Source organism: Streptomyces sp. NPDC107454 (assembly GCF_055582885.1).
The window spans coordinates 401,021-455,812 of sequence record NZ_JBVJPA010000005.1; the positions used below are offsets into that span (position 1 = coordinate 401,021).

Below are 54,792 nucleotides of genomic sequence, written 5' to 3' on the forward strand. Positions count from 1 at the left end.
GCGACGTAGTAGTTCATCCCGTTGTACTGCTGCGCGGTGCCCGGCGCGAACTGCATCGGCTGGCCCGCCATCAGGTCGACCACCTGCCGCGGGGTGAAGCTCTTGAGGCGGTTGGCGGCGAACCATTCGGGGCTGCCGTCGCCGAAGTCCGGACTCGCGACGCCGCGCGGCAGGCCGCTGGTGTGGTTGAGCAGCTGACCGACCTCGACGGGCGGCAGGTCGGCGGGCAGGACGCCGGGCAGGTACTGCTGGACGGGCTTGTCCAGGTCGATCCGGTGCTCGGCGGCGAGCTGGAGGACGACGGTGGCGGTGAAGACCTTGGAGATGCTGCCGATCCGGATGTGCGCGCCGGGCGGGACGCCCTGACCGGTCTCCAGGTCGCCCACGCCCGAGGTGCCCGACCAGTGGCCCGCGCTGCCGGTGATCCGCAGCAGCGCGCCGGTGACGTCCGCGTTCGGCAGGCCACCGATGGCCGCCTGGAGCTTTACCGGATCGAGCCCGGGCAACGGCACGCCGGTCGCGGCGACGGTGGCGGGCACTGGTGCCGGGGTGACGGCCGAGGCGGGAGCAGCCGTACCCGCGGCCAGGGCGACCAGCACAGCGCCGGACGCGGCCACGGTGGACCAACGGGTGCGGGCGGCAGAGGAGTTCACAGTGAGGCTCTCCAGAGTGACGGTGATCGGGCCGGCGGACGAACGGCCCGGCCACGAGTCTCTTCCGCCCCGGCGCCCCGGCTCATCAGGGAACGCCCCTGAGCGAACCCTGACGACACCCCGAAAACTGACTGCGGGTCAGGAGAGACCGAGGCCGCCGGCCACCTCGGCGACGGTGTCGCCGATCGGCGTGGTGGGACGGCCGGTCAGGCGGGACAACTCTCCACTCGTGAAGGCCAGTTCACCCTGGGCGAAGGACGCGTCGGCGTCCGCCATGATCCTGGCGTACAGCTCGGGCATCCCCGCGCCGACCAGCAGGTCGACGTACGCCTCGACGGTGACGGACTGGTAGACGATCTCCTTGCCTGTCTGCCGGCCCAGCTCGGCGGCGAACTCCGCGAAGCTCCAGGCGTGGTCCCCGCTCAGCTCGTACGTCGTGTTCTCGTGGCCTTCGCCGGTGAGCACCGCCACGGCGCCGGCCGCGTAGTCGGCGCGGGTCGCGGAGGCGATACGGCCCTCGCCCGCGGCCCGGACCAGGACGCCGTGCTCGACCACCGTCTCCAGCCGGTCGACGAAGATCTCGCTGTACCAGTTGTTCCGCAGCAGGACGTACGGCAGGCCGGAGTCCACGAGCACCTTCTCCGTGCCCCGGTGGGCCTCGGTGAGCGGGGCCTCATGGGTGCCGGCGGCGCTGGTGTAGGCGACGAGCGCGACCCCGGCGGCCCGGGCGGCGTCGATGACGACCTTGTGCTGGGCCACGCGGTCCCTGGTCATCTCACTGCTGGAGATCAGCAGCACCTTGTCGCCCGCCGCGAAGAGGCCGTCGAAGGTCTCGGGGGCGTTGTAGTCGGCGATCGCGGTCCGCACGCCGCGGGCCGCGAAGGCGGCGCCCTTCTCCTCGCTCCGTACGAGCGCGGTGACCTGGTCGGCCGGGACCTTCTCCAGCAGTCCCTCGACGACCAGACGGCCGAGATGCCCGGAGGCTCCGGTGACGACAAAGCTCATGATGAGAACAACTCCTTGTGAGGGGCGCGAAGGGCGCGAAGGGTGTGAAAGGCGTGAAGGCCGCGAAAGGAGAGAAAGGCTCTTCTGCCCAAACCCTAGGAGTTTTTGTCACTCTGCGTGAGTACGCACTTTGAAGTACGGTACTGACATGGCCGTGAGTACCGGGCGACTGTGTCCCCAGCGCCTGACCATGGAGCACGTCACCAGCCGATGGGGCGTCCTCGTCCTGATCCGGCTCATGGAGCGTTCGCACCGCTTCGCCGAACTGCGCCGGGCGATCGACTCCACCGACTCCGTCGGCCCGGTGACCGAGAAGATGCTGGCACAGACCCTCCAGAGTCTGGAGCGGGACGGTCTGGTGAACCGCGACGTCAAGCCGGTGATCCCGCCCCATGTCGACTACTCCCTGACGGAGCTGGGCCACGAGGCTGCCGTACAGATCCGCGCACTGGCGCTGTGGACCAACGACCGGATGGACCGGGTGGAGAAGGCGCGGAAGGACTACGACACGGCGAAGGGCCGCGCCTGAACGGACGCGGCGGCAGGATCCACCCGGGCCGGGCGCCGGGCAACTGGCCCCGGGCGGTTCTCAGTTCGGGAGAAGTTGCTGGCCGCCGTCGATGTCGTACGTCGCGCCGGTGAGCGCGTCGTTGCACATGATGTGTACGGCGAGAGCGGCGACGTCGGCCGGGCCGACCACCCGTCGGATGGGAAGCGTGGTCCGCAGTTCCTCGCGCCGGGCATCGAGCCGGTCCCCCAGCAGCGAGGCCGACAGGGGTGTGTCGACGAATCCGGCGGCGATGAGATTCACGCGGACCGGCGCCATCTCGAGCGCCAGGTTGGCCACGAGGGCAGGCAGCGCCGCGGTGGCGGCCGACGCCACGGCCATGCCGACACCGGGGCGTCGGCCGCCGGTGCCTCCGATGAACAACAGGGTGCCACCGGCGCGGATCTTGTCACGGCTGTAGAGGGCGACGCCGAGGGCCAGGGCGATGCGCTCGTCGAAGGCGCGGCGGGCGTCGGCGAGGTCCATCTTCTCCAACGGCATGTAGTAGGGGCCGCCTGCTGTGACCAGTACATGGTCGACCGGTCCGGCCAGATCCTGGAAGAACCGCTGGAGGCGGTCGGTGTCGGTGGCGTCGAAGGCGGCCGTGCCGACGGGTTCCAGCTCCAGCGCGGCCTTCCGCAGCCGTTCGGGGTTGCGGCCGACCAGGACCAGCCGGCCGCCGTCCGCACGGACCTGGCGAGCGGCCTCGAGTCCGATTCCCGCGCTGGCGCCGATGACCACGACCGTCCGGTCGGCGAGGTCGGACCGGCGGTGGATGCCGGGAACACCGGGTGCGGCAGTCATGAGGAGGGTGTCCTTCTTCTCGATGGACTCAGCTGCCTGATGAGGCGTCAAGGGTGATGTGGAAGGTGAGGTTCCGTACGGCCTCCCCGGCGGGGACGGTGTGCACGTAACCCCGCGCCGAACTGAAGGCACCCGAACCGCCGGTGACGGCGATGTCGATGGAGGGGGCCGGCGGCAGACGGAGCAGCGCCTGCGAGGTGATCTGCCCCTTCGGCAGAGCGAAGGTGCCGACGCACTGGAGTTCGCTCGGATCGAGGTGGACGTAGACACAGACCACGCTGTGGTCGCCGATCTTCTGGTCGCCGCGGTACAGGTCCTCGGCGGTGATGAGCTCGTCACCCCGACTGAGCCCGTCCTTGCCCAGGTCGAGGGATTCGGACTGGGTCTGTTTGGCGACCAACTGGAATGTCTGCGTGCGCTGTTGGGTGTCCGGTCGGCTGGGCGGGGTCGATGTCGCGGCCGACGCCGGCGGGGCGACGACGAGGGCGGCGGCCAGGCCCGCGACCGCACTCAGGCAGCGCTGACTGATCCTGCGCATGGTGGGTCTCCCACAGGGGGCGGATATATGCCCTTCCTTCCCAACGTACCGGTTCGTACGTCCCCTCGCGCGACGTCGCCCACGGGTTCACGCGGCTCGCCGGCCGGGTTCGAGGCGGTCGAGGAGGACACGGAAGGCCGCGTCGGCCTCGTCCCGGTCGCCGTCGACCAGGGGCCCGACGACGAGACCGAAGCACGCGTCGACCAGGAGGACGGCCTCCGTGCGCGCTCGCGCCTCGGGCAGGCCCATGTCACAGAAGACGGAGGTGAGCAGGTCGGTCCACTCGGCGAGTGTGACCCACGCCGGATCCCTGGGAGCGTCGACGGCGTCGAGCAGGCTCTTGCTCGCCGAGGCCTGGGGCAGCACCAGCACCGCCACCGGCAAGACCATGTGGTTCCAACCGCCGGCGGAGGGGCATCCTCGCCGCAGGCCTCACCCGCCTGCGACTGAGCCGGCGCGTGGCGCCGGCCGTCGGTCAGGCGGTCGCGACCGCGTGCGTCTCCCTCTTACGGGCGCGGTAGGCCGCGGCCTTGATCTTGTTGCCGCAGGACTCCATGCCGCACCACTGCCGACGCATGCCTCGCGAGCGGTCGACATAGATCCGGGTGCACTCCGGGTTGCCGCACTCCTTGAGCAGCGGCACATCCGGTCCGCCCAGCAACTCGACGGCGAGCCGCGCCACGGTCGACAGCGCTTCCTCCGGGGTCGCCGCCGTCCACCGGCCCGCCGGGGTGAGCTGCGGTGTCGCCGGGGCGTTCCTGGCCGCGGCGTTCAGCACGGCCAGGGCCTCGTCGTCGTACGCGTCACCCAGCCGGCGGGCGGTGACCAGCGCGTAGACGGCCTCCCGTACCGCCGTCGCCCGCCCGACGTCGGAGTCCTGGCTCCCGGAGACGGAGTCGACGACTCCGGACTCCAGGTACCAGGCGTCGAGACGGTCCGGCGAGGCGAACATCTCGAACCGCAGCGAGCGGCGGGCGCGGAGTGTCGCGGCGAAGTCGAGGGCCGGGTTTCCGCAGACGAAGACGTGATCCAGATTCACATCACCATCTTGACAGGTGATGCGCGAGGCCGGAACATCTGGGCATCATCACCAGTTGAGTAGGTGACTGGTCGATGTCGCCGACCGGGGTGCACCTACCGAAGCGAGGTACGCGAGATGACACAGACAGAGCGGACGAAGACGGCCCCCGACGCCGCGGAGGCGGCACGCCGGGCGCGGTTCGGCACGCTGCCTGAGCGCGTTCGGGTCGAGGACACGGTCGAGGAGCGGCCCGCCACGGTGCCCGACCCGGCGCGAGACGCGTACAGCGCGGACGAGTGGCTCGTCCGTTACTGCCTGTGAACGGAAAGGAGTCCGGCATGACGACGAGAACACCACAGGTCCTCAAAGCGCTGACAGCGATCCTGGCGGTGCTGGTGATCGGCTTCGGCTGCTTCACTCAGGTCTTCTGACCACGCGGGATTCCCCCATGCTCCCCCGAGTCCACCGAGCGCCGCGTGTCCGGTGATCCGTTACGCTGACCGCCGCTGACCTCAGGGGGAGACATGTTCGGCAAGCGGCTTCTGGTGGCCGGAGCGACCGCGATTCTCATAGCCGGGCTGGGCGCGTGCGGCGGCGGGGGCGGGGGCGGCGCACGCGGCGTGGACCCGGGGGCCGTGACCGATGCCGGCCAGGGCGGTACGGGCACCGCGCAGGAAGCCTCGCCGAGCCCGGACACCGTCTCCGGGCTCAAGGACTCGGTCCGCCACCTCGCCGCGAAGACCACCAGGGCCACCCGCCCTCACCTGGTCAAGAAGTGCACGTCCGCCACCCGGCAGGTCAAGCACACGCAGCGCACCGGCACGGGCACGCACCGGACGACCCGCACCTGGTACACCACGGAGCGGTACCAGAGCTGCAAGAAGGTCCGCGGGGGCACCGAGACGTACACGCGAACCGTTCGGTCGCAGCGGTGGTGCGTGCGCCTGGACGACGTCGGTGGCGACACCGCCAGGGACGACGTCTGGTACCAGGTCACCACGGCCACCTACGCCGAAGCCCGCGGCGCGGACGAGCACGCCCGCCTGGAGTTCACCCCGGCCGGCACGGGCTGCTGATCACCCGCTGAAGCGGATGACGCCCCGGCCGTGCTCCCGGGCCGTATCCACGCCCGCCCCACCCCGCCGGACAGCCCGGTTCCGGGGCGGCAGCGTCATGTCCTGAACCGTTAACCGTAAAGAACCTTGACAGACAATTGGTCTAGTCCAACCATGGTCCCTGTTCGCCCTTGGTCATGGAGAGCTCTCCGGCGTGTACCGACCGGTGGACATCGCACGAACCTTTCCGGATTCCCGCTGTCCCACCTGCTCTTCCTTCACCATGGGAGCGTCAATGAGACGATCTGGGCCACTTCGCGCGCTGCTGTCCGGCGCCACCGCGACCGCTCTCGCAGCCGGGCTGGTCGCGCTCGGCGGAGGCGGCGCGCTCGCCGCGGAGCGGGCACCCTCGCATACCGCGCGGCACATGCCCGCGCATGTGGTGGCGCCGTACTTCGAGGCGTGGACGGGCGAGAGCCCCGCCGCGCTCGCCGCCGAGTCGGGCAACAAGTACCTCACGATGGCCTTTCTCCAGACGGACGCGGCGGGCTCGTGCACCGCGTACTGGAACGGCGCCTCCACCCAGCCGATCGCCAGGGCGACCTTCGGCAGGGACATCGCCGCGATCCAGGCGCGCGGCGGCAACGTCATCCCCTCCTTCGGCGGCTACAGCGCCGACACCACCGGCACCGAACTGGCCGACAGCTGCACCGATGTCGACGCCATCGCCTCGGTCTACGAAAGCCTCGTCAAGACCTACGGCGTCACCCGGATCGACCTCGACATCGAGGCCGACTCCATCAACAACACCGCCGGGATCGACCGCCGCAACAAGGCCATCGCCAAGGTGGAGCGCTGGGCCGAACGGACCGGCCTCAGCGTGCAGTTCTCCTACACCCTGCCGACCACCGCCACGGGCCTCGCACCCAACGGCGTGGCGCTGCTGCGAAACGCCGTCGACAACGGCGCGCGCGTGGACGTCGTCAACATCATGACGTTCGACTACTGGGACGGCGCCACCCACGACATGGCGGCCGACACCAGGACCGCCGCCTCCGGACTGCACGACCAACTCGCCGCGCTCTACCCGAAGAAGAACCCGGCGAAGCTCTGGCACATGATCGGCGTCACCGAGATGCCCGGCATCGACGACTACGGCCCGGAGGAGACCTTCACCCCGCAGGACGCGGTGAAGGTGGAGAACTGGGCGGTCGCCAAGGGCATCGACACGCTCTCCTTCTGGGCCCTCCAGCGCGACAACGGCGGCTGCGTGGGCACGGCAGGCGCCAACTCCTGCTCCGGCATCGCCCAGGACACCTGGACCTTCAGCCACATCTTCGAGCCGTTCGCGCGGGGCATCCGCGCCGGCACCGGCATCGGCTAGGGCCCGTCCCGTCCTCCATGGCGCCTCGCCCCGCGCGAAACCCCCAGGCCGGGGACCTGGGGGTACGCCGATGCGCGGCCGGTGGGCCGGCGGTGCGCCGGAACCGCGCAGCTCGTGGAGAACCGTCGCCGGAATGGCGGGATGATGGTCGGCATGCACATCCGTATCGACGCCGTCGACCTGCCCGGCCGCACCTGTCCGGCTCCCGTCGGCAGCGGTGCGCCGACGTACGGCAACATCCACGTGGCCGTACAACGCCGGGACCGTCCGGCCGAACTCCTCGAACCGCAGCCCGGCGACGCCGCGTCCGCGACCTGGACCCTGGAGTGCACCGCGCTCGCCTCGCCGACCGGCACGGACATCAAAGGGCCCTACGTGCAGGACCGTCTGGGCCGCCGGTTCATCTACCTGTCGTGGGGCACGGTCGACGAGTCGGGCGTCTTCAGCATGTTCCGGCGCGCCAAGCTCATGCTCGACGTCGTCCCCGCCGAGGTGCTCACCGCCGCCGCGCATGAGGGCCTGCTGGTCGGGCGCCTCGGGCTGACCGACGCGCACGGCAATCCCCTGTGCGCGCGGGTCGAACCCCCGCGCATCACGTGGACCGCCGGAACAGGGACCGAGGAGCCCGCCTGTTGAGGGCGCTCAGCGGGTCGTGGTGTCCTCGTCGACCGGGCGGGCCGACACGGCCTCGGGCGCGTTCTCGGACCGGGGTGCGGCGGAGGGCACGGTGGAGGGTGCGGAGCCGTCGTGCTTCATGGCGCCGGCCTCGCTCTTGAGGATGCGCATCGACTTGCCCAGCGCGCGGGCGGTGTCGGGCAGCTTCTTCGAGCCGAACAGCACGATGATCACGATCGCCACGATCAGCAGGTGCCAGGGTTCCAGTCCGTTGCGGAGCATCCCGCCCACCTCTTCCCTTCACTGTTGCTACGTTGCGCAACTTTACAACCATCGGGCGGTGCCGAGCGTCCCCTACGTATGAGTCGGACGGATGAGAGCACACGTGTGACGACCAGTGACCAGGCGCGGCCGCCGCGCCGCAGACGGGGCCCTCTGCGGATCGCCCTCGTCGTGGCCCTGTCCGTGCTCCTGCTCGGCACGGCCGGACTCGGCTGGATCTATCTGAAGCTGAACGGCAACATCGACACGTTCGGCGCCGACGGTCTCTCCAAGGACCGCCCGGCCGGTTCGACGAAGGGCGAGAACGTCCTCGTCATCGGCTCGGACGCGCGCACGGACGGAAACAGCGCGCTGGGCGGCGGCGACAAGGGCGACATCGGCCGCTCCGACACCGCGTTCCTGCTGCACGTCTACGCCGACCACCGGCACGCCGTGGCCGTCTCGATCCCCCGCGACACACTGGTCACCCTCCCCCCGTGCAAGCTCCCGGACGGGAAGTGGACCAGGGCGCGGCCGAACACGATGTTCAACGAGGCGTACTCCGTGGGGCAGACGGCCAAGGGCAATCCGGCCTGCACCCAGAACACGGTCGAGAAACTGACCGGCCTGCGCGTCGACCACACCGTCGTCATCGACTTCAAGGGCTTCGCGGCACTGACGCGGGTCGTCGGCGGGGTGAAGGTGTGCCTCCCGCAGGACGTGTACGAGAAGGACCTCAACCCCAACCGCGCCACCCGGGGCGGGCTGCTCTTCAAGAAGGGTGAGCAGAACCTCTCCGGGCAGCGGGCGCTGGACTACGTCCGCATCCGGCACGGCATCGGCGACGGCTCCGACATCGGCCGCATCAAACGCCAACAGGCTTTCGTCGCCAGCCTGGTGAAGAAGGTGAAGAGCGACGGGCTCACCCCCACCGGACTGCTGCCGCTCGCCGACGCCGCGACGAAGTCACTGACCGTCGACCCGGGTCTTGGTACCGCGAAGCGGCTGATCTCGTTCGCGATGTCCCTGAAGCACATCGACCTGCACGACACTAAGTTCGCGACCATCCCGTGGCGTTACCAGGGGGAGCGGGTCGCGATCGTCCAGCCGGACGCCGATCAGCTGTGGGCCGCGCTCAAGGCCGACCGCACCCTCGACGGCACCGACGCCGGTGGCAAGAAGGGCGAGCAGGGCGGGCCGACCGCCACCGCGGCCACCTCGCCCAGCACGGCCGCGGAGGTCTCGGGGGACGGTATCGACGTCGCCGTCTACAACGGCACCACCACGCGCGGCCTGGCCTCGCGGGCCGCGACGGCCCTGACCGAGCACGGCTTCACCGTCACCCGTACCGCGAACGCGGTCGACCGGGACCGCGCCGACACGGTGATCGAGTACGGCGCGGGCCTGCGGGCCCGGGCCCAGACGGTCGCCCGGCTCTTTCCCGGCGCCGAGCTGAACTCCGTGCCGGGCGCGGGCGTCGACGTCGTCCTGGGCCGGACCTACGCCGCCAAGGGCAGCGCGTCGGCCCCGGCCTCACCCGCGCCCACCGCCCTCCCGACGTCGGTGGCGCGTGACGCGCGCTCCGCCGACGACGACGTGTGTTCCAACCTGTCCTACGGATAGACCGCGTCCGCCGGAGACGGAGGTGAAGAAGTGGCGGGTGAAGGCGTGGCGGGTGAAGGCGTGGCGCGTGGAGGGGCGACGTGCGAAGGGGTGGCCTGTGGGGTGTTGGCCGCCCGCACGATGACGTAGAGGGCCAGGGCGAGGACCAGCAGAGTGACCCACCGCCACCGCGTCCAGGATGCGGCCATGTCCCGCCTTCTCTCTTCCGCCCGTTCACCGGTGCGCCGAGGCGAATCGCTGGAAGGAAGAGTAAGCCCGCGTCACCCTCCGTCGTGGCTGCGCTCGCCGTGCGCCCCTTGATCACTGTGGGAGATCCCGCCGCAGTCCTCGGAGCGACGGCGTTCGTGGCGTGACCGTGCGGCCACCAGCCCCACCGCGTACAGGCCGAGGACCGCGGCGAGCAGCAGGTAGTAGAGGGCGGGCAGTGCGGTCATGCCCAGCGGCGGGCCGAGCGGGGAGAGCGGCAGCGCGAGGCCGGCGGCGGTGAGGGCGGTCGCGCCCCAGCCGACGGGGCCCGGTTGCCGCCGGCCCTCGGCGCCCCGGCGGCCGAGCCGCAGCAGGAGCATCACCAGCGCCTGGGTGAGCAGGTTCTCGGTGAACCAGCCGGAGTGGAACACGGACTCGTCGTTCGCCGTCCCCGGCCCGTGCACGGCGAGCGCGAGGACGCCGAAGGTCGCGAGGTCGGCGACGGCGTTCAGCAGGCCGAAGCCGGTGATGAAGCCCAGCAGGTCGCGCGAGCGCAGCACGGTGGGGCGCTTCAGGGTGCCCGGCGCGGGGCGGTCGTAGGCGAAGGCGAGCTGGGCCGCGTCGAAGCACATGTTCTGCACGAGGACCTGCGTCGGCAGCATCGGCAGGAAGGGCAGCAGGATGCCCGCCGCGAGCATCGCGATCACGTTGCCGAGGTTGGAGGAGAGGGTGACCCGCAGATAGGTGCTGATGTTGCCGCTGGAGTAGCGGCCCGCGGTGACCGCGTGCGAGATCGCGGTGAGGTCCTTGTCGGCCAGCACCACGTCGGCGCTCTCCCGGGCCAGGTCCGTGGCGTCGCGCGGGCAGATCCCGACGTCCGCGGCGTGCAGCGCGGGCAGGTCGTTGACGCCGTCGCCGAGGTAGCCGGTGGCATGTCCGCGTGCGCGCAGTGCGACGGTGATACGCGCCTTGTGCTCGGGCGTGCAGCGGGCGAAGACGGTGGTGCGGTCGGCGAGTTCGCCGAGTTCGGTGTCCGTGAGACCGTCGAGGTCGGCGGGGGTGCGTACCTCCCCGGGGTCGAGGCCCAGGTCGCGGCAGGCGCGGGCGGCCGTGCCCGGGTGGTCCCCGGTCAGCACCCGTACGGCGACGCCCCGGTCGGCGAGCACCCGCAGCGCGTCGGCCGCGCTCGGCACCAGCGCGTCCCGCAGCGTGACGAACCCCTCGAAGGTCAGGCCGCGTTCGTCGGCCGGGGTGTAGTCGCGGTGGCGGGCGGGGCGTACGGCGGTGGCGACCGCCAGGACGCGCAGCCCGTCGTCCGTCAGCTCGTGGGCGCGGGCGAGCAGCCGGGTGCGCTCCTGCGGATCCAGCGCACAGCGCTCCAGTACGGCTTCGGCGGCGCCCTTGACCAGGAGGGTGTGGGAGCCGAGGGTGCCGGGGGTGCGTACGACGGCGGTGGTGAGGCGGCGTACGGGATCGAAGGGCAGCGCCGCGACCCCGTCGTACGCCGTCAGGTCGTCCTCGTCGGCCGTGTGCAGGAGCGCCTCGTCGAGGGCGTCGGGCGCGGGGAGGTCGGCGAGTTGCAGTGTCCACCAGGCGGCCGCGGCCGCCCGGCGCAGCACCTCGGGCGCGTCCTTGCCGTCCGCGTCCAGCGCGCGGTCGACGACCGGCCGGTCCTGGGTGAGGGTGCCGGTCTTGTCCACGCAGAGCACGTCGATGGCGCCGAGGTCGTGGAGCGCGGGCAGCCGCTTCACGATCACTCCGTGCGTACGGGCCAGCAGCGACGCCCCGCGGGCCAGGCAGGTCGTGATGATGACCGGCAGCATCTCCGGGGTCATCCCGACCGCCACCGCGACGGCGAACGGCAGGGTCTCCAGGCCCCGCCCGCGCAGGGCCGCGCCCGCCATCAGGACCAGCGGCGGGGTGAGCAGCATGAACCGGATGAGGATCCAGGAGATGCCGTGCACGGACCGGTCGAAGGCGCTCGCCTCCCGCCGCCCCGGGTCCCGGTGGCCCTCGGCGAACCGCGTGTGCGCGCCGGTCGCCACGACCACGGCGGTACCGCTGCCGGAGGCGACACTGCTGCCCTGGAAGCACAGCTGCGGTTGCTCGAACAGCTCACCCGCCGTGCGGCCCGGCGCGTCGACCGGGTACTTGGCGACCGGCGCCGACTCTCCGGTGAGCGCCGCCTGGTACACGGTCAGCCCACCGGCCCGCAGCAGCCGTACGTCGGCGGGGACCAGGTCGCCGGGACCGAGCCGGATCACATCACCCGGCACCAGCTGGTCGACCGGGAGGTCGCGGTCGGTGGGCACCGCGTCCGCGTCGGTCCTGCGCAGCACGGTGGCGGTGCTGGCGACCAGGTCGCGCAGCGCCGCCATCGAACGGTCGGCCCGGTGCTCACCGGACGACCGCAGCACACAACTGACCACGACCAGTACGGTGATCACGCTCGCGGTGCCCCAGGAGGCCACGAGCGCCGAGACCAGGCCGAGGCAGAGCAGTACGGCGGTGAACGGATCCCGCAGGCTGCGCAGGAACCGCTCGGCCCAGGGAACGGGCCGCCGGGCGGGCAGGATGTTCTCCCCGAACCGGGCGAGGCGTTCGTCGGCCTGCGTCTGTGTCAGCCCCCGCGGGCCGCTGTCCAGCCGCCGGAGCAGTTGGAGCGCGGTCGGCTCGCCGTGTTCCTCCCCGCCCGAAGTTCCTTGAAGGACCCGGGGTTTCTCCGCCGCCATGCCGTCCGCGGAGGCGGAGCGCTCGGCGCCCCCTCCCGCCGTCGCGGACGTCTCAGCCACCGATCCCGCGCAGCCTGCGTACGGGTGCCGATGCCTCCTCGGCCCGTGCGGCCAGCTGTCCGACCATCACGCGCACCACGGTCACGACATCGGGATCGTCGACGTAGTAGACCTGTCGGCGGCCTTCGCGCCGGGAGCGGACGAGGCCCGCGAGCTTCAGCTTCGACAGGTGCTGGCTGACAGCGGGCAGAGCGCCGCCGACACGCTCCGCGAGATGGGTCACGTCGCTCTCGCCCTGCGCGAGGGCCCACATGATGTGCAGCCGGGGCGAGGAGGCCAGCAGTCCGAACGCGGCGGCCGCGTCCGCCAGCACCTCGGCGGGCGGATCATCGAAGCCACCGGCGTATGCCGTCACAGTCTCTTCTCCCGTCCCGCCCCGGGCATCCGTGCCCGCGTCCGCGCCGACCCAGTTTAGGCGCCCGTCCCCAGGGCGCCGCCGCCGAACCGGCAGCCGCTCACGGTGCCGAGTCCTTGGTTCCGGTGGCTGCGCGGTAGGCCTGGGTGGGGGTCATGGCGACGCCGTCGATATTGACGGTCTTGTAGGTGCTGACCTTGGCGCAGGTCTTGGACTGGTCGGCGGTCTCGGCGTGGGCGTTGGCGGTGGCGGTCTTGGTGTCGGCGGGGGCGGCGGGTGCGGGGTAGGCGGTGCCGCTGGTCCAGTCGGTGCCGATGACCAGGGTCAGGCCGGTGCCGGTGGCGTCGCTCTGCTTGAGGTGGGAGAACGGCAGGCCCAGGGCCTTGGCGGCGGTCTGGGCCTCGGCCTTGTGCCCGCTGCCGTAGGTGAGGGTGGTCGTGGACGTGGTGCCGGCGGCGTTGCTGGTGGTGGTGCCGGAACCGAAGCCCTTGTCGAGCAGGGCGGTGGCGACGGCCGAGGCCCGGCCGGTGACGGTGGTGCCGTTCTCCACGGTGACCGCGATCTGCGCGGCGGGGACCGCGGGGGCGGAGGCCGTGGCTTTGGCTGTCGCGGAGGCCGCGGCGGTCTTGTCGCCCGCCGAGTTGGTCAGGGACTGGTCGTTCGCGATGGTGGCGAACAGGCTCTGGGCCGTGGCGGCGGGCACGAGCCGGTTGCTGTCGCCCGGGTCCGGCGCCGTCTGCATGGTGGTGAAGGTGATGCGCTTCGCCGGGACCTTGTCCACGTCGGCGGCGAGCCCGATCAGCTTTCTGATGCTGCCCAGGCCGGTGTCGACGGTGAGGGCCTTGGTCGCGGCGTCGGCCAGCCGGTAGACGGCGGTGGGGTCGGTGAGGGTGCCGGCGCTCTTGAACTTGCGGATCATCGAGCTGAGGAAGAGGTGCTGGGAGTAGGTGCGCCCCAGGTCGCTGCCGTCGCCGAAGCCGTGCCGGGAGCGGACGAACTCCAGGGCCGCCACGCCCTTGAGGGTGTGCGTGCCCTCAGCGAGTTTCAGGTGCGAGTAGGTGTCGTAGACGTCCTTGTCGACGCAGGCCGACACCCCGCCCACCGCGTCGGACATCTTCACCACGCCGGAGAAGTCGAGCTTGACGAAGTGGTCGATGGGGATGCCGGTGAGCCGGTGGACGGTGGCCACCTGGCAGGCCGGCCCGTACTGCAGGGCGCTGTTGACCATGCCGGTGTAGCCGTTCGTGGAGACGCCGGTCTCGGTGTCCTTGCAGGCGGGGACGGTGGTCACGGTGTCGCGGGGGATGCTCATCACGGTGGCGTTGGAGCGGTCGGCGGATATGTGCATCACCATCTCCACGTCCGCGTTGGACCCGGACTGCACACCGGTCTGTGAACAGCCGCCGCCGAGCTTGCAGTCGCTCGCGCTGGTACGGCCGTCGCTGCCCATCACCAGGAGGTTGATCGGGGTCCTGCCGAAGGAGTCGGCCTTCTCCTTGCCCGCGCTGTCGCCCGTGCCGTCGGTCAACGGGACGCTGTGGAGATTGCCGTTCAGATGCTCGTAGAACCACCACCCCACGCCCGCGGTGGCCAGGACCAGCACCGACAGCGATATCGCGGCCGTCCGCAGGATCCGCCTGCCCCGACCCACGGGCCGGGCCCGGCGCCCCGCACCGGTCTTGGGACGCGCACGGGATCCCGTCCGGGAGGGCGCGGAACGGGTGGGCGCGGAACGGGAGGGCGCATGACCGGAGGCCGCGGAACCGGAGGTCACGGAACCCGAGGTGTGGCGCTGCCGGGGCAGCCCGCGTGCGTGGCTGCGTGTGGCGTTGCCGGCGGGGACGTCCCCAGGGTCAGTCATGTTCGCACTCCCACGACGGTCGGGCCGTTCAGGCATACGTCAGGCGTTGCGGGGACGCCTCACTTGCACAGTTGCGCAATATAACAACCCGGCCCGAGACCCGGCGCGGCTCCCACCCACCACCCCTAGAGAGGGCTCCGGACGCGCGGGCGTTCCGACGTCCGGAGTCATCGGTCGTCACAGCGGTCCCGACTCATGACCGAGATGTGGTGAAGTCGTGGTGAGCGCTGGGGTCCGGGCCCGCTATGTTCGGTGCGATCATCCGAGATGCGGAGCCGGTGTGCAGAAGACAGACGAACGGGCCGTGGGGGCGGAGGAACCGTCCACGGCGGCGGAGGCCGACGTGGCCGTCGCGGTCCCCGCGGCGAGGGCGGGTGCCAGAGGTCCCCGGCGCGACTGGCCCCGCCACTGGCCCCTTCTGCTCGGAGCGTGCGCGCTGTCCGGGCCCGCGCTCTACGTCCTCGGCCGGTGGATGGAACAACCGGCCATGCAGGCCTGGCGGACCGTCTGTCTCGCCGTCACCGTGCAGGCGCTGCCGTTCCTGCTGCTCGGCACGGCGCTGTCCGGCGCGATCAACGCGTTCGTGCCGGCCCGGGTGTTCACCCGCGTGCTGCCCCGGCGGCCCGTGCTCGCCGTCCCGGTCGCCGGAATCGCCGGAGTCGTCCTGCCCGGCTGTGAATGCGCGTCGGTGCCGGTCGCGGGCAGCTTGATCGGCCGGGGTGTCACCCCGGCCGCCGCGTTCGCGTTCCTGCTCTCGGCGCCCGCCATCAACCCGGTCGTGCTGACCGCCACCGCCATCGCCTTCCCCGGCCACCCCGAGATGGTCCTGGCCCGGCTGCTCGCCTCGCTCGCCACCGCCGCCGTGATGGGCTGGCTGTGGCTCTTCCTGGGCCGCGACAAATGGCTCAAGCCTGTCGTACGGCACACCGGGCACCAGCCCGAGCAGAGCCGCCTGCGGGAGTTCCGGCGCGGCTTCCAGCACGACTTCCTGCACGCGGGCGGCTTCCTGGTCCTCGGGGCCATGGCGGCGGCGACGTTCAACGTGGCGGTCCCGCGCACCGTGCTCGACGCGTTCTCCGGCTCTCCCTGGCTGTCGGTGCTGTTCCTGGCCGCGCTCGCCATCCTGCTCGCGGTGTGCTCCGAGGCCGACGCGTTCGTCGCGGCCTCGCTCACCGGCTTCTCGCCCGTCGCCCGGCTGGCGTTCATGGTCGTCGGGCCGATGGTCGACCTGAAACTGATCGCCCTTCAGGCGGGCACCTTCGGCCGGGCCTTCGCGGTCCGTTTCTCCACGGCCACGACGGTCGTCGCGATCGTGTGCAGCGCGCTCATCGGAGGAGTCCTGCTGTGAAACGCCCCCTCCAGGTGACCCTGCTCGTCCTCAGCGGCCTCGGCCTGCTGCACGCCTCGCTCTTCACCGACCTGAGCCTCAGGTTCGTCAAGGAGGGGATGCGTCCGATGCTGGTCGCGTCGGGGGTGCTGCTGCTCGTGCTGGGCGTGGCGGAGGCGTGGTCGAGCCAGAAGCCGGGCAGCGGCGACGCCGCCGACAGCCACGGTCACGACCAAGTCCGAGACCAAGACCACAGTCACAGCCACGACCACTCCACCGTGCCCCGTATCGCCTGGCTGCTGTTCCTCCCCGCGCTGAGTCTGCTCTTCTACGCCCCGCCGGCCCTCGGCGCGTACACCGCCGCGCGCGAGGCGCCCAAGGCCGTCACGGAGCAGAGGTACTTCGATCCGCTGCCCGCGACCTCGCCGGTCCCGCTGACGCTCACCCAGTTCACCAGCCGGGTTCAGCAGGACCACAAGCGGGACATCGGCGGCCGTAGCGTCCGGATGACCGGTTTCGTCACGCCCGACAAGGGGGCCGACGGCTGGTACCTGACCAGGATCATCTTCACCTGCTGCGCGGCGGACGCCCAGTCCGTGAAGGTGCGGATCCACGGGGCGGCGGCGCTGCCCGCCGACACCTGGGTGACCGTCACCGGGACGTGGCACCCCGGCGGAACTCTGGGCACGAGTTCCGCCCCGGCCGCGCTGGACGCCCGTACCGTCAAGAAGGTCGCCAAGCCGGTGAACGCGTACACGGACGCCCTCCCACTGTTCTAGGCCGTCCCGCTACGCCGGCCGTACCAGGCCCACGTCATACGCGAAGATCACCGCCTGGACCCGGTCCCGTACGCCGATCTTGGCGAGGACGCGGCTGACGTGGGACTTGACGGTGGACTCCGCGAGGCAGAGGCGGTCGGCGATCTCGGCGTTGCTCCAGCCGGAGGCGATGGCGGTGAGGACCTCGCGTTCGCGGTCGGTGAGGGCGTCGAGCCTGCGCTCCTGCTCGGGGGTGTGACCCGGGCGTCGCTCGGTGTAGGCGTCGATGAGTTTGCGGGTCAGGCCGGGGGCGATCACGGCGTCCCCGGCGGCCACCGCACGGATTCCGGCGACGAGTTCGTCGGGCAGCGCGTCCTTGAGGAGAAAGCCGCTGGCCCCGGCGCGCAGCGCGGCGTAGGCGTACTCGTCGAGGTCGAAGGTGGTCAGGACGAGGACACGGGAGCGGCCGCCGGACTCCACGATGTGGCGGGTGGCCTCGATGCCGTCCATGCCGGGCATCCGGACGTCCATCAAAACGACGTCGGGGCGCAGTTCGGCGGTCGCGCGGACCGCCTCGGCGCCGTGGGTGGCCTCGCCGACCACGGTCAGGTCGGGGTGCTGTTCCAGGAGCATGCTGAAGCCGAGGCGTTGCAGGGCCTGGTCGTCGACGATGAGCACGGTGGTCATGCCGGATGGTTCTCCGTGGGAGCGGTGGTGGGGATCAGGAGGGCGCGGACGGTCCAGCCGCCGCGGGTGTTCGGGCCCGCGGTGACGGTCCCCTGGTAGAGGGCGGCCCGCTCGCGCATGCCGACCAGGCCGCGTGCGTCGTCCCGGGCGGCGTCGGCGCGCGGGGTGCGGGGCGGACCGGTGTCGTCGACGGTGAGGCGGACCCGGTCGCGGTCCACGGTGACGCCGACGTGCGCGGTGGTGTCGGGCGCGGCGTGCTTGAGGGTGTTGGTCAGCGCCTCCTGGACGATGCGGTAGACGGCGAGTTGGATACCGGGGGCGAGGCCCGCCAGGTCGCCCCCGGTGTCCAGGGTGACGGTGGGGCCCGCGGCCCGGATCCGTTCCAGGAGGGCGGCGAGGTCGGCGAGGCCCGGTTGGGGTGCGAGCGGGGTGCCGCCCGGTTCGTCGCTCCCGTCCTCTTCCTCACCGATGACGGCGAGCAGGCGGCGGAGTTCGCCGAGGGCGCCGCGTCCGCTGTCGGCGATGATCCGCAGGGTGTCGGCGCCGCGCTTGGGGGACTTCTCGGCGAGCCCGGCGGCGCCGTCGGACAGGCCGACGATGACCGCGAGGGTGTGGCCGAGGATGTCGTGCATCTCCCGGGCGACGCGGGCGCGTTCGGCGGCGGCGGCGAGCCGGGACCGCTGGTCGCGCTCCACCTCCAGGCGGACGGCGCGTTCGCGCAGGGCCCCGACGTACGCGTTCACGACCCGGCCGACCAGGCCCGCCGCGGCGACGGCCGCCACCAGGGCCGCCTGCACGATCGCCAGCACCGCGGTCTCCAGGAACGAGCCGGCCGACTGGCCGGCGGAACGGACGACGACCCCTACGGACGTCTGCGCGACGGCGATCGCCATACAGACCACCAACTGGGCGGGCCCGACCGCTCGGCCCACGTTGAGCAGCGCGACGATCCGCCCGGCCTCGGAGCCCGTGCTGACGTCCATGACGATGGCCACCGCGCCGACGGCGGAGGTGAGGGCGAAGACCAGGACGGGCCGCCGCTGCCGCCACAGCAGGGGAACGCAGTATCCGGCGATCACCGCCAGCACCACGGGGACGCCGCGTCCGATGCCGTCCGCCGCGTCCCGCAGGGCCGGGGCGCCCAGCGTCGCGCACAGCAGCGGCGCCGTCACCCGCTTGACCCACGGATGGGCCAGATCGGCCCGTCTCACCCGGGTGAGCCACTGCAGGACCGCGACGTCCGAGCGGTGCTGCGCCCCGCCCAGCAGTGCCTCGGGCGTGACGGGGCGGGAAGCCGGCCCGGGCGCGGTCGGTGCGGTCACGTCGTACGCCCTCTCGGTACGGAAGCCGTCCGCCGCCCCCCCGGGGGAGTGGGGATCGGCGGACGGGGCGCGTTGGTCACGGCCGGTGCGGCCGTACGTCCTGTCGCGGATCGTACGGCCGACAGGTCACCGCCTCGCGGTGGGAAGGGGCTCGGCATCCCGCGTGCCCTCGGTGTCCTGCGCCTTCGTCTTCGCCTCCGCCAGCAGATGGCGCAGCTTCTCGCCCTCGACGTCCACGTTGGGCAGGACGCGGTCCAGCCATCCCGGCAGCGACCAGGCGCGGCGGCCGAGCAGCGCCATGACGGCGGGCACGATCGTCATCCGGACCACGAAGGCGTCGAGGAGCACGGCGACGGCGAGACCGAGGCCGATCGACTTGATCAGCGCGGTGTCGCTGAGCAGGAACCCGGCGAACACGGAGATCATGATGACCGCCGCGGCCGTGACCACGCGGGCGCCGTGCCGGAAGCCCGCGACCACCGCCTCGATGGGCTCGGCGCCGTGGACGTACTCCTCCCGCATCCGGGTGACGAGGAAGACCTGGTAGTCCATGGCGAGCCCGAACACCACACCGACCAGGAAGATCGGCAGCAGGCTCACGATCGGCGCGGTCTCGTCGACGCCGAGGGCGCCCGCGAACCAGCCCCACTGGAAGACGGCGACCACGACGCCGAGGGTCGCCAGGACGCTGAGCAGGAACCCGACGGCGGCCTTGAGCGGGACCAGGACCGAGCGGAACACCAGGAGCAGCAGCACCAGGGCCAGGCCGACGACCACGGCGAGGTAGGGCACGAGGGCGTCGCCGAGCTTGGCGGAGATGTCGATGTTGAGCGCGGTGGTGCCGGTGACCATCAGTTCGGCGCCGGTGTCCGCGTGCAGGGCGGTGCCGCGGTCGCGGATGGCGGAGACCAGGTCGACGGTGTCCTGGCTGCTGGGTGAGCTCTTCGGGACGGCGCGGATCAGGGCGACGTCACCTGCCTGGTTGAAGGTGGCGGGGCTGACCGAGGCGATGTCGGGCATCGCGTCGAGCAGGGTGATCGCGTCCTGGGCGGCGCCCTTGGCGTCGTCGCTCGTACGGGCGTCGACGACCACGGTCAGCGGGCCGTTGTAGCCGGGCCCGAAGCCCTTGGTGATGGTGTCGTAGGCGATGCGCTGGGTGGAGCCGGGGGTGGCCGAACTGTCGCTGGGCATGGCCAGTTGCAGCGACAGGGCGGGAATGGCCAGGGCGAACAGCGCGGCCACCGCGACGGCGAGAACCCTGACCGGGTTGCGGGTGACGAACCGCGCCCACCGCACGCCCGCGGGTTCGCCCTCGCCGCGCTCCTCGATCGCCCGCATCCGGCGGGTCTTGAGCTTCCCCTTCATGATGCGGGGACCGGCGAAGCCCAGCAGGGCGGGCAGCAGGGTGAGCGCGATGAGCACGGCGATCGCGACCGCGCCCGCGGCACCGAGTCCGATGTCGGTGAGCAGGCCGACGCCGATGATGCTGAGCCCCGCGAGCGCGATGACCACGGTCAGACCGGCGAACACCACCGCGGAGCCGGCCGTGCCGAGCGCGCGTCCTGCGGCCTCCTCCGGTTCGTGCCCCTCCCTGATCTCGCCGCGGTAGCGGGAGACGATGAACAGCGCGTAGTCGATGGCCACCGCGAGGCCGAGCATCAGCGCCAGCGTCGAGGTGGAGGAACTCAGGTCCACGAACGCGCTGGTGAGGGTGATCGCGGACACCGCCACCGCGATGCCGAAGACCGCGGTCAGCAGGGGCAGTCCGGCCGCGAGCAGCGAGCCGAAGGTGATGACCAGCGCGACGGCGGCGACCGCGAGGCCGATCAGCTCACCGGCGCTCTGCGCGGACTTCACCTGGACGGCGTTGCCCCCCATGCTCACCGCGAGCCCCGCCTTGTCGCCCCGGTCGGCCACGGACTTCAGGTCCTCGCGGGCCCGGTCGGTGACGTCGGCCTGGGCGACCTTGTACGTGACCTGGGCGTAGGCGACGGAGCCGTCCTTGCTGACGGTGCCGCTGGTGAACGGGTCGGCGACGTTCGCGACCTGGGAGGCCTTCGCGAGGTCGGCGACGAGAGCCTCGACCTCGGCCTTGTCACCGCCGGACGTCAGCTTCCGCCCGTCCGGGGCCTCGAACACGACGCGGGCGGTGGCTCCGGCGGCCGAGGCCTGCGGGAACTCCTTCCCCAGCAGGTCCAGCGCCTTCTGGGACTGGGTTCCGGGAATGGTGAAGGAATCCGACGTACCGGCCGACACACTGGCCGCACCGATACCGACGGCCGCCAGGACGGCTATCCACAGCATGAGGACAAGTCGTCGCCGCCGGAACGCGAACCGGCCGAGACGATAGAGGAACGTGGCCACGAATGACTCCCGGAGCGGGGAAAAGAGGCCTTCGTGGCCTCCCGAAGCCAGGCTAGGAACGCCCGGTCGCCACTCGGCGGCACTCCGGAGGTGAATACGGCCCGGCGGTTAGTACTTCCGTCCCATACGCATGTCATCCGGCCGGTGTACGACGCCGCCGAGCCCGCCCCTCGCCGGCGCCGGGGTCTTACGGACCCGTGACGTGACGGGCGCGGTACTGCCGTGCGCGGCCGTCGCGGTCCTAGCGTTCGGCGTATGCGAGTACTGGTCACCGGCGGTGCCGGGTTCATCGGGTCCCATGTCGTCGAGGCGCTGACCGCGCGGGGGCACGAGGCGGTCGTGTTCGACCTGCGCGACGGCCTGGACGTACGGGACGCCGAGGCGGTCGGCGCGGCGCTGACGGGCGTGGACGCCGTGTGCCATCAGGCGGCGATGGTGGGGCTGGGGAAGGGGTTCGACGACGCGGTCGAGTACGTGTCGCGCAACGACCTCGGCACGGCGGTGCTGCTCACCGCGATGGCCGACGCGGGGGTCCGCCGCCTCGTGCTCGCCGGGTCGATGGTCGTGTACGGCGAGGGCGCGTACGGATGTGAGTGGCACGGGCCGGTACGTCCCGGGCCCCGGACCGTCACCGATCTCGACGCGGGACGGTTCGAGCCCCGCTGTCCGCGGTGCGACGAGGAACTGACACCCGGCCTGGTGCGCGAGGACGCTCCGGTCGACCCCCGGAACGTGTACGCGACGACCAAGCTGGCCCAGGAACATCTGGCGGCGGCCTGGGCCCGGTCGACGGACGGTTCGGCGGTGTCACTGCGCTACCACAACGTGTACGGGCCGAGGATGCCGCGCGACACCCCGTACGCGGGGGTCGCCTCGTTCTTCCGGTCCGCGCTGGCCCGGGGCGAGGCGCCGCGGGTCTTCGAGGACGGCGGGCAGCGACGGGACTTCGTGCACGTAAGGGATGTGGCCGCGGCCAATGCGGCGGCCCTGGAGGCGGGTTCGCGCCCCGGGGCCCTCACCGTCTACAACACCGGGAGCGGCGAGCCGCACACGGTCGGCGAGATGGCCCGGGCCCTGGCCACCGCCCACGGCGGGCCCGAGCCCGTGGTGACCGGGGAGTACCGCCTCGGCGACGTACGCCACATCACGGCCGACTCCGCACGGCTGCGCGCCGAGCTGGGCTGGAAGCCCGAGACCGGCTTCGCGGAGGGAATGCGGGAGTTCGCGACGGCGAGGCTGCGCGGGGAGTAGGGAAGTAAGGGGGGTAGGGGAGCGGCGGCCGAACCGCTCCTCACGCCCTCGCCATGGGCAGTGTGACCTCGAAGCGGCAGCCTCCGGGGACGTTGTGGACGGCGGCCTGGCCCTGGTGTGCCTCGACGATGCCCCGGACGATGGCCAGGCCCAGGCCCGCTCCGGCGGGGGGCGTACGGGCGTGGGTGCCGCGCCAGCCGGTGTCGAAGACGCGCGGGAGGTCCTCCTCCGGGATGCCGCCGCAGCCGTCGGTGACGGACAGGACGACCCCCGCGTCCGAACGCTCGGCGGCGACCGCGACCGTGCCGTCGGCCGGGGTCCGCCGGATCGCGTTGACGAGGAGATTGCCCAGCACCCGGCTCATCTCCTTGCCGTCCACCTCGACCGGCACCGGCTCGATACGGTCCCCGACCAGGCGTACGCCGTACTCGCGGGCGAGCGGGTCCGCGCCCGCGAGGGCGTCGCCGACGAGGTCGTAGAGGGAGATGCGGGAGGGCGACAGGGCGAGGGTCCCGGCGTGTATGCGGGAGAGTTCGAAGAGATCGCCGACCATGTCGTTGAGGCGTTCGACCTCGGTGCGGATCTGCCGGAGGTAGCGGTCCGGGTCGGCGGCCACCCCGTCCTCCAGCGCCTCCGACATCGCCCGCAGTCCGGCGAGCGGGGTGCGCAGGTCGTGCGAGATCCAGGCGACGAGTTCACGGCGGGAGCTCTCCAGCGCGCGTTCACGGTCGCGGGACTCGGCGAGCTTCGCGCTGGTCGCCTGCAACTCCCGGCTCAGGGCGGCGAGTTCGGCGGTCGCCGCGCCGTCGGGGGCCGCGAAGTCGCCGCCGTCGCCGAAGGAGCGCGCGGCGAGGGTGAGCGCCCTGCTGCGGGCCACCACCCAACGGCCCAGCAACAGCGCCGTCGCCAGGGACACCACCGCCGCCATGGCCACCACGGTCGTGACCACGCCCAGATCGTGCGAGGACAGGAACATCGCCCAGGCGACGGCCAGCGTCCCCGCGAGCATCGCGGTGACCGCCACGGCGGCGACGACGGCGAGGGACACGGTCAGCGACCGCCGCCGGATCAGCCACAGCGTCCCCGCGCCGAGCAGCCCGGCCGCTGCGGCGCCGAGGAAGGCGTACAGGGCGATGAGCAGCATGTCGTGCGTGGAGTGCACGGTCTGCATGGCTTGCGTGACCTGCCCGGCTTGCGTGACCTGCATGGAGTGCATGGCGTGCATGGAGTGCATGGTCAGACCGCCTCCTCGTGGGGCGTGGGCTCCTCGAAGCGGTAGCCGACCCCCCAGACCGTCTGGATCAGCCGCGGTCGGCCGGGATCCTCCTCGACCTTGCCCCGCAGCCGGCGCACGTGGACCGTGACCGTCGACAGGTCGCCGAAGTCCCAGCCCCACACCTCGCGCATCAGGTCCTCGCGGCTGTACGCCCGGCCGGGATTGCGCAGGAAGAACGCGAGCAGGTCGAACTCGCGGATGGTGAGGGCGAGATCCTCGCCGTTCCTGGTGGCGCGGCGGGCGTCGGGGTCGACGGCGAGACCGGCCAGCCGGAGGGGGCGGGTGCCCGCGGCGGGGCGGCTGCGGCGCAGTACCGACTCCACCCTCAGGACCAGTTCACGGGGGCTGAAGGGCTTGGTGACGTAGTCGTCGGCGCCCACCTCCAGGCCGAGGATCCGGTCGTCCTCGTCTCCGCGCGCGGTGAGCATGATGACCGGCACGGGCCCCTGGCCGCGCATCCTGCGGCACACCTCCAGGCCGTCCATCCCCGGCAGCATCAGGTCCAGCACCACCAGGTCGGGCCAGTGCGCGGCGGCCCGGGCGAGCGCGGCGGGTCCGTCCGCGGCACGGTCCACGACGTACCCGGCGCGGTCGAGATAGCCGGAGACCACCTCGGCGACGGTGGGGTCGTCGTCGACGACGAGGACGCGGGCGCTCCGCCCGGGCCCGCCGGGGGCGGGTCCGGTACCTGCGGATTCGTACGGCTGCTGCATGGATCCAGCGTCCCACCGGCCGCACCCGCCTGCCGCGATCCCGCCGCGACGTCCGCGTTTCGTAAGGACCTGAAGTCCGATATCTCCCTTTCGCGTTCGTAGGGTGAAAGCCGTGACGACCTCTCCCCAACCCGAGCCGGACAAGGCCCCGGACACGGACCCGGCGCCCGTCGACGCGGTCCTCCCCTCTCCGGCCGACGCGGTCCTCCCCTGTCCGGTCGACGTGATCCTCCCCTGTCTGAACGAGGCCGAGGCCCTCCCCTGGGTCCTCGCCCGCGTCCCCGTCGGGTGGCGCGCGCTGGTCGTGGACAACGGTTCCACGGACGGCTCGGCGGAACTGGCCCGCGGCCTCGGCGCGACCGTCGTGCGCGAGACGCGCCGCGGGTTCGGCGCCGCCTGCCACGCCGGTCTGCGAGCCGCCACCGCCGACATCGTGTGCTTCTGCGACTGCGACGCCTCGCTCGACCCCGCCCAACTCGTGGCCTTCGTCCACGAGGTCCAGAATGGGAGGGCGGACCTCGTGCTCGGGCGGCGCCGCCCGCAGGGCCGGGGTGCCTGGCCCGCGCACGCCCGGGCGGGCAACCTCGCCCTCGCCCGGATGCTCCGCCGCCGCACCGGACTGCGCCTGCACGACCTCGGCCCCCTGCGTGCCGTCCGCCGCGAACCGCTGCTCGCCCTCGGTCTCACCGACCGCCGCAGCGGCTACCCGCTCCAGATGGTCGTGCGCGCCGCCGACGCCGGCTGGCGCGTCACCGAGCACGACGTGCCGTATCTGCCGCGCACCGGCGCCTCCAAGGTCACCGGCACCTGGCGCGGCACCTGGCAGGCGGTACGGGACATGCGCCGCGTCCTCGCCGAGCCGCCCGCGCCGTCGCGCCACGCCCACGCCGCCCGCACCCCTTCCCTCGCCTCCACGGATTCCCGCTCCCAGGGAGGAACCAGCCAGTGACGACGCTCCTCGTCATCGCCAAGGAACCGCGCCCCGGGCGGGTCAAGACCCGCCTCACCCCGCCCTTCACGCCCCGGGAGGCGGCGCTGCTCGCCGAGGCGTCCCTCGCGGACACCCTGCGCGCGGTGGCGGCGACCCCGGCACGGCGCCGGGTGCTCGTGCTCGACGGAGCGGCCGGCGACTGGCTGCCGGCCGGCTTCGACGTCGTACCGCAGTGCGCGGGCGGCCTCGACGAACGGCTGGCCGCCGCCTTCGCGGGCTGCGCCGGGCCCGCGCTGCTCATCGGCATGGACACCCCGCAGGTGACGCCCGCGCTCCTCGGCGTGGACTTCGCCGGCTGCGACGCGTACTTCGGCCCGGCCGAGGACGGCGGCTTCTGGGCCCTCGGGCTCGCCGCCCCCGACCCGGAGCTTCTGCGGGGCGTGCCGATGTCGACGCCCACGACGGGTGCGGTGCAGCGGGAGCGGCTCGTCGCCGCCGGGCTGCGCGTGCGCGACCTGCCCCGCCTCCGGGACGTCGACACGGCCGCCGACGCGGAGGCGGTCGCCGCCCTCGCGCCGCCCGGCAGCCGCTTCGCCGCCGAGCTCGGACGTCTGCGGACGGCCACCGGACGATGAGCACCGCGCACGGGACGACGACACCACCGGGGGTGCCCGGCGCGCGCCCCTGGTCGGCCGACCCCTACTCGGACGCCCTGGTCAGCGGCCGGGGCCCGCTCTTCCTCCGGCGCACCGACGGCTGGCTGCTGCCCCTGGAGGTGGAGCGCTGGTGCGCACGGGCCGACGCGGTGGACCTGACGGTGCTCGCGCGCTGCGAGGGGACCGTGCTCGACGTGGGCTGCGGGCCGGGGCGGCTCGTCGCCGAACTCGCCGCCCTGGGCCGGCCCGCGCTCGGCATCGACGTCAGCGAGGCGGCCGTCGCGCACACCGCCCGGCTCGGCGGGCAGGCCCTGCGGCGCTCCGTGTTCGAGCCACTCCCCGGTGAGGGCCGGTGGGACACCGCGCTCCTCCTCGACGGCAACGTCGGCATCGGCGGCGACCCGGCGGCCCTGCTCCACCGGATGGCCCAACTCCTCACCCCTGGCGGACTGTTGATCGTCGAGACCCTCGCGGACGTGGACGTCGACGAACGGGTCAGCGTCCACATCGTCCGGGCCGCCGACCCCCGGAGCACGGCGGGGCCGGCCTTCCCGTGGGCCCGCCTCGGCACCCCCGCCCTCCTGCGGCACGCCCGCCGGGCGGGCTGGCACCGAGACGCTCAGTGGGCGGCCGGGGGCCGCTCCTTCGTCGCCCTGCGCAACCGCTCCGACCGTGCCGACCTCCGCGAGCGCAGCACGAGCAGCACGGCCGAACCCCCGAACAGCACCGCCGTGATCAACAGCCAGCGAGTCAGGAAGCCGTCGCCCGAGAGCCCGGTGGCCAACCGGTAGTGCTCCGCCATCTGCCCACTGATCAGCGGAAACCACATCAGCAGCAGAAGCGCCGAGAACGCGGCCGGGAACCGGACGTAGAGCGTCCACTCCCGGCGGCCGACCGCGCCGAGGCCCCTCGCCACGGCCCGGTCAGCCCCCGCGTACAACGGAACGAGCACCAGGTCGTGCAGGATCGCCGCGCCCACGAACCACAGCGCCACCCCGAACCAGTCCCCCGCGAGCAGCCGCACCCCGGCGTACCCGGCGAGCGCGAACGAACAGGCCAGCAGCAGGATCTGCAGCGGACTGCCCAGAACGGGCTTCCCGAACGGCCGCCGCATCCCAGGTCGCCCCATCGCGGGCCGGCGCATCACAGGTCGTCGCATCACAGTTCTCCGAACGTCATCCGGGCCACCCACTTGGTGTTGAGCACGCCGGGCGCCGCGGGGACGATGATCCGCGCGGGATAGCCGTGGTCGGGGGTCAGGTCCTCGCCGTTGGCGAACAGGGCCAGCAGGGAACGTGGGTCGCGCACCTGGTTGTAGCGCAGGGCCCCGTGCCGGAAGGCCCCGTGCCGCTGCAACGACTCCACCAGCACATCGGGCGCCGCACCCTCCTCGTAGCCCACCAGCGCCGCGAGGTCCCGCAGCCGCACCCCCCGCCACCACTGGTCGGACGTCGACCAGCCCTCCACGCAGGCAATGGGCAACGCGGCGCTGTGGAGCGGGAGTTTCAGCAGCTCGTCCCGGCTCAGCCGGACCGTGCGCCCGCGCCCCTCGACGACCAGCCGCCACACCTCACCCGTCGTCTCCCGCATGTCGATGCCGACGGCCTCGGCCGTCTTGTTGATCTGGAAGCCGCCCGGACCGCTGCCTGGTTCGGGGCCGCCGTGCGGGGCGAGCACGGCCGTCTCGCGCAGCGGCGCGTCGAAGCTGTGCCCGGCCGTCGTGGCGAACAGCACCAGCGATCCCCCGCCCACGAACCCGAGAGCGCCGCGCCGCGAGACGGTGGGCGGGTCGGGATCCGGTGCCACCAACTCATCATCCGGCTGCGGACGTTGATCCTCGTCGCGGAGATGACGCAGATTGCGCAGCGCCATGGGCACCCGCAGCACGGCGTGTGCCACGAACGCGGCGAAGAACACCCAGGCCCCGTAGAAGTGCAGCGGATAGAAGGAGCCGGGGAAGATGTAGTCGAGCTGGACGTTCAGCACACCCGTCGTGAACTCGAACAGGGCGCCCCCGACCAGCAGGAGCAGCGAGATCCGCTCCAGCCCGTGCGCGAGCGACCGCACCGGCGGCAGCGTGAACAGTTTCGGCACGACCGACCACAGCTTCGCCAGCAGTACGGGGATCAGCGTGATCCCGAGCGTGACGTGGACGCCCTGGGTGAGGCGGTAGAGCCAGGACGGGTTCGTCGGCCAGGAGAAGAGGTAGAAGCCGAGCAGACCCTTGTCCGGGGTCATGTCGTTCACCGGTGACAGGTCCGGGTTGTAGGCGGCGTACGACACGAGACCCGTCACGAACATCACGGTGATGCCGCCGAGCAGGACGACGCCGAGCACCGAGGTGAACCAGGGGCCGCGCAGTGGGCTGCGCCAGAACGCGGGGGAGGAGGGAGACCGTGGCATGCCTCGACCGTAGGACCGCGACACCCCCCGAACGGGTCCGCGAACCATGACGAAACTCTGACGTCCACTCCTGTGGCGGCGCCGGCGGCCGGTCCGCGGCCTAGCGTGCGCATGTGAACCGCGATCTTCCCCAGGACCTCCCTCAGGACCTTTCCCCGACGCTCGACCGGCGCCACGACCGGCGCCGCGATCCGCTCCTCGACCTGACCGCCGTCCTGGCCGCCGCCCTGCTCGTCACGGCGGCCGCGCTCGTCGGCACGTCGATCCAACACCGCCACCACTCGCTCTTCGTCCGCTGGCCTCCCCTGTTCGCCCAGTGGGAGCCGCACCTCGGCCCCGGCACCCCGGCCGCGCTCGCCGTGGCCGTCGCGGTCATCGCCTACGGGCCGATCCTCGCCACGCGGCTGCCGTGGCGGGCGCTGCTGTGGGCGTCCTGGGGCACCGCCACCGCCTGGACGTTCTCCCTCGCGCTGGTCGACGGGTGGCAGCGGGGGATCGCCGGGCGGCTGACGGCCACGAACGAGTACCTCACGGTCATCGACCGCTTCCACGACATCCCCGCCACCCTGCGGGACTTCACCCACCACATCGTCAGTCACTCCCCCGCCCCCTGGCCCGCGCACATCGCCGGCCACCCGCCGGGGGCCACCGTCACTTTCGTGCTCCTCGACCGGGTCGGGCTGGGCGGCGGCGGCTGGGCGGGCGTCTGGTGCATCGTGGCCGGGGCGGCGGCGCCGGCCGCGGTCCTGGTCGCCGTACGGGCGCTGGCCGCCGAGGAGCTCGCCCGCCGCGCCGCCCCCTTCCTGGTCCTCGCCCCGGCCGCCGTATGGGTGGGCGCCTCCGCCGACGGCTACTTCGCCGCGGTCGCCGCCTGGGCCCTCGCTCTCCTCGCCCTCGCGGTCACCGGACCCCGGCCCCGGGCGACGGGCCTCGCCGCCGGGCTCCTCCTCGGCCTCACCGCGTACCTCTCGTACGGCCTGACGCTGTTCGCCGTGATCGCCGCCGCCGTCCTGCTGCTCGGCTCCCGCCGACTGCGCCCCCTCCCGTACGTCCTCGCCGGACTGGTCCTCGTCCCCCTCCTGTTCACGCTGCTCGGCTTCAACTGGTGGGAGGCGTACCGCCTGTTGGTCATCCGCTACTACGAAGGCGTCGGCGGCGTACGGCCGTACGGCTACTGGGTCTGGGCGAATCTCGCCTGTACGGCGCTGATCGTGGGCCCGGCGACGGTGGCGGGCCTGCGCCGAACGGTCGCGACCGCCCTGCGCGAAGGCCCCCGCGCCGTCCGCCGCCCGCACGCCCTCTCCCCCGAGCCGCGCCTCGCCCTCCTCGCGCTCGCCGCCCTGCTCGCCCTCCTGGCCGCCGACCTCTCCGGCATGAGCAAGGCGGAGACGGAACGGATCTGGCTGCCGTTCGCGATGTGGCTCCTGCCGACCTGCGCGTTCCTGCCCCGTCCCCGCGCCTGGCTGACCGCCCAGGCCACCCTGGCCCTGCTCCTCAACCACCTGCTGCTGACCGGCTGGTGACACCGGGAGCGAGGACCGTGACCCATGCTGCGGGGACCGCGATCGACGCGGCAGGGACCGAGTTCAATCCAGCTGCGATCCGCGGCCGGGCGTCATAGCCTCCCCCGCATGACCGACCACCTCCTCGTCCCCGACGACTTCGCCGTCCCCACCGAACTGATCACCCCGCACTTCCGTCTGGAACCCCTGGGACCTCGGCACAACGCCTCCGACCACACCGCCTGGTCCGGCAGCGTCGAACACATCCGTGCGACCCCGGGCTTCGAGGACGGGCAATGGCCCCCCGCGGACGGAATGACCCTGGAGGCGAACCTCGCCGATCTGCGACGGCACGCGGACGACTTCGCTCGCAGACGCGGATTCACCTACACCGTCCTCGACACCGTGAGTGGCGAGGTGATCGGGTGCGTCTACATCTACCCGTCCCGCGACCACGCCCACGGCACCGACGTGAGCTCCTGGGTCCGAGCGGACCGGGCCCACCTGGACGCGCCCCTCCACGAGGCCGTCACGGCCTGGCTGACCGCCGACTGGCCCCTCGACACCTTCACCTACCGGCCTCGCCCCCCTCGCCTCCCCTGACAGCCGAACGGCGACGGGCCGGGACGGTCGCGGTGCATCGAGGGGAAACGCGCTGTTCAGTGCCGTACCGCGGAAGGAGCGGGGGCCCGGCGGGGGCGGGGGGCCGGTTGCGGCGGGGGGTCGTGGATCTCACGGTGGGCCCAAGCAGAAGCAGCCGTCAGGAGAGGCAGCCGCCGAAAGGACCACGTATGCGTGCCCCCATATCCCGATCCCGCCCATCCCGATCCGTCATATCCCGATCCCACGGAATCCTCCTGCCGCCCCTGGGCCGCGCCGCGCCGGTCCGCGGCCCGGTCGGCGCCGCCGACCACGACGCCGTGTTCCACCCGATGCTGGACGTACTGTCCGCCGTCGCCGAACGGGGCTGCCGTCTCGACGCGGCCGAGGCCGCCGGTTTCGCGCGCGCTCTGGAGACGGCGAACGCGTCTCTCGAACGGCGGCTGAAGGAGCGGGCCTCCGCCACGCCCGCCGTTGCCGATCCGGTCGCGGATCTCCTCGCCCAGCTCCAGACGACGGTCGACGGGCTGGTCAAAGCCCTGACGGGAGCGCTGGGCACGGTGACCGGCCTGCTGTCGCCGGTGGTCGGGGCGGTCACGGGCCTCCTCGGCGGCGGAGTGCGCTGACCAGCTCCCCGGGGCCGGAGGACGTCAGCGGGCGAGGGACGTGGCGTCACCCATGACGATCACCGGGTGCCGGGCGGGATCCAGCGTGCGCATCAGTTCCCTCATGTGCTCCTCGGCCAGGCTCACACAGCCGTGCGTGGGGCCCCCGTGGTCGACGTGCAGCCAGATGCCGCCGCCCTTGGCCGCGCCGAGCGGGCGGGTCCAGTCGAGGGGGGAAGTGCCCGGCGCGTGGTTGTAGTTGATCGCGACGACGTAGTCGAAGGAGCCGGCCAGCGACTCCCCCTCGAAGCCCGTGCCGGCGATGGTGAACCCGACCGACCGGTCGTAGGGCAGCTTCGTACCGGGATCGGGCCGGAGTCCGCCCGCGTCGGTGAGGGTGAACACGCCGATGGGCGAGCGGAGATCACCGGCGTGATGGTCGTCCGTCCAGCCCTTGAGGGCGTTGTGGGCCGGCCAGGTCGCTCCCCGCTCCCAGCCCGCGCCCGTACGCCGGTACAGCGCCACCTGTGACAGCGGGGAGTCCCTGCCCCGGCCGGTGACCAGGACGACCTGCCGCGCGTTCCCGGGTATCCCGGCCAGCGTCCCGGGGCCGACACCCGCCAGCCGCGCCGGCACGACCGGCGCGGCGGACTCCGCGCCGTCCGGTGCGGGCCGCCCGGGTCTGGCCTGCGTCGTACCGGGGGCGCCGGTCGACTCCCGGGCACCGCCGGCCGGTTCGGCGCCGGTGCTTCCGCATCCGGCGAGCGTGACGGACAGGACGACCAGGGCTCCGGCGGCGGTCAACGGCGTACGGAGACGGCGTCGGGGGGAGGCCGGGCGACAGGTGAAGGAAGCCATGATCGTCAGCCTGGGGGTGACTTGTGAGGAACTGGTCAGCTCCGCTCAGGCGAGCGCGGGCGTGCCCGGAATGAGGCTTTTGGCGAGACAAAAGTCCTTGCTCATATCCCCCGGGTAGGGTGGCGGAAATGGAGATCCGCCAAGCGACGGCCGGCGCCGCCCTGCCGGAACCCGTACGGGACGCCGTGAACACACCGGCCCCACCGCCGCCGCCACCGGCCGAAGCCGGGGTGCTCGGCGACCCCGGCTGAACCGCCCGAAGGCCACTCCCCAAGCAGCCCCGCACGCCCACTGCCGCGCGTCGCCCCGCAATCTCCGCCACAGGAAAGAACATGCCCCTCTCTCACCCCGCAACCGCCACCCCCGCGACCACCCCCCTGACCGTCACCGCGCCCCAGCCCGCGGAGGGCCCCGCCGACATCCGGCTCATCGTCACCGACATGGACGGCACGCTCCTGGACGACGCCAAGCGCATACCCGACGGCTTGTGGTCGCTCCTGGCCGAGCTGCGTCGACGGGACGTGCTCTTCTGCCCGGCGAGCGGCCGTCAGTACGCCACCCTGGCCAAGGAGTTCGCCGACGCGGGGCAGGGCATGGTGTTCATCGCCGAGAACGGCACCTATGTCGTACGGGACGGCGTGGAGCTCAGCTCCGACCCGCTGGACCCGTCCGTCGCCGCGCGCATCGTCACCACGACGCGGGGGCTGCGGGCCGAGGGCGTGGACGTCGGCGCGGTGGTCTGCGGCAAGCGGTCCGCCTACGTCGAACGGACCGACGAAGCGTTCCTGGCCGAGGCCCGGCAGTACTACACCCGGCTCCAGCCCGTCCCCGACGCGACCGCCGTCGACGACGAGATCCTCAAGGTCGCCCTCTTCGACTTCGGACCGGTGGAGCGGACCACCGCCCCGGCCCTGCGGCCCTTCACCTCGACCCACCAGGTCGTCGTCTCCGGCGAACACTGGGTCGACATCATGAACGTCACCGCCGACAAGGGCGCCGCCGTACGCCGTCTCCAGGACGACCTGGGCATCACACCCGCCCAGACGATGGTGTTCGGCGACTACCTCAACGACCTCGAAATGCTCGACACCGCCGAGTGGTCCTTCGCCATGGCCAACGCCCACCCCGCCATCATCGACCGGGCCCGCCACCTCGCCCCGTCCAACAACGAGAACGGCGTCCTGCGCACCATCACCCGCCTGCTCCACCTGCCCCCCATGTGACCGCGGCCGATCAGCCCTCCACCACCCGCCGCGCACCGACCTCGCTGGGGTACTCGCGGACGGTGAACGCGGCGAGGACCCAGCCGACGGCGTACGCGAGCAGGGCCGGCAGGACGGGCGCCGCGATCAGGAAGACGATGCGGCCGGCGAGGGCGAGCCCCGTGGAGCGGCGGGTCCGGTCACGTTTGCGGCCGCGGGCCTCGCTGGGGGTCGGCGGGTCCAGGAGTTCCCTGCGGTGGCCCCTGCGCTGCACCACCCACCCCCAGACCAAGGCCACACAGGAGGCGGCCACCTGCGCCCAGTCCCACACCGTGCGCACGCCTGACGGCAGGTCGCCGCGGAACGACCGGTAGAGCACGAGCGCGATGGAGCAGGCGAAGGCCAGCACGGCGAACCAGAGGACGGCTCCGGAGACGCGGCGCAGCCAGTAGCGCGCACCACGCTCGTACCAGGTGGTGCCGAGCCCCGGCAGGGACGGGACGCGGGCGGGAGTTCCGGAGGCCGGGGCTTCAGAAGAGGCTCTTGATGCCATGCCAGACGTCATCCTTCAGTCGTACGAAATCGTGCCCGGTCTCGGTGAAGACATGGCCGGTGCCGTGCAGCACCCCGCCGACGACGCCGTGGTCGTGGATGTCCTCGCTCCAGTGCTCGTGGAAGGCGTGGTCGATGACCCCGGTCGCGCCGACCACCACCGCGCCGCCGACCCCGGCCACCACGATCGCGGGTGCCTCGAAGGGCGCGGCCGCCACCAGGCCCGCCGTGATGGCCGTACCGGCCGCCAGGCCGGCCAGGTTGGCGCCACCGTCGACCGTGACGGAGTGCTGCCAGGACCAGCCCTTGTCGTGGTCGTCGGAGGCTTCGAGGATCCCGCAGGCGCCGGCCGCGGCGACGTCCAGGACCGGGATCTCCTTGAGGAAGTCGGGCAGCTTGTCGACGCCCTCGCCCGCGCGCAGCGCCGCCGCGGCGTCAGCCAGTTTGATGTTGAGGGCCCGGTCGTAGGGGAGCTGGGTGCTGCCGTGGTCGGCGCGGGCGATGTCCTCTTCCAGCGAGTCGACCCTCGTCATCGCGTCGCGGTAGGCGCTCTTGGCGGGGAGGTCCTTGGGCAGTGCGCGGCCTGCCTTCTGGAAGGCCTTGCGCTCGGCGCGGAGTTCCTTCTTGGCCGCCCGCTCCTCCTCCCTGGCACCGTCGATCAGTGTGCGGGCCTCCTTGCCGCCGGCTCGGGCGTCCTCGGCGTCGTACGCGTACAGACCCCGCAGCATGTCGGCCAGGGTGATCTTGTCGCCCGGTGACACCGCCGCGGTGACCTGTGCGTACAACCCCCGCAACTTGTCCGCCGCGACCAGCCTCGCGTGCTGCGCCGTATGCAGGATCTCCGTGCGCACCTTGTCGTACTCGCCGAACGCCGAGATCGTCCGCTGTTCGTCGGCGCTCGGCGGGTCGGACGTGACGAACTGGAGCGGGGCGCCCTGGGCGCCCATGGGTACGCCCTTCTTCACGGCGATGTGCTCGGCGTTCTGCAGGGCGGTCTCGCACGCGGACAGCGCACCGACGAGGGTGTCGAGAATGTCGCCCGCGTCGTGGACGAGGCCCGCGAAGGCGCCCGCGGTGAGGGCGTCCTCGCTCCAGGTGGCGCGGAAGGCCTCGGCCGCGTCGCCCTTCCAGCTCGCGTCGCCGACCAGCTCCTCGACCGCGCTGCTGAGCGGACGGACGACGTCCTCGAGCTGCTTCCTGGCGTTCTTGTACGTCTCGGCCATCGTGCGCAGTCCACCGATGTCGCCGCCGACCCAGCTGTCGCTCATCAGCCGTCCCCCACCATGAGGTCCTCGAACAGACCGTGTACGTCGATGTCGTGCCGCTGGAACGAGTCGCGGGCGTACGTCACCTTGTCGCCGTGGTCGTCCAGCCGGTCGGCGAAGCCGGTGTGCAGGGCGACGATGAGGTCGGCGACCTCCTTGATGGCGTGGTCGAGGCCGCTGTCACCGCCGCTGACGACGGGCGGGGCGACCTGGTCGTGCAGGTTCCGGTAGTGGGTGGCCTCGTCGTGGAAGGTCTTGGACATCGAGGTGAGGTCGCTCAGGACCGCCTTGAAGTCGGGCGGCATCAGCGCACCTCCCGTGCGTAGGCGGCCAGATCGTCCGGCTGCCAGTTGTGGTGTCCGGGCGCGACGCGCGGGTCGACGCGGACGGTGACTCCGTGCTCGCGCACTCCCTCGGCCAGCGGCCCGATCGACGTGGCGACCCACGGCTGGGCCTCGCCGAGCGCGGCCACCAGCCGGGCCGGCGTGGTGAAGGCGAGGGCCACGGTCCCGTCCGTGGGGTGCTCGAACAGTTCGTAGGCGATGAAGGGCACGCGGGTGGGGCGGCCTGACGCGTCCAGCGCGTCGACGTAGCGCGGATGGGCCGGGACGAGCACGGGGGTGTGGTAGGCCGGAACGCCGGGCTTCGGGGCCTGTCGTGCCTCCGCGTCCGGCCGTACGGGCGGCTGCGCCTCGGCGTAGTCGAGCAGGCGCGAACGGCGCGGCTCCGGGTTCGACGGACGAGGTTCCAGGGCCGAGGAGTCGGCCTTGGTCGACGGCTCGGCCGGCCCGGTCCCGGCGTAGTCGGAAATGTGCGACCGTATCGGCGCCCGCACCGCCGTCACCTCTTCACTCTTGGCCGTGGGCGTGGTTCAGCCCGGACGTTTTGGCGGGCTCACCCTAACGACCGGCCCCGAGGGCAAATCCTGCTTTGTCAGGCTGCCGAGCCGTGTACATGCCGAGAGCATGCCGAGAGCATGCCTCCTGCATACCGACCGCATACCGACCGCTTGCTGAACCGATACGTCTCCTGTGACCCAGCTCTCATCTCCCCCGTGCAGCAGATGAGGGGGCTTCCCCGTCGTGGAGGGGTGACAGGAAGGGAGGAGCGTGTGGATCTGGCAACCGAGTGGAAGCTGGGCGCCGAGCGTGGTGGGACCGAGTCGCTGGACATGGACTTTCCCGCTTTCGTCGCCGCCCGGTCGGCCGCCCTGTTCCGTGGCGCCCTCGTCTTGACGGGAAACCGCGAAGCCGCGGAGGACCTGCTCCAGGAAACCCTGGAACGGACCTGCCGCAAGTGGCGCACGATCGCCGCCAAGGACGCCCCCGACGCCTATGTGCGGCGGATCATGGTGAACCTGGCGAACGACCGCTGGCGAAGATTCCGCCGCACGACCCCGCACCCCGACAGCGGCGGCGACCGGGCCGCTCCGGGGGACGAGTACGGGCAGATAGACAGCAGGGACCAGCTCGTTCGCGCTCTTCAGCAGCTGCCGATGCGTATGCGCACGGTCGTGGTCCTGCGGTACTTCCACGATCTGTCGGACGCGGAGATCGCGGCCGATCTGAAGATCTCGACGAGTACCGTACGGTCCCAGCTCGCTCGTGGGATCGAGAAGCTGAGAAGCCAGTTCCCCGCGCTCTCCGGCCCTTCACCGCAGCGGCCCACGGAAGGAAACCGATGACTTCACACGATGCACGGCCTTCCGGCCGCACCGGTTACACACCCTTCGAAGAGGAACTGGTGAACGCCATGAACGCATTCGCGAACTCCGCCGACGCGCCGTCCGTCGACACCGTCGGCATCGTGCGCAAGACCCGCCGCAAGCGCGTCACGGCCATCGCGGGTCTCGCCGCCGCCCTGATCGTGGCCGGTGGCGGCACCGCCCTGGCCACCGCCGTCACCAACGGATCCAGCCCCGCGAAGCCCGCCGCCGCGACCACCTCGGCCGGCAACGACGCCACCAACGTGCTGCTGAAGGGCAGCAAGTTCCCGCTGGAGTTCGCGGGCCTCGACCTGGACTTCGCCAAGCAACTGCTGCTGAAGGGCCGGCTCAAGCTCGGCACGGTCAGCAAGGTGGACTGCGGCAAGAACGGCAAGCCGGGCTCGGTCCACTCGGTCGACCCGCACAGCCCGAAGACCGTGTCCATCGGCGCCACCATCAACGTGACCATCTGCGCCGGCTGATCCAAGGCATTTCAACCGCCCCTTCCCGAACCGCCCCCGCCCCGGTCGTCGCGAGCTCCGACGACCGGGGCGGACGGCGGACAGCCGACCGCAGTCAGCTCACCTCGGTGGCCGCCCGCTTCGGTACGTCCTCTTCGGACCCGTCCGCCTGCTCGGGTACGAACGCGATCTCGCCGTCCAGCACCTTCTTCACCCGTTCCGTGTCGAGCGCACCCTCCCAGCGGGACACGACGAAGACGGCGACGCAGTTGCCGAGCAGGTTCGTGGCGACGCGCATCGAGTCCATGATGCGGTCCACGCCGAGGAGGAGGGCGACCGCTCCGACGGGGATGACCCCGAGGGCGGAGGCCGTCGCCGACAGAGCGAGGAAGGCGGAACCCGGCACACCCGCCATGCCCTTGCTGGTCAGCATGAGGACCAGGACGACCGTGATCTGCTGACCCAGGCTCAGATCCACGCCCACCGCCTGCGCGATGAACAACGTACCGATCGACAGGTAGATCGAGGCGCCGTCGAGGTTGAAGGAGTAGCCGGTGGGCAGGACCAGGCCCACGGCGTCGTCGCGGCAGCCCGCCTGGCGCAGCTTCTGCATCATGCGCGGCATGACCGTCTCGCTGGAGGCGGTACCGAGCGCGAGCAGCATCTCCTCGCGGGTGTAACGGACGAACTTCCACAGGCTGATACCGGTGACCGCCTTCAGGGCGAGGGCCAGCAGGAGCAGGAAGATCAGCGCGGCCGCGTAACAGACGCCGATGAGCTTGCCGTAGGTGGACATGACGCCGACCCCGTACTGGCCCACCAGATGAGCCGTCGCGCCGAACACGGCGAGCGGGGCGAGCTTCATGATGAAGCCGACGACCGCGAAGACGACCTCCTGCGCCTGTTCGACGGCGGGCAGGATCGCGGGCACCTTGCCGTGGCCGAGATGCAGCACGGCCGCGCCCACCAGACAGGCGAGGACGAGGACTTGGAGCAGGGAGTTCTCGGCGAACGCGCCGACCGCGCTGTCGGGCAGCGCGTGCAGGATGAACTCGCTGGTCGACGGGAGCGAGCCGCCGCCGGTCTTGCCGTCGACCGCCGAGGCGTCCAGCTTCGAGGGGTCGACGTTCATGCCGGTGCCGGGTGCGACGAGATTGCCCGCGAGCAGCCCGACGAGCAGCGCGAACGTGGTCGCGACCTCGAACCAGACCAGGGCCTTGAGCCCGATCCGGCCGAAGGCCTTCAGGTCACCGGCCTTGGTGATGCCGACGACCACCACACAGAACACCAGGGGCGCGATCATCGCCTTGATGAGGCGGACGAAGCCGTCACCGAGCGGCTGGGCGGCGGTGGCGGCGTCGGGCCACAGTCTTCCGACGAGGATGCCGAGGACGAGCGCGCAGGCGACCTGCGCGAACAGTGAGGTGCGCAGCGTGCGTGCGACGCGTCGCGGCAGGGACGGTACGGACGGTGGCACGGTATTCCTCCAGAGCAACTTCTGCCATGTGGAAACTCGATTCCACATCGTGGTGGGCGTCACTATGTCGGAGTAGTGCGATCCACAGAAGACCCTGAGCGTCACCGGACGAGATCTTGGACGTTGCTCTAAAGCAACTGCTTCAAATCGGCTGCTTCAAGGCATCACTTCAGAGGCGTCGCTCCGAAGTGGGCAAGGACAGAGATGTGTGCCGAAGTGTCGTGAACGGTCGGGACCTCGTCAGGTGAATGCCAACACCCTGGCCCGCCGCCCTCCCGCCCGCGTTCGATGGAACGCGGATACCCGTGTCGACGTACGCCGAGGGGTGAGCGAGCGATGGGCGAGGGAGAGCGGCGGCGGGTCGTCGTGGGGGTGAGCGGTTCGCCGGGGAGTCTGGCGGCGCTGCACCGGGGCGCGTTCGAGGCACGCCGCACCGGCGCCGTGCTGCTGGCCGTGGGTGCCTGGGAACCGCCGCGCGGCGCGCTCGCCCACCCGAGTTCGATGCTCGCGCCGCCGATGACCGAGTTCCGGCAGATGGCGGACGACCGGCTGCTCACCGCCCTCGACACGGCCTTCGGCGCCGACGGGCCCGGGGTGCCGTGCCGGGGGCTGGTCGTGTGGGACCGGCCGGGGCGCGCCCTGGTGCGGACCGCCGGCCGGATCGGCGACCTCCTGGTGATCGGCGGCGGGCGACGCGGCCGGATGCGCCGGGCGCTGTACCCGTCCGTCGCGCGCTACTGCCTCGCGCACGCCGCCTGCCCGGTGCTGGCCGTACCGCGCTCGCCGCTGCACCGCGAACTCGCCTCCGTACGCCGCCGGGTCAGCCTGCGTCTGCCGCTCGACGCCAGCGAACTGACGGACGGCAGGTCCCCCGACCCGCTGTCCTGAACCGTCGTCCCGATCCGCCGTCCCGGCCCCGCCGTCCGGACTCAGCCGACCCGGAAGCCCGCCGAGACCGTGTCGAAGACCGGGCGGAAGCTGTCCCACTTGAGGTCCGGAGCCGAGAGGTAGATGTCGTACTCCCGGCCGCCCTCCTGCCCGAAGCCCAGGTCGATGGCGCGGAACGCCCGGACCCGGCCCTTGAAGGTGAACTCCCACACGGCCGCGGGCTTCTCCTGGAACGTGGTGCGCTGCATGCGCAGTTTCCGGTACGAGGAGGGGTAGTTGACCTTGGTGTTCGCCTCGATGTTCGTGAAGTGCGACTCGGGGTTCGCGCCCGCCGGCTCGACCATGCCGATCGTGAGTTCCACGAGACCTGTTGTGTCGGTGTAGGTGACCTGTTCGGAGGTCGCCTTGTCGCGCTTCCAGCCGTCCGGGACCGGGAAGGAGACGCCCAGCTTCTTGTCCGCGACCAGGTGGTAGCCCGCGGGAACGGCCGGCGGCGCGGAGGTGGAAGCGGCGGCGTTGTGGTGGGTGCCGCCGCTCTTGCCGTCCCGGGTCATGGACCACGCGCCCGCCACGGCAGCGGCCGCCAGCACCACGGCCAGCGCGCTCCACACAGCCACCCGGCGCCCACGGGCCCGGGGCGGTGCGTCCTCCCGCGCCGGTGCCACCCTCGTCGCGGTCCGCGGAGACGGTGCCGGTACCGGATTCGGCGCTGATACCGGTACCGGACGTGTGGGCGTCAGCTGCGTCGGTACCCCCGACACCACTTCCCTCAGGACCCGCTCCACCTCCTGCGCAGACGGCCGCTCCTGCGGTTCCTTCGCGAGCAGCGCGTCGATGAGGGGTTCCAGCGGCCCGGCCTGCTTCATGGGGTCGACCGGGTCGACGGCGATGGCGTACGCCGTCTCCACGGCCGTGGCCTTGCGGAACGGCGGCCGCCCCTCGACGGACTGGTAGAGGGTCGCCCCGAGCGCCCACAGGTCCGCGGCGGGTCCGGGCTTCTTGCCCCGCATCCGTTCGGGCGCGATGTAGTCGATCGAGCCGATGATCTCGCCGGTCTTGGTCAGCGTCGAGGTGCCGGTCGCCATGGCGATGCCGAAGTCGGTGAGGACGACGCGGCCGTCGGCGCCGAGCAGGACGTTGCCCGGCTTGACGTCACGGTGCAGCACCCCGGCGGCGTGCGCGGCCCGCAGCGCGGCGACCATGCCGAGGCCGATCCGGGCGGCCTCGGTGGGCGGCACCGCGCCGCCGTCCGTGAGCAGGGCGGCGAGGGTGGTGGAGGGCACGTACTCCATGACGATGCAGGGCAGCCCCTCGTCGTCCACCACGTCGTGCACGACGACCACGTGGGGATGGGCGATACGGGCGGCGCTGCGCGCCTCGCGGCGGGTGCGTTCGTGGAGGGTGACGAGCTCGTCGTCGGTCAGGTGCCGCTGGACATGCAGCCGCTTGACCGCGACCTCGCGGTTGAGGACCTCGTCCTCGGCACGCCACACCGTGCCCATGCCGCCACGGCCGATCTGTTCGATCAGCCGGTAGCGCCCGGCGACCAGCCGCCCCTCGTCCGCCACCGCGTGCCCCTTGTCGTTCTTTCCGGACCGCTCGCTCCGGACCGGTTCGAACCCTTGCGCGTTCGATTCGTGTCGACACCATAGTCGGCCCAGGTTGCGGGGGAATCTCAGCCCGGGTCCCGCTCGTCAGGGGCCGCGAGGACGAGTTGGGTCAGCGGAGTGGGGTCGCCCGTGTCCAGGGTGACCCGGTAGAGGCCGGGCGCGGGCACGGTGACACGGGCCGCGAGGTGGTCGTCGTCGCCGTACAGCCGGGCGGGTCCGGCGAAGGCCCCGCCGACCTCCTCGACCGTGCAGTCCAGCCCCGCGGGACTGTCGACGCCGCGCACCCGCACCGTCCAGGGCGTGCCCGGCGCGACGAGGTCCGGGACCTCGACGCCGACCCGGGCCCCGGCCTGCGGGGGACCGAGGTGCTCGTCCTCCTCCAGGAACGAGGTCACCGCCTCCAACGCGGCCTCTCCCTGGGCCAGCGCACCGTGCTGCAGGGCGAGGGGCACGATGGCACGGTTCAGGGGGGAGGTCGCGGACTCCTTGTGCACGGTGCCGTCGCCGCCCACGTCGAAGCGGCGCGGGGCGCCGGTCGCGTCGCGCATCAGCTCGCCGTCGCTGTGCTCGCGGTAGCAGTGCTCGGAGGCGGTCACCACGCCCTGGCGGAGGGCCAGGGACTGAAGGGTGGGCTGGCTGATGCCCACCAGCGCCCGGTGCCCGGGCAACGCCCGCCCGCGCAGGGCGTCGTGCAGGGTCTGGGAGTCGACGGCCAGATCCTTGTCGCCGCCCAGGTCGGCGATGTCCGTGGGGCTGAGCCGGCGGATGTTCAGGCCCTCGTCGAGACAGGGGAACGTCGGGAGCAGGTCGTGCAGGCCCGGCATGGTGTACGCGAGCCTCCTGAGCCTGCCGTGCGGCAGCGGAACCGGCGTGCCCCGCCCGGTGTTGAGGATCGCGGCGGCGGCCACCGCCCCCTGGAAGGGCGTACCGAGGGTGAGCACCCCGCGGGTGTCCGCCGCGAGGTCGCCGTCGGGGCCGTCGGTCAGAGCGGCGAGGGTGAGCAGTCCGCCCATGGAGTGCGCGACGAAGACGAGCCGCCCCTCCCGTTCGTCGACCCGGTGCCCCCGGGCGAGCGCGTGTGCGGGGTGCCGCCGCCACCGTTCCAGGTGTTCACGCGCCGCCTCGGCGAGGAACCGGGCGTTCGTGGCGACGGACAGCCGCCAGTCGTAGGCGAAGGGCAGCACGGCCGCCGGATCGGCCACGCTCCGGGTGACCGTCGCGACCAGGTCGTTGTAGGGCTCGATGCCGCGCAAAAACGGGCTCCAGGCGGGGGTGCGCAGCAGGCGCCGGGCCCGGATGCGGCCGAGGCGGCCCTCGCGTTCGTCGGACGTGAGGCGCAGGGCGCGCAGTCCCCGGGGCGCCGTCCACGCCTTCAGCAGCCATCCGGCGTTCGCGAGACCCCAGACGACCTCGCCCGACTCGGTGTCGTACAACTCGCTCCCCATGATGCCGGGAACGACGACGACGGCGTCCTGCGTCGTGTTCGGGGAGAGGCCGGGGAGGCTGTAGGTCCGCTCGTCCAGGCGGCGGCCTGCGGTATTGGGCTGCGACGACTCGGTCATGGCGGGAACAATAGAGACCATGCGAGGGCGGGCGGGCGGGCTTGTCAGGATCGGGGAGCCGGGGGACGCCGGCGATACGGGGCAGGCCACGGCGGGCCGTGCGTCGGTGAACGCCGAGGACTCCGTGGACGACGACTCCGCGCGGCGCACCCTGTTGACCCTCGCCGTCCGTGACTACGGCGACGGGGACGCGGAGTTCACCGCCGGCATCGACGAACAGCTCTCGGTCGTGGCCGACTGGTGGTGCGCCCCGGGGGCACCGGAGCCCTTCACCCACGTCCCCGCGCCGGAACTGCGCGAGCGCTACGACGTCGAGCGCTTCCTGCACGAGACCGGGGTGCGCGAGACGCGCGGCCGCGCCCTGGTCGTCTTCATCACGGGACACGGCCAACTGGGCGCCTCCCGCACCCACTTCCTCCAGTTGCCGAGGACCGAACCCCGGCGCCAGCTGGCCACGGCCATCCGCACCAGCGAGATCGTCGCCGCCGCCCTCGACTCCCGCGCCGAACACGTCCTGGTCGTCATCAACACCTGCTACGCGGCCGGGATCGCCGAGGAGCTGGAGAAGCTGCACCAGGAGATCCTGCCGAGCCGGCGCACCGGCGGCAGCCTGGACGTCGTCGCCACCTGCGCCCACGACCAGCTGGTCCAGGTACGGCAGTTCCCCTCGGTGATGCGCCGTGTGCTGGAGCGGCTGCGCACCACCGCCCAGATCACCACGCCCTGGCTGAGCGTCGCCCATCTGATGACGGAGTTCGAGAGCGAACTCGGCACCGACACCGAGCGGCGCAAGCACCGGCTCAAGCGGGTCCTGGACGGCGGCGGCCAGACCGCCCTGACGCCCTGTCTGCCGAACCCCGGCTACCGGCCCGTACGGGAACTGGTGGGACCCGCGCGCCGCCAGGTCGCCACCCCCGCCGACGAGGTCGACCACTGGCTCGACCGCGCCAGCGGCCGTCCCCAGGAGACCGACCCCGGCTGGTACTTCAGCGGTCGGGAGGGGCTGGGCCGCGCCGTCACCGCGTTCCTCGGCCGTCCCCGCGGTGTCCTGCTGCTGACCGGAACCGCCGGGAGCGGCAAGTCGGCCGTGCTGGCGCGGGCCGTGACGCTCAGCGACCCGCTGTTCCGCGACGACCCGCGCTACGGCCGCGCGCTGCGCTCGGCCGCGCCCGAGACGGTCCCGCCCGAGGGCTCCGTGACCGCCGCCGTACTGGCCCGCCACCGCACCGCCTCCGACGTGCTCGGCGACCTGCTGCGCGCCCTGGAACTGCCACCGCGCCCGGCCGGGCCGACCGACGATCCGGTGGAACTGCGCCGCGCCCAGCTGCTGGCCCATCTGGACGAGCCGGGCGACCCGGTCACGCTCGTCCTCGACGGCCTGGACGAGTCCGTCGAACCCTTCCGCGTGGTCAGGGACGTCCTCGCCCCGCTCACCGCCCACTGCGGCGCCGCCCCCGCGCTGCCCGGCCAGCGCCGTCCGGAGCGGCAGCGGTCCCTGCGGCTGCTGATCGGCGTACGCAGCAGCCGTCCCCGTGCGGACCGCGCCGCCCCGCCCGGTCCCGCGGGGCCGGAGGCGGGGCTGCTCGGCGCGCTCCGGGAGGTCTTTCCCACGGCGTCCGTGCTGCGTACCGACGAGACGGACAGCGAGCGCGACATCGCCGACTACGTCCAGGCGCTGGTCGGCGCCGAGACGTCCGGCGGCGACAGCACCCGGCAGGCGGCCGAGACCGTCGCCAAGCGGGTCTGGCCGTCGTTCCTGGACGCCCGGCTGGCCGGCGAGCAGCTGCACCACGCGTCCGACCCCGACGCGCTGGCGGGCAACCCCGACTGGCTCGACCTGCTGCAGGCGGGCACCATCGGTCTGCTCCGGCGCGATCTGGCGCTCGTCGAGGACGAGGGGCTGCCCGCGGAGGTCGCCCTCGCGCTGCTGCGGGCCGCCGCGTTCGCGCTGGGCGCGGGCATCCCCTGGTCGGACGTGTGGCCTGCCGTCGCCGGGGCGCTGCTCGGACGGCCGGTCGAGGAGCCGGACCGGATGATCGAGAACCTGCTGAAGAGCAGGCTCGCCGGATATCTGGCCCACGACGACGAGGACGACCGGCTGGTGTACCGGCCGGCCCACGAAGCCCTGGCCGAGCTCCTGCGGGATCCCCGCCAGGACCTGCTGGCCGGCGCCGGGGGCGACGCCGTATGAGCGACGCGGACAGCCCGTACCGCGCGCCCCGTCCGGGCCGCTCCCACACGGGCGACTCGAAGACGTGGGCCGACGGCTCCAAGGCGTGGACCGACGCCAGGGACGCGCACCGGCTCATCGCCGAGGCGCTGGCCCGGCTCGTCGCCACGGACCCGACGATCCCGCCGCACCCCTATCTCAGCCGCCACCTGGCCCATCACGCGGCCCGGGGCGAGGTCCTCGACGACGCCCATGTACCGCTCGCCGTACTGCCCTGGGAGTCCAGCGCGAACGTGCGCACCCTGCTGCGGCAGAGCGACGCCGTGAGCGCGGCGCGACGGCAGGAGTGGCTGGAGGCGTGGGCCCGCATCGAGCCCTTCATCGGCGGCGCCGGTCCGGACTCCCGGCTGACGAGCCTGCACCTGGCCCATCACGCGGCGACCCGCCCCCGCACCCCGCTCGACCCGTCCGCCGCGCGGGTGTCCGGTTCGCGCATCACCCCGCTGTGGAGCGACTGGACGGCGCAGGACAACGTACTGGCGGTCTCCGAGACCCGCCTCGAATCGCTGACCCGCACCACGACCACCGACGGCCGCTCCCTGCTGGTCAGCGGCGACAGCCACGGCACGATCCGCGTGTGGGAGCCGCACGGCGTACCGGCGATGGCGCCGCTGCACACGTACGGCGGCGCGGTCCAGCATCTGCTGCCGCTCCCGGGCGATCTGCTGCTCTCCGCGGGCACCGACGGTTCGGTGCGCGTCTGGCACCTCACCCGGGGCCAGCTGCTCGCCGAACCCGTCCACCGCCCCGGCACCTGGGTCAGCGCCCTCACTCTCTTCGCGGCGAAGGACGCCCCGGAGGTCGTCCTCGTCGCCCACAGCGACGGCCGTCTCGGCGCGCTGGATCCCGTCACCTTCGGGCCCGTCCACACCCCGCTGCCCTCCCTCGATCCCGCGCCGGCCCTGCTGAGCGGGGTCGGTCTGGGCGGGGCGGAGGGGATGGCGCTGGCCGTGGCCCAGGGCCGGCGGGTGCGCGTCTGGGACCCGCGGCGGGCCGACGGGTACACGCACGAGCACGAACACGAGGGGGCGGTACGGGCCCTGGTGGACCTCGCGGCGCCAGGGCGGTACGCGCTCTGCGACGACTCGGGGTACATCGGTTTCCGGGACGCCTCGACGGGCCGGGAGACGGCCGTCGCGTCCGCTCCGCCCGCGGGGCCCGTCGTCGCCCTGACCGCCCTGACCGTGGCGGGCCGGGCGGCGGTGGCGTCCGGGGGCAGCGACCACACCCTGCGGGTCTGGGACGCGCGGACGGGCGCGGCGGTCGGCGGCCCCCTGGAAGGCCACACCGCTCCTCCCGTGGCTCTGACCACCCTGCCGGGCACCTCGCGGGAACTCCCCGCCCCGGCCGGGCAGGAGCTCCTCGTCTCGGCCGGCGCGGACCACACCCTGCGGCGCTGGAAGCCGGGCGGCCCGGGCGTCGGCGCCGGGCGCGCGGTCCGGCGGCCCGTCACCGCGGCGGCGCTGTCCGGTCCGGGGTCCACCGCCGGGGCGCCGCTGATCGCCGTGGCCGACGAGTCCGGTACGGCGCTGTGGGACACCGGGACCGGTCGCCCGGTCCCCTTCCCGTCGGGCCACGCCCCGGTGACCGCCTTCGCCTCGGCGCGCGTCCGGGGCGAACCCGTGCTGGTGACCGCGCACAACGACGCCGGAATCCAGCTGTGGTCCCTGGACCGGGGTGCCCACGCCGCCCCCGCGCGGCTGGCCGGACTCCTCGGCCACAGCCTGCCGGTGCGGTCGATGGCCGCCTTCCCGCACGACGGGCGGACCCTGCTGGTCACCGGGGGCGCCGACGGCACCGTACGCCTGTGGGACCTCGACCGGGTGTGTGCGCTGGCCTGCCGGGAGGACCATCTGCTCAGCGTCCGGGACGTCACCGTGCTCGACACGGCACAGGGTCCGTGGATCGTCTCGGCGGGCACCGACGGGACCGTACGGCTCTGGGATCCGGTCACGCTGCGGCCCGTGGGAGCGCCGCTCCACTGCGAGCAGCGGGTCGTCAACGCCGTCGCCGCCGTGCCCGTCGACGAGCCGGACGGTGCCGAACTCGTCGCGTCCGGCGGGGAGGACGGCACGATCCGGCTCTGGGATCCCGGCACCGGTCGGCCGGTCGGGCGGCGGCTGGACATCGGCGACGGGCCGGTGGCCGCGCTGGCGTTCTTCCGGACCGCGACCGGCCGCCCCTGCCTCGCGGCGACGGGCCCCGGCGGAACCATCCACCTGTGGGACACCGACACCGGCTCGCACCTGCTGCGGATCGTGACGGGCAGCCCGCTCGGGACCCTCGACGCGCTCGACGCCCGGCAGCGGGGCGGCCCGCGCCCCGAGCACCCCGTCCTCCTCGCGGCCGGAGTCGCGGGCGTATGCATGTTCGACGTCCGAATGGAGGGGCGCTGATCCGGCGCCCGCCGGGCCGCCCAACGTGGGCGTGCGCCTCCCGTGTGCCCCAGCGCCCCCCTCTCGCGCCCCCGCCACGGCGTGGAACCGGGCATCCCGGGACGCTCGCTACGGGAGAATGATCGCCCGCATGTTCCGGCGGAACATGCGGGCGAGGGACACGTACAACCACCGGAACATACGGGCACGGGAACGTACGGGCACGGGAACGTACGGGCACGGGAACGTACGGGCACGGGAACCTGCGGGACACAGGGACGCGCGCCTCGTGCGGACCGCGCGGACCGCGCGGCACCTTCCGCACGGCACGGAGGCCGCGCGGGCCGTACGAACCCGGGCCCCTCGGCCCGCCGGGCGGCGCCCCGGCAGTGCGGCAGCGGCCGCAGACCATCGGCTCAGCAGCGAGGACCAGGATGAACAACAGCCCTTCGGCGGTGACCACAGCCCACTTACCGTCTCTCGTCCCCGCTCCGGAACGCGGAGTGTGGCGGCTGGGCAAGCGGGACCACCCCAAGGAGTACAACCGGCTCGAACCCGAGACCAGCCAGGGCTCCAGCGCGGGCCGCTTCAGCCTCGCCACCTACGGAATGCTGTACTGCGCCAGCGATCCGGCCGGCTGTTACGCCGAGGCGCTCGCGCCCTTCCGCGTCCACCCCAAGCTGCGCGGGCTCATCGGCCACGAGTGGGACGAGCGGCCCAGCCACATGAGGCTCGGCCATCTGGCCTCGGGCTGGCGCGAGGACCACATCCTGGTCCGGCTCGAACCCGCCAAGGACGCCCAGTTCCTCGACGTCGACGCCGAGGCCACCCGGGCCGTCCTCGCGCGCGAACTCCGGGGCGAGCTGGCGGCGTGGGACATCGAGCCCCCGCTCACCGACGTGCACATCCACGGGCGCGACCGCAGGCTCGCCCGGCAGATCGCGGCCTGGACGGTCGCCCAGCGCAACGACGCCGGCCACCGGCTGGCCCAGGGCATCGCCTACCGCTCCGGATACGGCGGGCGCACCTGCTGGGCCGTCTTCCACGACGTCGATCTCGTCGAGGCCGAGCGGCGCCCCATCCAGCCGGAGTCCCCCGAACTGCGCGCGGTCGCGGCGGAGTACGGCCTGCGTGTCTTCTGAACGGGGCCCGCGGATCTCCTGAACGGGGTCTTCGGGTCCGCCGAACGGCGCCGGCCCCCCGGGCGTTCGGCCGCACCCGCGTCGCCCGATCGAGCGGTGCTCCGTCCCGCACCCACCGGCGACGCCGGGGAAAGTCCCTGGTCAAACCCCTCGCACCACTTTCGAGGTGGGATTTCACAGGGGATTGAAGGGGGGAAAACGGTGGAGTGAGAGACCCTCAGACGGGTAGACTTCCTTCAACACAACTGAGGAGACGCCATGTTGACACCCTGTATGTCACCCCTCGCGCCATCCCGTGTCTTACCCGTTTCATGACCGCCAGGAAGCGAGGAATCATGCAGCCACTGCGAGAGTCCGCGGTCAAGACGGTCACCACGAGCGTCACCGACACGGTCACCGAGACCACCGCGCACGCCAACACGGTCCAGAAGTCGATCGCCGACATAGCGCGCTTCCTCCAGGACAACTTCGGGCAGAAACTCACCGCGTTCATCGCCGGTATCGAGGACCCGAAGCAGGTCGGCAAGTGGTCCAACGCCCAGAACAGCCCGAGAATCGACTCCGAGCTGCGCCTGAGGGCGGCCTACCAGGTGTTCCAGATCATCGAGCTCCAGGAGAACTGCCACACGGCACGCGCCTGGATGATCGGCATGAATCCGCAGCTGGAGGACGACTCACCGCTGCAGGCCATCGCCGAGGACCGGCACAAGGACGTCATGGCGGCGGCCCGCTCGTATGTCAAGGGCGATCTCTGACGCGCCCCACGGGCTTGCTTGCATATGCAAGGATCTCGCGCCTATCTTGACGCGCATGCAGTCCTACACCATCGGTCAGGCGGCCCGGCTGCTCGGCGTGAGCCCGGACACCGCACGGCGGTGGGCGGACGCCGGGCGGATGGCGACGCACCGGGACGAGGGCGGGCGGCGGCTGATCGACGGGCGGGATCTGGCCGCGTTCTCCGTCGAGCTCGCCAAGGGCGGCAGCGGTGAGGAGGACGCCTCCTACACCTCCGTGCGCAACGCGTTCCCGGGCATCGTCACCGCCGTGAAGCTCGGCGACGTGGCGGCCCAGGTGGAGATCCAGGCCGGACCGCACCGGCTGGTCTCCCTGCTGACCCGGGAGGCCGTGGAGGAACTCGGCCTCGAGGTCGGCATGGAGGCCACCGCCCGCGTGAAGTCGACGAACGTGCACATCGACCGGGTCTGAACGGGCGGCGGCCGTCCACTCCATCAGTGGGTGCCCGTGTACGGGTCAGCGCGTGACGGAGTACGAGTGCGCCCCCGTCCCCGCCAGGGCACCCCCGTCGACGATCAGGTACTCGTCCCGGATCGGGGTCCCGTCGAGCCAGGACTCCAGGATCTCCCGGGTGCCCGCCGCATAGCGGGCCTGCGCGGACAGCGACGAACCCGAGATGTGCGGGGTCATGCCGTGGTGCGGCATGGTGCGCCAGGGGTGGTCGGCCGGTGCGGGCTGCGGGTACCAGACGTCACCCGCGTATCCCGCCAACTGCCCGCTGCGCAGCGCCCGGTCGACCGCGTCCCGGTCCACGATCCGGGCCCGCGCCGTGTTGATGAGATAGGCGCCGCGCTTCATCGTGGCGAGCAGCTCGTCGCCGAACAGGCCCTCCGTCTCCGGGTGCAGCGGCGCGTTGATGGTGACGACGTCACAGTGCGGCGCCATCTCGGCGGCCGTGGCGTGGAAGGTCAGCCCGAGCTCCCGCTCCAGCTCCGCCGGCAGCCGGTGCCGGTCCGTGTAGTGCAGCTTCACGTCGAAGGGGGCGAGGCGGCGCAGCACCGCGAGGCCGATGCGACCGGCGGCGACCGTACCGACGTGCATGCCCTCCAGGTCGTACGAACGGGCCACGCAGTCCGCGATGTTCCAGCCGCCGTCCAGGACGACCTGGTGGGAGGGGAGGTAGTTGCGGACGAGGGAGAGCGTCATCATCACCACGTGTTCGGCGACGCTGATGCTGTTGCAGTACGTCACCTCGGCGACCGTGACACCGTGCGCGATGGCCGCGTCGAGGTCGACGTGGTCGGAGCCGATGCCCGCCGTGATCGCCAGCTTCAGGTTCTTCGCGGCGGCGATCCGCTCGGGGGTCAGATAGGCGGGCCAGAACGGCTGCGAGATGACGACGTCGGCGTCCGGCAGCTCCCGGTCGAAGAGGGAACGGTCACCGTCCTTGTCGGAGGTGACGACCAGGGTGTGCCCGCGTTCCTCCAGGAAGCGGCGCAGACCGAGTTCGCCGCTCACGCTGCCGAGGAGGTGACCGGGGGTGAAGTCGTTCGCCTTCGGGGTGGGCGTGGTCTGACCGCCGGGGTAGTGGTCGATGACGGGGAGATCGTCGCGGGCGTATGTCGTGGGGTATCCGTCGGTCGGGTCGTCGTACAGCACGCAGAGCACCTTGGCCATGACGCGGCTCTCCTCAACTCCGTTGATCACGGGCTCCGTTGAACGGACGGTGCTGTCACGATCCTCGGAGCCGATCGCGCTGGTCAAAGCGAACGTCGCTATGCCCGGATAGACGGCGGCTATCAACGCGCCCTCAACCGCGCCCGCCCAGATAGGTGTGGAGCAGCGCGTCCAGCGCGTCCCTCACCCGCGCCTCCCGCGCCACCGTGAACAGCGCCTCCGCGAGGACGGAGGGAGGATCGTCCCGCGCCACGACGAGCCCCACCCTCGGCCCGTGCGCGGGCCCCTCCAGCGGAACCACCCGCATTCCCTCCGGCACCCCGAACATGTGCAGCCAGGCATGGGAGATCACGCTGGACCAGCGGCCACTGGGCAGATGCGCGTACAGCCCGGCGACACTGTCCGACTCGATCGCCGGGGTCGCCTTCGCGCCGTCCGCCGTGAAGCACTCGTCGATGATCCGCCGGTTGCGCATGCGGGGACTCAGCAGGCACAGGGGCAGGGCGGCCGCGTGCGCCCAGCGGGCGGTCGTCGCCGCGCCGAGCGGACCCGTCACCGGGGTGAGGAGCACATACCGCTCCTCGTACAGCGGGAAGCGGCGTACGTGACGGAGCTCTTCGTCGTCGAGATACGTCATCGCCGCGTCGAGCTCGAACTCGGCGAGCCCCTGGGTGATCTCGGCCGACGACAGGGACTCCAGGCCGACGCGGGCCCCCGGGTGGCGTTCGCAGAACGGGGTGGTGAGGAGGGAGGCGGCGGGCAGCGCGGTGGGGACGATGCCCAGGCGCAGGGTGCCGGTCAGACCGCCGCGCAGCGCCGACAACTCCTGGTGCAGGGCGTCGCGTTCGGCGAGGATGCGGTGCGCCCAGGCGAGTACCACCTCCCCCTCCGGGGTCAGCCCCTCGTACCGTCTGCCCCGGCGCACGATCGGCACGTCCAGCTCGTGTTCGAGACGGCGGATCGCGGCGGACAACGAGGGCTGCGAGACGAAGCAGGCGGCCGCCGCACGGGCGAAGTGCCGCTCCCTGGCCAGCGCGACCAGGTACTCCAGCTGACGCAGCAGCATCCACGACCTCCCCGGCGGGTCAGGCTCGCAGACGCGTGTGTGTGGCGTCCATGCCCCGCCCGGCTACGTCCACGACGGGTAGCGCCCGTCCACGCGGATCGCGTTGATGCCGCTGATGTGCCGGGCGCCGCAGCGGTCCTGCGGCAGCACGAGCTGGGGGCCCGCCCGGTCCAACGGGGTGTCGTCGATGCCGACCGCGAGGAGGACCGGGGCGTGCCCGAAGTCCGGGTCGATCTCGGCCCAGGTGAGGAGCGCGTGGTGGCCGTCGGCCCCGGCCACCGCGATGAGGAAGCGCAGCCGGTCCTTGCGGCGGGCGGGGTCGAATCCCGGTCCGGCGTCGTGCAGGACGTCATGCAGCAGGGGCCCCTCGAAGCGGTGGTGCTGTACGCCGCTGGTGGCGCACTCGAAGCTGACCCGGGCCCGGTGCTGGGGCCAGGCCAACAGGTCGGGCACGGTCAGCCGGACCGGGCGGGCGAGGTCTCCGGTCAGGGCGACCGACGCGAGCGAGTGAGCCGGCGGCTGAGTCAGGGACTGCCCCACTGGGCACCACCTCCCGAATGTCCGTACCCAGGAGGCGGTCCCGTACAAACGCACATGCGTACACCCCGGCAACGATCGTGCAGCTCATGCGATGCGACAGGAGACTTCCGGCTTGCATCTGCGGAAGTATGATCGGCGTAAGCATGCCTGAGGCTTCCGAGGGAGTAGACCCGTGATGACCCGATCCACGCGCCGGACCCGCACCCGCACTCTGCGCGTGGCCGGCGTCGGTGCCGCCGCGCTGCTGGCCCTGAGTGCCTGCTCGTCCTCCGACTCCGGCTCCTCCGCCGACTCCTCCCCGAAGTCGGACACCTCGGCCTCCTCCTCGCCGAAGCTCTCCGGCACGGTGACCGTGTTCGCCGCCGCCTCGCTCAAGGAGAGCTTCACGGCCCTGGGCAAGGAGTTCGAGAAGGCCAACCCGGGCACGAAGGTCACCTTCAACTTCGGCGGCAGCGACACGCTCGCCGCCAGCATCACCGGGGGCGCCCCGGCCGACGTGTTCGCCGCGGCCAGCCCCAAGACGATGGCGATCGTGACGGACAAGAAGGACGCCGCGACCACGCCCGCGACCTTCGTGCGCAACCAGCTGGAGATCGCGACCCTGCCCGGCAACCCCGACAAGGTCGCCTCCCTGAAGGACCTCACGAAGTCCGGCCTCAAGGTCGTACTCTGCGACAAGACGGTGCCGTGCGGCGCCGCCGCGCAGAAGGCGCTGGACGCGAGCAAGCTGAAGCTCACCCCGGCCTCCTACGAACAGGACGTCAAGAGCGCCCTGACGAAGGTGGAGCTGAAGGAGGCCGACGCCGCCGTCGTCTACAAGACCGATGTGAAGGCGGCGGGTGACAAGGTGGAGGGCGTGGAGTTCCCCGAGTCGGCCAAGGCCATCAACGACTACCCGATCGCCCTGCTCAAGGACGCGCCCAACGCGGAGGCGGCGAAGGCGTTCATCGCGCTCGTGCAGTCCGCCGAGGGCCAGAAGGTGCTCACCGCCGCGGGGTTCCTGCAGCCGTGACCGAGCTGGACGCCTCCGACGCCGCGGCCGACACCCTCACCGGTGGGCCGCGGCGCCGGCGCGTCCGGACGGGCGGCCGGCCGGCCGGGGTGCCCCTCCCCCTCCTCCTCCCCGCCCTGGTCGGCCTGGCCTTCCTCCTGCTCCCCCTGCTCGCCCTGCTCCTACGAGCCCCCTGGCGGGACCTCCCGAACCAGCTGACCAGTACGGAGGTCTGGCAGGCGCTCCAGCTGTCCCTGGTCTGCGCCACGGCGGCGACCGGGGTGAGCCTGGTGCTGGGCGTGCCGCTGGCCTGGCTCCTCGCCCGTACGGACTTCCCCGGCCGGGGCTTCGTACGGGCCCTGGTGACACTGCCCCTCGTGCTGCCTCCGGTCGTGGGCGGTGTGGCGCTGCTGCTGGCGCTCGGACGCAACGGCGTCGTCGGGCAGTGGCTTGACTCGTGGTTCGGGATCACGCTGCCGTTCACCACGGCGGGCGTCGTCGTCGCGGAGGCGTTCGTGGCGATGCCGTTCCTCGTCATCAGCGTGGAGGGCACGCTCCGGGCAGCCGATCCGCGCTACGAGGAGGCCGCCGCGACGCTCGGCGCCTCCCGGTTCACCGCGTTCCGCCGGGTCACCCTGCCGTTGATCGCGCCCGGGATCGCCGCCGGTGCCGTACTGGCGTGGGCGCGCGCCCTGGGCGAGTTCGGGGCGACGATCACCTTCGCCGGCAACTTCCCCGGCCGCACCCAGACCATGCCGCTCGCCGTCTACCTGGCCCTCCAGAACGACCCGGACGCCGCGATCGCCCTGAGCCTGGTCCTGCTGGCGGTGTCGATCGCGGTCCTGGCGGGCCTCAGGGACCGCTGGACGGCGGCGCCGTCATGACGGACCCGACGCTTCCCCCGGGTAAGCCCTCCGCCTCCGGCAAAGGCCTCGACGCCCACCTGGTCGTCCACCGCGACGCCTTCCGTCTCGACATCGCCCTGACCGCCGCGCCCGGTGACGTCGTCGCGCTGCTCGGGCCGAACGGGGCGGGCAAGAGCACGGCGCTGCGGGCGCTGGCGGGGCTCACGCCGTTGTCCGACGGCGGCCGGATCCGGCTGGACGGCGCGGACCTGGGACGCACGCCGCCCGAGGCCCGCCCGGTCGGCGTCGTCTTCCAGGACTATCTGCTCTTCCCGCACCTGTCCGCCCTCGACAACGTGGCGTTCGGGCCGCGCTGCCAGGGCGTACCGAAGGCGGCGGCGCGGGAGCGGGCCGCGCGGTGGCTGGAGCGGATGGGGCTGGCCGAGCACGCGGCCGCCAAGCCGCGCCGGCTGTCCGGCGGACAGGCGCAGCGCGTCGCGCTCGCCCGCGCGCTGG

Annotated in this window: 56 protein-coding genes (2 of these 56 only partly in view); 28 read left to right on the plus strand and 28 right to left on the minus strand. The window is 72.3% G+C overall.

The annotated features are described in order from the left end of the window. Positions 1–653 carry the 5' portion of a serine hydrolase domain-containing protein gene (locus ACZ69M_RS14750; RefSeq protein WP_470049882.1) on the minus strand. It extends 643 nt beyond the left edge of the window, so 653 of the gene's 1,296 nt are visible here — the first part of the coding sequence; the start codon lies at positions 651–653; its stop codon lies off the left edge, out of view. A gap of 138 nt (positions 654–791) precedes the next feature. Further along, entirely contained in the window at positions 792–1,658 is an 867-nt protein-coding gene (locus ACZ69M_RS14755) for an SDR family oxidoreductase (protein WP_470049884.1), read from the minus strand. Between the two features lie 148 nt (positions 1,659–1,806). On the opposite strand from ACZ69M_RS14755, the gene ACZ69M_RS14760 reads away from it, so the two are divergent. Continuing rightward, entirely contained in the window at positions 1,807–2,187 is a 381-nt protein-coding gene (locus ACZ69M_RS14760; RefSeq protein WP_470049886.1) for a winged helix-turn-helix transcriptional regulator, read from the plus strand. Positions 2,188–2,247: 60 nt separating this feature from the next. Here the strand turns inward: ACZ69M_RS14760 and ACZ69M_RS14765 are convergent, their stop codons facing one another. From ACZ69M_RS14765 to ACZ69M_RS14780, 4 genes are all read right to left on the minus strand, one after another. Further along, entirely contained in the window at positions 2,248–3,009 is a 762-nt protein-coding gene (locus ACZ69M_RS14765; protein ID WP_470049887.1) for an SDR family oxidoreductase, read from the minus strand. Between the two features lie 28 nt (positions 3,010–3,037). Then, positions 3,038–3,547 (minus strand): allene oxide cyclase barrel-like domain-containing protein, encoded by a 510-nt coding sequence (locus ACZ69M_RS14770; protein ID WP_470049889.1) that lies wholly within the window; start codon positions 3,545–3,547, stop codon positions 3,038–3,040. Between the two features lie 87 nt (positions 3,548–3,634). Continuing rightward, complete coding sequence (locus tag ACZ69M_RS14775) at positions 3,635–3,937, minus strand: hypothetical protein (RefSeq protein WP_470049891.1); 303 nt, start codon at positions 3,935–3,937, stop codon at positions 3,635–3,637. Between the two features lie 85 nt (positions 3,938–4,022). Further along, positions 4,023–4,586 (minus strand): CGNR zinc finger domain-containing protein, encoded by a 564-nt coding sequence (locus tag ACZ69M_RS14780; RefSeq protein WP_470049893.1) that lies wholly within the window; start codon positions 4,584–4,586, stop codon positions 4,023–4,025. Positions 4,587–4,703: 117 nt separating this feature from the next. On the opposite strand from ACZ69M_RS14780, the gene ACZ69M_RS14785 reads away from it, so the two are divergent. From ACZ69M_RS14785 to ACZ69M_RS14800, 4 genes are all read left to right on the plus strand, one after another. Next, on the plus strand, positions 4,704–4,889 hold the full coding sequence (locus ACZ69M_RS14785) for a hypothetical protein (protein ID WP_470049895.1): 186 nt from the start codon (positions 4,704–4,706) through the stop codon (positions 4,887–4,889). A 203-nt stretch (positions 4,890–5,092) separates the two neighbouring features. Further along, on the plus strand, positions 5,093–5,644 hold the full coding sequence (locus tag ACZ69M_RS14790; RefSeq protein ID WP_470049897.1) for a hypothetical protein: 552 nt from the start codon (positions 5,093–5,095) through the stop codon (positions 5,642–5,644). A gap of 274 nt (positions 5,645–5,918) precedes the next feature. Beyond that, positions 5,919–7,007 carry a chitinase gene (locus ACZ69M_RS14795; RefSeq protein WP_470049899.1) on the plus strand — a complete coding sequence of 363 codons (1,089 nt, stop codon included), beginning with the start codon at positions 5,919–5,921 and terminating at the stop codon, positions 7,005–7,007. Between the two features lie 153 nt (positions 7,008–7,160). Further along, entirely contained in the window at positions 7,161–7,643 is a 483-nt protein-coding gene (locus ACZ69M_RS14800) for a DUF5990 family protein (protein WP_470049901.1), read from the plus strand. A 6-nt stretch (positions 7,644–7,649) separates the two neighbouring features. On the opposite strand, the gene tatA is transcribed toward ACZ69M_RS14800, so the two are convergent. Then, entirely contained in the window at positions 7,650–7,904 is a 255-nt protein-coding gene (gene tatA, locus ACZ69M_RS14805) for a Sec-independent protein translocase subunit TatA (protein ID WP_470049903.1), read from the minus strand. 78 nt (positions 7,905–7,982) lie between these two features. Here tatA and ACZ69M_RS14810 point away from each other — a divergent pair, with 78 nt between their 5' ends. After that, a complete protein-coding gene (locus ACZ69M_RS14810) occupies positions 7,983–9,506 on the plus strand; it encodes an LCP family protein (protein WP_470049905.1) in 1,524 nt (507 codons plus the stop codon). Here ACZ69M_RS14810 and ACZ69M_RS14815 read toward each other — a convergent pair. The 4 genes from ACZ69M_RS14815 to ACZ69M_RS14830 all read right to left on the minus strand — a co-directional run bounded on the left by ACZ69M_RS14815 (position 9,497) and on the right by ACZ69M_RS14830 (position 14,700). Then, a complete protein-coding gene (locus ACZ69M_RS14815; RefSeq protein WP_470049907.1) occupies positions 9,497–9,694 on the minus strand; it encodes a hypothetical protein in 198 nt (65 codons plus the stop codon). The two genes, ACZ69M_RS14810 and ACZ69M_RS14815, sit on opposite strands and share 10 nt — an antisense overlap. Before the next feature lie 72 nt (positions 9,695–9,766). Further along, positions 9,767–12,424, minus strand: coding sequence for a magnesium-translocating P-type ATPase (gene mgtA, locus ACZ69M_RS14820; RefSeq protein WP_470050170.1), 2,658 nt, complete (start codon positions 12,422–12,424; stop codon positions 9,767–9,769). 52 nt (positions 12,425–12,476) lie between these two features. Then, positions 12,477–12,839, minus strand: a complete 363-nt coding sequence (locus tag ACZ69M_RS14825) for an ArsR/SmtB family transcription factor (protein ID WP_054231278.1) — start codon at positions 12,837–12,839, stop codon at positions 12,477–12,479. Between the two features lie 100 nt (positions 12,840–12,939). Beyond that, positions 12,940–14,700, minus strand: coding sequence for an LCP family protein (locus ACZ69M_RS14830; protein ID WP_470049909.1), 1,761 nt, complete (start codon positions 14,698–14,700; stop codon positions 12,940–12,942). Positions 14,701–14,980: 280 nt separating this feature from the next. Between ACZ69M_RS14830 and ACZ69M_RS14835 the strand changes: the two genes are divergently transcribed. Both ACZ69M_RS14835 and ACZ69M_RS14840 read left to right on the plus strand, forming a co-directional pair. Continuing rightward, positions 14,981–16,048: a permease gene (locus ACZ69M_RS14835; RefSeq protein WP_470049911.1), complete on the plus strand. Its 1,068-nt coding sequence runs from the start codon at positions 14,981–14,983 to the stop codon at positions 16,046–16,048. Next, complete coding sequence (locus ACZ69M_RS14840) at positions 16,045–16,806, plus strand: TIGR03943 family putative permease subunit (RefSeq protein WP_470049913.1); 762 nt, start codon at positions 16,045–16,047, stop codon at positions 16,804–16,806. Before ACZ69M_RS14835 ends, ACZ69M_RS14840 begins: the two co-directional genes overlap by 4 nt. Positions 16,807–16,815: 9 nt before the next feature. Here the strand turns inward: ACZ69M_RS14840 and ACZ69M_RS14845 are convergent, their stop codons facing one another. The 3 genes from ACZ69M_RS14845 to ACZ69M_RS14855 all read right to left on the minus strand — a co-directional run bounded on the left by ACZ69M_RS14845 (position 16,816) and on the right by ACZ69M_RS14855 (position 21,158). Next, the gene (locus ACZ69M_RS14845) at positions 16,816–17,472 is read right to left on the minus strand and encodes a response regulator (protein WP_470049915.1); all 657 of its coding nucleotides are present in this window, start codon (positions 17,470–17,472) and stop codon (positions 16,816–16,818) included. After that, entirely contained in the window at positions 17,469–18,794 is a 1,326-nt protein-coding gene (locus ACZ69M_RS14850) for a sensor histidine kinase (protein WP_470049917.1), read from the minus strand. Before ACZ69M_RS14850 ends, ACZ69M_RS14845 begins: the two co-directional genes overlap by 4 nt. 126 nt (positions 18,795–18,920) lie before the next feature. After that, the gene (locus tag ACZ69M_RS14855) at positions 18,921–21,158 is read right to left on the minus strand and encodes an MMPL family transporter (protein ID WP_470049918.1); all 2,238 of its coding nucleotides are present in this window, start codon (positions 21,156–21,158) and stop codon (positions 18,921–18,923) included. 255 nt (positions 21,159–21,413) lie between these two features. Here ACZ69M_RS14855 and ACZ69M_RS14860 point away from each other — a divergent pair, with 255 nt between their 5' ends. After that, complete coding sequence (locus tag ACZ69M_RS14860) at positions 21,414–22,409, plus strand: NAD-dependent epimerase/dehydratase family protein (protein ID WP_470049920.1); 996 nt, start codon at positions 21,414–21,416, stop codon at positions 22,407–22,409. 40 nt (positions 22,410–22,449) lie between these two features. On the opposite strand, the gene ACZ69M_RS14865 is transcribed toward ACZ69M_RS14860, so the two are convergent. Together ACZ69M_RS14865 and ACZ69M_RS14870 are read right to left on the minus strand one after the other, a co-directional pair. After that, positions 22,450–23,580 (minus strand): sensor histidine kinase, encoded by a 1,131-nt coding sequence (locus ACZ69M_RS14865; RefSeq protein WP_075031785.1) that lies wholly within the window; start codon positions 23,578–23,580, stop codon positions 22,450–22,452. A 65-nt stretch (positions 23,581–23,645) separates the two neighbouring features. Then, entirely contained in the window at positions 23,646–24,398 is a 753-nt protein-coding gene (locus ACZ69M_RS14870; protein ID WP_470049922.1) for a response regulator transcription factor, read from the minus strand. Between the two features lie 223 nt (positions 24,399–24,621). Here ACZ69M_RS14870 and ACZ69M_RS14875 point away from each other — a divergent pair, with 223 nt between their 5' ends. Genes ACZ69M_RS14875 through ACZ69M_RS14885 form a run of 3 tightly spaced genes read left to right on the plus strand, consistent with a single transcriptional unit; the run spans position 24,622 to position 26,776 of the window. Beyond that, positions 24,622–25,347 carry a glycosyltransferase family 2 protein gene (locus ACZ69M_RS14875; RefSeq protein ID WP_470050172.1) on the plus strand — a complete coding sequence of 242 codons (726 nt, stop codon included), beginning with the start codon at positions 24,622–24,624 and terminating at the stop codon, positions 25,345–25,347. Beyond that, the gene (locus tag ACZ69M_RS14880) at positions 25,344–25,964 is read left to right on the plus strand and encodes a TIGR04282 family arsenosugar biosynthesis glycosyltransferase (RefSeq protein ID WP_470049924.1); all 621 of its coding nucleotides are present in this window, start codon (positions 25,344–25,346) and stop codon (positions 25,962–25,964) included. The genes ACZ69M_RS14875 and ACZ69M_RS14880 overlap by 4 nt, the downstream gene beginning before the upstream one ends. Further along, positions 25,961–26,776: a class I SAM-dependent methyltransferase gene (locus tag ACZ69M_RS14885; RefSeq protein ID WP_470049926.1), complete on the plus strand. Its 816-nt coding sequence runs from the start codon at positions 25,961–25,963 to the stop codon at positions 26,774–26,776. Before ACZ69M_RS14880 ends, ACZ69M_RS14885 begins: the two co-directional genes overlap by 4 nt. Before the next feature lie 367 nt (positions 26,777–27,143). Here ACZ69M_RS14885 and ACZ69M_RS14890 read toward each other — a convergent pair whose 3' ends face one another. Then, positions 27,144–28,388 carry a molybdopterin-dependent oxidoreductase gene (locus tag ACZ69M_RS14890; RefSeq protein ID WP_470049928.1) on the minus strand — a complete coding sequence of 415 codons (1,245 nt, stop codon included), beginning with the start codon at positions 28,386–28,388 and terminating at the stop codon, positions 27,144–27,146. 113 nt (positions 28,389–28,501) lie between these two features. On the opposite strand from ACZ69M_RS14890, the gene ACZ69M_RS14895 reads away from it, so the two are divergent. The 3 genes from ACZ69M_RS14895 (at position 28,502) to ACZ69M_RS14905 (ending at position 31,116) form a co-directional block, all read left to right on the plus strand. After that, positions 28,502–29,911, plus strand: a complete 1,410-nt coding sequence (locus ACZ69M_RS14895) for a hypothetical protein (RefSeq protein ID WP_470049930.1) — start codon at positions 28,502–28,504, stop codon at positions 29,909–29,911. A gap of 108 nt (positions 29,912–30,019) precedes the next feature. Next, on the plus strand, positions 30,020–30,493 hold the full coding sequence (locus ACZ69M_RS14900; protein WP_470049932.1) for a GNAT family N-acetyltransferase: 474 nt from the start codon (positions 30,020–30,022) through the stop codon (positions 30,491–30,493). A gap of 188 nt (positions 30,494–30,681) precedes the next feature. Then, positions 30,682–31,116 (plus strand): hypothetical protein, encoded by a 435-nt coding sequence (locus tag ACZ69M_RS14905; RefSeq protein ID WP_470049933.1) that lies wholly within the window; start codon positions 30,682–30,684, stop codon positions 31,114–31,116. Between the two features lie 24 nt (positions 31,117–31,140). Here the strand turns inward: ACZ69M_RS14905 and ACZ69M_RS14910 are convergent, their stop codons facing one another. Continuing rightward, on the minus strand, positions 31,141–31,953 hold the full coding sequence (locus tag ACZ69M_RS14910) for a L,D-transpeptidase family protein (RefSeq protein ID WP_470049935.1): 813 nt from the start codon (positions 31,951–31,953) through the stop codon (positions 31,141–31,143). A 128-nt stretch (positions 31,954–32,081) separates the two neighbouring features. On the opposite strand from ACZ69M_RS14910, the gene ACZ69M_RS14915 reads away from it, so the two are divergent. Further along, complete coding sequence (locus ACZ69M_RS14915; protein WP_470049937.1) at positions 32,082–32,204, plus strand: hypothetical protein; 123 nt, start codon at positions 32,082–32,084, stop codon at positions 32,202–32,204. A gap of 81 nt (positions 32,205–32,285) precedes the next feature. Next, complete coding sequence (locus tag ACZ69M_RS14920; RefSeq protein WP_470049939.1) at positions 32,286–33,176, plus strand: Cof-type HAD-IIB family hydrolase; 891 nt, start codon at positions 32,286–32,288, stop codon at positions 33,174–33,176. 10 nt (positions 33,177–33,186) lie between these two features. Here ACZ69M_RS14920 and ACZ69M_RS14925 read toward each other — a convergent pair whose 3' ends face one another. Genes ACZ69M_RS14925 through ACZ69M_RS14940 form a run of 4 tightly spaced genes read right to left on the minus strand, consistent with a single transcriptional unit; the run spans position 33,187 to position 35,807 of the window. Then, complete coding sequence (locus tag ACZ69M_RS14925) at positions 33,187–33,708, minus strand: hypothetical protein (RefSeq protein ID WP_470049941.1); 522 nt, start codon at positions 33,706–33,708, stop codon at positions 33,187–33,189. Next, positions 33,686–34,975: a WXG100 family type VII secretion target gene (locus ACZ69M_RS14930; RefSeq protein WP_470049943.1), complete on the minus strand. Its 1,290-nt coding sequence runs from the start codon at positions 34,973–34,975 to the stop codon at positions 33,686–33,688. The genes ACZ69M_RS14925 and ACZ69M_RS14930 overlap by 23 nt, the downstream gene beginning before the upstream one ends. Next, on the minus strand, positions 34,975–35,277 hold the full coding sequence (locus tag ACZ69M_RS14935; protein WP_075031705.1) for a DUF6317 family protein: 303 nt from the start codon (positions 35,275–35,277) through the stop codon (positions 34,975–34,977). The genes ACZ69M_RS14930 and ACZ69M_RS14935 overlap by 1 nt, the downstream gene beginning before the upstream one ends. Further along, complete coding sequence (locus tag ACZ69M_RS14940; RefSeq protein ID WP_470049945.1) at positions 35,277–35,807, minus strand: SAV_915 family protein; 531 nt, start codon at positions 35,805–35,807, stop codon at positions 35,277–35,279. Before ACZ69M_RS14940 ends, ACZ69M_RS14935 begins: the two co-directional genes overlap by 1 nt. A 276-nt stretch (positions 35,808–36,083) precedes the next feature. Here ACZ69M_RS14940 and ACZ69M_RS14945 point away from each other — a divergent pair, with 276 nt between their 5' ends. Both ACZ69M_RS14945 and ACZ69M_RS14950 read left to right on the plus strand, forming a co-directional pair. Next, entirely contained in the window at positions 36,084–36,656 is a 573-nt protein-coding gene (locus ACZ69M_RS14945; RefSeq protein WP_470049947.1) for a SigE family RNA polymerase sigma factor, read from the plus strand. Beyond that, positions 36,653–37,159 (plus strand): hypothetical protein, encoded by a 507-nt coding sequence (locus tag ACZ69M_RS14950; RefSeq protein ID WP_470049949.1) that lies wholly within the window; start codon positions 36,653–36,655, stop codon positions 37,157–37,159. The genes ACZ69M_RS14945 and ACZ69M_RS14950 overlap by 4 nt, the downstream gene beginning before the upstream one ends. 94 nt (positions 37,160–37,253) lie before the next feature. Here the strand turns inward: ACZ69M_RS14950 and ACZ69M_RS14955 are convergent, their stop codons facing one another. Next, entirely contained in the window at positions 37,254–38,615 is a 1,362-nt protein-coding gene (locus ACZ69M_RS14955) for a cation:dicarboxylate symporter family transporter (RefSeq protein ID WP_352049415.1), read from the minus strand. Positions 38,616–38,951: 336 nt separating this feature from the next. On the opposite strand from ACZ69M_RS14955, the gene ACZ69M_RS14960 reads away from it, so the two are divergent. Continuing rightward, positions 38,952–39,503: a universal stress protein gene (locus ACZ69M_RS14960; protein WP_470049951.1), complete on the plus strand. Its 552-nt coding sequence runs from the start codon at positions 38,952–38,954 to the stop codon at positions 39,501–39,503. 41 nt (positions 39,504–39,544) lie between these two features. Here the strand turns inward: ACZ69M_RS14960 and ACZ69M_RS14965 are convergent, their stop codons facing one another. Together ACZ69M_RS14965 and ACZ69M_RS14970 are read right to left on the minus strand one after the other, a co-directional pair. Next, positions 39,545–41,071, minus strand: a complete 1,527-nt coding sequence (locus tag ACZ69M_RS14965; RefSeq protein WP_470049953.1) for a serine/threonine-protein kinase — start codon at positions 41,069–41,071, stop codon at positions 39,545–39,547. A gap of 107 nt (positions 41,072–41,178) precedes the next feature. After that, positions 41,179–42,675, minus strand: a complete 1,497-nt coding sequence (locus ACZ69M_RS14970) for a lipase/acyltransferase domain-containing protein (RefSeq protein ID WP_470049955.1) — start codon at positions 42,673–42,675, stop codon at positions 41,179–41,181. On the opposite strand from ACZ69M_RS14970, the gene ACZ69M_RS14975 reads away from it, so the two are divergent. The 5 genes from ACZ69M_RS14975 to ACZ69M_RS14995 all read left to right on the plus strand — a co-directional run bounded on the left by ACZ69M_RS14975 (position 42,674) and on the right by ACZ69M_RS14995 (position 49,628). Next, a complete protein-coding gene (locus ACZ69M_RS14975) occupies positions 42,674–44,866 on the plus strand; it encodes an AAA family ATPase (protein ID WP_470049957.1) in 2,193 nt (730 codons plus the stop codon). The genes ACZ69M_RS14970 and ACZ69M_RS14975 overlap by 2 nt on opposite strands. Next, the gene (locus ACZ69M_RS14980) at positions 44,863–47,301 is read left to right on the plus strand and encodes a WD40 repeat domain-containing protein (RefSeq protein WP_470049958.1); all 2,439 of its coding nucleotides are present in this window, start codon (positions 44,863–44,865) and stop codon (positions 47,299–47,301) included. Before ACZ69M_RS14975 ends, ACZ69M_RS14980 begins: the two co-directional genes overlap by 4 nt. Positions 47,302–47,714: 413 nt before the next feature. Further along, positions 47,715–48,422 carry an RES domain-containing protein gene (locus ACZ69M_RS14985; RefSeq protein WP_470049960.1) on the plus strand — a complete coding sequence of 236 codons (708 nt, stop codon included), beginning with the start codon at positions 47,715–47,717 and terminating at the stop codon, positions 48,420–48,422. Between the two features lie 335 nt (positions 48,423–48,757). Then, positions 48,758–49,177 carry an XRE family transcriptional regulator gene (locus tag ACZ69M_RS14990; protein ID WP_470049962.1) on the plus strand — a complete coding sequence of 140 codons (420 nt, stop codon included), beginning with the start codon at positions 48,758–48,760 and terminating at the stop codon, positions 49,175–49,177. 55 nt (positions 49,178–49,232) lie between these two features. Beyond that, positions 49,233–49,628 (plus strand): TOBE domain-containing protein, encoded by a 396-nt coding sequence (locus tag ACZ69M_RS14995; RefSeq protein ID WP_054234136.1) that lies wholly within the window; start codon positions 49,233–49,235, stop codon positions 49,626–49,628. 45 nt (positions 49,629–49,673) lie between these two features. Here ACZ69M_RS14995 and ACZ69M_RS15000 read toward each other — a convergent pair whose 3' ends face one another. From ACZ69M_RS15000 to ACZ69M_RS15010, 3 genes are all read right to left on the minus strand, one after another. Further along, positions 49,674–50,834: an NAD-dependent formate dehydrogenase gene (locus tag ACZ69M_RS15000; RefSeq protein WP_470049964.1), complete on the minus strand. Its 1,161-nt coding sequence runs from the start codon at positions 50,832–50,834 to the stop codon at positions 49,674–49,676. Positions 50,835–50,967: 133 nt separating this feature from the next. Next, positions 50,968–51,900, minus strand: a complete 933-nt coding sequence (locus tag ACZ69M_RS15005; RefSeq protein WP_470049966.1) for a LysR family transcriptional regulator — start codon at positions 51,898–51,900, stop codon at positions 50,968–50,970. 63 nt (positions 51,901–51,963) lie between these two features. Then, positions 51,964–52,440, minus strand: a complete 477-nt coding sequence (locus ACZ69M_RS15010; RefSeq protein ID WP_470049967.1) for a molybdopterin-dependent oxidoreductase — start codon at positions 52,438–52,440, stop codon at positions 51,964–51,966. 175 nt (positions 52,441–52,615) lie between these two features. Between ACZ69M_RS15010 and modA the strand changes: the two genes are divergently transcribed. The 3 genes in view from modA to ACZ69M_RS15025 are tightly spaced (each overlapping or abutting the next) and all read left to right on the plus strand, a layout consistent with a single transcriptional unit that may run on beyond the window. Further along, positions 52,616–53,452, plus strand: a complete 837-nt coding sequence (modA, locus tag ACZ69M_RS15015) for a molybdate ABC transporter substrate-binding protein (protein ID WP_470049969.1) — start codon at positions 52,616–52,618, stop codon at positions 53,450–53,452. Beyond that, a complete protein-coding gene (gene modB / locus ACZ69M_RS15020) occupies positions 53,449–54,315 on the plus strand; it encodes a molybdate ABC transporter permease subunit (protein WP_470049971.1) in 867 nt (288 codons plus the stop codon). Before modA ends, modB begins: the two co-directional genes overlap by 4 nt. Then, on the plus strand, positions 54,312–54,792 hold the 5' portion of the coding sequence (locus ACZ69M_RS15025) for an ABC transporter ATP-binding protein (protein WP_470049973.1). The gene runs 605 nt beyond the window's last position; 481 of the gene's 1,086 nt are visible here — the first part of the coding sequence; it begins with the start codon at positions 54,312–54,314; its stop codon lies off the right edge, out of view. The genes modB and ACZ69M_RS15025 overlap by 4 nt, the downstream gene beginning before the upstream one ends.

Excerpts from the sequence above, each read along its gene's own strand:
- ACZ69M_RS14760 (WP_470049886.1), top strand. The coding sequence starts at position 1,807 with ATGGCCGTGAGTACCGGGCGACTGTGTCCCCAGCGCCTGACCATGGAG.
- ACZ69M_RS15005 (WP_470049966.1), bottom strand. The coding sequence starts at position 51,900 with ATGCTGCTGCGTCAGCTGGAGTACCTGGTCGCGCTGGCCAGGGAGCGG.
- ACZ69M_RS14815 (WP_470049907.1), bottom strand. The coding sequence starts at position 9,694 with ATGGCCGCATCCTGGACGCGGTGGCGGTGGGTCACTCTGCTGGTCCTC.
- ACZ69M_RS14910 (WP_470049935.1), bottom strand. The coding sequence starts at position 31,953 with ATGGCTTCCTTCACCTGTCGCCCGGCCTCCCCCCGACGCCGTCTCCGT.
- ACZ69M_RS14930 (WP_470049943.1), bottom strand. The coding sequence starts at position 34,975 with ATGAGCGACAGCTGGGTCGGCGGCGACATCGGTGGACTGCGCACGATG.
- ACZ69M_RS14800 (WP_470049901.1), top strand. The coding sequence starts at position 7,161 with ATGCACATCCGTATCGACGCCGTCGACCTGCCCGGCCGCACCTGTCCG.
- ACZ69M_RS14960 (WP_470049951.1), top strand. The coding sequence starts at position 38,952 with ATGGGCGAGGGAGAGCGGCGGCGGGTCGTCGTGGGGGTGAGCGGTTCG.
- tatA (WP_470049903.1), bottom strand. The coding sequence starts at position 7,904 with ATGCTCCGCAACGGACTGGAACCCTGGCACCTGCTGATCGTGGCGATC.
- ACZ69M_RS14845 (WP_470049915.1), bottom strand. The coding sequence starts at position 17,472 with ATGACCACCGTGCTCATCGTCGACGACCAGGCCCTGCAACGCCTCGGC.
- ACZ69M_RS14775 (WP_470049891.1), bottom strand. The coding sequence starts at position 3,937 with ATGGTCTTGCCGGTGGCGGTGCTGGTGCTGCCCCAGGCCTCGGCGAGC.
- ACZ69M_RS14755 (WP_470049884.1), bottom strand. The coding sequence starts at position 1,658 with ATGAGCTTTGTCGTCACCGGAGCCTCCGGGCATCTCGGCCGTCTGGTC.
- ACZ69M_RS14915 (WP_470049937.1), top strand. The coding sequence starts at position 32,082 with ATGGAGATCCGCCAAGCGACGGCCGGCGCCGCCCTGCCGGAACCCGTA.
- ACZ69M_RS14890 (WP_470049928.1), bottom strand. The coding sequence starts at position 28,388 with ATGCCACGGTCTCCCTCCTCCCCCGCGTTCTGGCGCAGCCCACTGCGC.
- ACZ69M_RS14985 (WP_470049960.1), top strand. The coding sequence starts at position 47,715 with ATGAACAACAGCCCTTCGGCGGTGACCACAGCCCACTTACCGTCTCTC.
- modA (WP_470049969.1), top strand. The coding sequence starts at position 52,616 with ATGACCCGATCCACGCGCCGGACCCGCACCCGCACTCTGCGCGTGGCC.
- ACZ69M_RS14830 (WP_470049909.1), bottom strand. The coding sequence starts at position 14,700 with ATGACTGACCCTGGGGACGTCCCCGCCGGCAACGCCACACGCAGCCAC.
- ACZ69M_RS14935 (WP_075031705.1), bottom strand. The coding sequence starts at position 35,277 with ATGCCGCCCGACTTCAAGGCGGTCCTGAGCGACCTCACCTCGATGTCC.
- ACZ69M_RS14920 (WP_470049939.1), top strand. The coding sequence starts at position 32,286 with ATGCCCCTCTCTCACCCCGCAACCGCCACCCCCGCGACCACCCCCCTG.
- ACZ69M_RS14810 (WP_470049905.1), top strand. The coding sequence starts at position 7,983 with ATGAGTCGGACGGATGAGAGCACACGTGTGACGACCAGTGACCAGGCG.
- ACZ69M_RS14925 (WP_470049941.1), bottom strand. The coding sequence starts at position 33,708 with ATGGCATCAAGAGCCTCTTCTGAAGCCCCGGCCTCCGGAACTCCCGCC.
- ACZ69M_RS14770 (WP_470049889.1), bottom strand. The coding sequence starts at position 3,547 with ATGCGCAGGATCAGTCAGCGCTGCCTGAGTGCGGTCGCGGGCCTGGCC.
- ACZ69M_RS14790 (WP_470049897.1), top strand. The coding sequence starts at position 5,093 with ATGTTCGGCAAGCGGCTTCTGGTGGCCGGAGCGACCGCGATTCTCATA.
- mgtA (WP_470050170.1), bottom strand. The coding sequence starts at position 12,424 with ATGGCGGCGGAGAAACCCCGGGTCCTTCAAGGAACTTCGGGCGGGGAG.
- ACZ69M_RS14860 (WP_470049920.1), top strand. The coding sequence starts at position 21,414 with ATGCGAGTACTGGTCACCGGCGGTGCCGGGTTCATCGGGTCCCATGTC.
- ACZ69M_RS14785 (WP_470049895.1), top strand. The coding sequence starts at position 4,704 with ATGACACAGACAGAGCGGACGAAGACGGCCCCCGACGCCGCGGAGGCG.
- ACZ69M_RS14885 (WP_470049926.1), top strand. The coding sequence starts at position 25,961 with ATGAGCACCGCGCACGGGACGACGACACCACCGGGGGTGCCCGGCGCG.
- ACZ69M_RS14865 (WP_075031785.1), bottom strand. The coding sequence starts at position 23,580 with ATGCAGACCGTGCACTCCACGCACGACATGCTGCTCATCGCCCTGTAC.
- ACZ69M_RS14870 (WP_470049922.1), bottom strand. The coding sequence starts at position 24,398 with ATGCAGCAGCCGTACGAATCCGCAGGTACCGGACCCGCCCCCGGCGGG.
- ACZ69M_RS14900 (WP_470049932.1), top strand. The coding sequence starts at position 30,020 with ATGACCGACCACCTCCTCGTCCCCGACGACTTCGCCGTCCCCACCGAA.
- ACZ69M_RS14905 (WP_470049933.1), top strand. The coding sequence starts at position 30,682 with ATGCGTGCCCCCATATCCCGATCCCGCCCATCCCGATCCGTCATATCC.
- ACZ69M_RS14975 (WP_470049957.1), top strand. The coding sequence starts at position 42,674 with ATGGCGGGAACAATAGAGACCATGCGAGGGCGGGCGGGCGGGCTTGTC.
- ACZ69M_RS14980 (WP_470049958.1), top strand. The coding sequence starts at position 44,863 with ATGAGCGACGCGGACAGCCCGTACCGCGCGCCCCGTCCGGGCCGCTCC.
- ACZ69M_RS14970 (WP_470049955.1), bottom strand. The coding sequence starts at position 42,675 with ATGACCGAGTCGTCGCAGCCCAATACCGCAGGCCGCCGCCTGGACGAG.
- ACZ69M_RS15000 (WP_470049964.1), bottom strand. The coding sequence starts at position 50,834 with ATGGCCAAGGTGCTCTGCGTGCTGTACGACGACCCGACCGACGGATAC.
- ACZ69M_RS14990 (WP_470049962.1), top strand. The coding sequence starts at position 48,758 with ATGCAGCCACTGCGAGAGTCCGCGGTCAAGACGGTCACCACGAGCGTC.
- ACZ69M_RS14995 (WP_054234136.1), top strand. The coding sequence starts at position 49,233 with ATGCAGTCCTACACCATCGGTCAGGCGGCCCGGCTGCTCGGCGTGAGC.
- ACZ69M_RS14765 (WP_470049887.1), bottom strand. The coding sequence starts at position 3,009 with ATGACTGCCGCACCCGGTGTTCCCGGCATCCACCGCCGGTCCGACCTC.
- ACZ69M_RS14950 (WP_470049949.1), top strand. The coding sequence starts at position 36,653 with ATGACTTCACACGATGCACGGCCTTCCGGCCGCACCGGTTACACACCC.
- ACZ69M_RS14795 (WP_470049899.1), top strand. The coding sequence starts at position 5,919 with ATGAGACGATCTGGGCCACTTCGCGCGCTGCTGTCCGGCGCCACCGCG.